The organism is Olleya aquimaris (assembly GCF_003259525.1).
Classification (GTDB): Bacteria; Bacteroidota; Bacteroidia; order Flavobacteriales; family Flavobacteriaceae; genus Olleya; species Olleya aquimaris.
Window position 1 is genome coordinate 461,372 of sequence record NZ_QLLO01000001.1, and the last position, 57,671, is coordinate 519,042.

General features: G+C 33.6%; 37 protein-coding genes and 1 tRNA gene (2 of these 38 running past the window's edge). 23 read left to right on the top strand and 15 right to left on the bottom strand.

Going from position 1 to position 57,671, the window contains the following annotated elements; all coding sequences use genetic code 11:
* From LY08_RS02150 to LY08_RS02175, 7 genes are all read left to right on the top strand, one after another.
* A protein-coding gene (locus LY08_RS02150) for a cyclase family protein (protein WP_211305910.1) crosses the window boundary here: on the top strand, positions 1-13 show its 3' portion. Its footprint begins 734 nt before the window's first position; the window shows 13 of its 747 coding nt (coding positions 735-747); the start codon falls outside the window, past its left edge; its stop codon occupies positions 11-13.
* A 2-nt stretch (positions 14-15) separates the two neighbouring features.
* On the top strand, positions 16-624 hold the full coding sequence (locus LY08_RS02155) for a DUF4230 domain-containing protein (protein WP_111658790.1): 609 nt from the start codon (positions 16-18) through the stop codon (positions 622-624).
* 115 nt (positions 625-739) lie between these two features.
* On the top strand, positions 740-877 hold the full coding sequence (locus LY08_RS13500; RefSeq protein ID WP_158526722.1) for a hypothetical protein: 138 nt from the start codon (positions 740-742) through the stop codon (positions 875-877).
* 18 nt (positions 878-895) lie between these two features.
* The gene (locus LY08_RS02160; protein WP_111658791.1) at positions 896-1,258 is read left to right on the top strand and encodes an MmcQ/YjbR family DNA-binding protein; all 363 of its coding nucleotides are present in this window, start codon (positions 896-898) and stop codon (positions 1,256-1,258) included.
* Between the two features lie 159 nt (positions 1,259-1,417).
* Positions 1,418-2,242 carry a hypothetical protein gene (locus LY08_RS02165; protein ID WP_111658792.1) on the top strand — a complete coding sequence of 275 codons (825 nt, stop codon included), beginning with the start codon at positions 1,418-1,420 and terminating at the stop codon, positions 2,240-2,242.
* Positions 2,243-2,355: 113 nt separating this feature from the next.
* The gene (locus tag LY08_RS02170; RefSeq protein ID WP_111658793.1) at positions 2,356-2,934 is read left to right on the top strand and encodes a PhnA domain-containing protein; all 579 of its coding nucleotides are present in this window, start codon (positions 2,356-2,358) and stop codon (positions 2,932-2,934) included.
* 2 nt (positions 2,935-2,936) lie between these two features.
* Positions 2,937-3,200: a DUF1272 domain-containing protein gene (locus LY08_RS02175; RefSeq protein ID WP_111658794.1), complete on the top strand. Its 264-nt coding sequence runs from the start codon at positions 2,937-2,939 to the stop codon at positions 3,198-3,200.
* Here the strand turns inward: LY08_RS02175 and LY08_RS02180 are convergent.
* The 4 genes from LY08_RS02180 to LY08_RS02195 form a co-directional block, all read right to left on the bottom strand.
* Positions 3,195-4,295 (bottom strand): DUF4407 domain-containing protein, encoded by a 1,101-nt coding sequence (locus tag LY08_RS02180; protein WP_111658795.1) that lies wholly within the window; start codon positions 4,293-4,295, stop codon positions 3,195-3,197. The two genes, LY08_RS02175 and LY08_RS02180, sit on opposite strands and share 6 nt — an antisense overlap.
* A 120-nt stretch (positions 4,296-4,415) precedes the next feature.
* Positions 4,416-6,386 carry a M56 family metallopeptidase gene (locus LY08_RS02185; protein WP_111658796.1) on the bottom strand — a complete coding sequence of 657 codons (1,971 nt, stop codon included), beginning with the start codon at positions 6,384-6,386 and terminating at the stop codon, positions 4,416-4,418.
* A 2-nt stretch (positions 6,387-6,388) separates the two neighbouring features.
* Complete coding sequence (locus tag LY08_RS02190) at positions 6,389-6,754, bottom strand: BlaI/MecI/CopY family transcriptional regulator (protein WP_111658797.1); 366 nt, start codon at positions 6,752-6,754, stop codon at positions 6,389-6,391.
* A gap of 108 nt (positions 6,755-6,862) precedes the next feature.
* Complete coding sequence (locus tag LY08_RS02195) at positions 6,863-8,248, bottom strand: dipeptidase (protein WP_111658798.1); 1,386 nt, start codon at positions 8,246-8,248, stop codon at positions 6,863-6,865.
* A 123-nt stretch (positions 8,249-8,371) separates the two neighbouring features.
* On the opposite strand from LY08_RS02195, the gene LY08_RS02200 reads away from it, so the two are divergent.
* A tRNA-Leu gene (locus LY08_RS02200) sits at positions 8,372-8,453 on the top strand.
* Positions 8,454-8,711: 258 nt separating this feature from the next.
* On the opposite strand, the gene LY08_RS02205 is transcribed toward LY08_RS02200, so the two are convergent.
* The 4 genes from LY08_RS02205 to LY08_RS02220 form a co-directional block, all read right to left on the bottom strand.
* On the bottom strand, positions 8,712-11,645 hold the full coding sequence (locus LY08_RS02205; RefSeq protein WP_111658799.1) for an alpha-amylase family glycosyl hydrolase: 2,934 nt from the start codon (positions 11,643-11,645) through the stop codon (positions 8,712-8,714).
* A gap of 74 nt (positions 11,646-11,719) precedes the next feature.
* Entirely contained in the window at positions 11,720-13,060 is a 1,341-nt protein-coding gene (locus LY08_RS02210) for a SusE domain-containing protein (protein WP_111658800.1), read from the bottom strand.
* A gap of 12 nt (positions 13,061-13,072) precedes the next feature.
* Positions 13,073-14,959: a RagB/SusD family nutrient uptake outer membrane protein gene (locus LY08_RS02215; protein ID WP_111658801.1), complete on the bottom strand. Its 1,887-nt coding sequence runs from the start codon at positions 14,957-14,959 to the stop codon at positions 13,073-13,075.
* 15 nt (positions 14,960-14,974) lie between these two features.
* On the bottom strand, positions 14,975-17,884 hold the full coding sequence (locus LY08_RS02220; RefSeq protein ID WP_111658802.1) for a SusC/RagA family TonB-linked outer membrane protein: 2,910 nt from the start codon (positions 17,882-17,884) through the stop codon (positions 14,975-14,977).
* A gap of 269 nt (positions 17,885-18,153) precedes the next feature.
* On the opposite strand from LY08_RS02220, the gene LY08_RS02225 reads away from it, so the two are divergent.
* From LY08_RS02225 to LY08_RS02285, 13 genes are all read left to right on the top strand, one after another.
* Positions 18,154-19,194, top strand: coding sequence for a LacI family DNA-binding transcriptional regulator (locus LY08_RS02225; protein ID WP_111658803.1), 1,041 nt, complete (start codon positions 18,154-18,156; stop codon positions 19,192-19,194).
* A gap of 132 nt (positions 19,195-19,326) precedes the next feature.
* Positions 19,327-20,844, top strand: a complete 1,518-nt coding sequence (locus LY08_RS02230) for an MFS transporter (protein ID WP_111658804.1) — start codon at positions 19,327-19,329, stop codon at positions 20,842-20,844.
* Positions 20,845-20,847: 3 nt separating this feature from the next.
* Positions 20,848-21,504, top strand: coding sequence for a beta-phosphoglucomutase (pgmB, locus tag LY08_RS02235; RefSeq protein WP_111658805.1), 657 nt, complete (start codon positions 20,848-20,850; stop codon positions 21,502-21,504).
* Between the two features lie 122 nt (positions 21,505-21,626).
* Positions 21,627-23,933: a glycoside hydrolase family 65 protein gene (locus tag LY08_RS02240; protein WP_111658806.1), complete on the top strand. Its 2,307-nt coding sequence runs from the start codon at positions 21,627-21,629 to the stop codon at positions 23,931-23,933.
* 20 nt (positions 23,934-23,953) lie between these two features.
* Positions 23,954-25,876, top strand: a complete 1,923-nt coding sequence (locus LY08_RS02245; RefSeq protein ID WP_111658807.1) for a glycoside hydrolase family 13 protein — start codon at positions 23,954-23,956, stop codon at positions 25,874-25,876.
* Between the two features lie 93 nt (positions 25,877-25,969).
* Positions 25,970-29,449 (top strand): TIM-barrel domain-containing protein, encoded by a 3,480-nt coding sequence (locus LY08_RS02250; protein ID WP_111658808.1) that lies wholly within the window; start codon positions 25,970-25,972, stop codon positions 29,447-29,449.
* A gap of 7 nt (positions 29,450-29,456) precedes the next feature.
* A complete protein-coding gene (locus LY08_RS02255; RefSeq protein WP_111658889.1) occupies positions 29,457-31,127 on the top strand; it encodes an alpha-amylase family glycosyl hydrolase in 1,671 nt (556 codons plus the stop codon).
* Between the two features lie 11 nt (positions 31,128-31,138).
* Positions 31,139-32,560, top strand: coding sequence for an alpha-amylase family glycosyl hydrolase (locus LY08_RS02260; RefSeq protein WP_111658809.1), 1,422 nt, complete (start codon positions 31,139-31,141; stop codon positions 32,558-32,560).
* A 148-nt stretch (positions 32,561-32,708) separates the two neighbouring features.
* Positions 32,709-34,661, top strand: coding sequence for a YgiQ family radical SAM protein (locus tag LY08_RS02265; RefSeq protein WP_111658810.1), 1,953 nt, complete (start codon positions 32,709-32,711; stop codon positions 34,659-34,661).
* A 277-nt stretch (positions 34,662-34,938) separates the two neighbouring features.
* Positions 34,939-38,787, top strand: a complete 3,849-nt coding sequence (locus LY08_RS02270; protein WP_111658811.1) for a M4 family metallopeptidase — start codon at positions 34,939-34,941, stop codon at positions 38,785-38,787.
* A gap of 291 nt (positions 38,788-39,078) precedes the next feature.
* On the top strand, positions 39,079-40,281 hold the full coding sequence (locus tag LY08_RS02275) for a DNA cytosine methyltransferase (protein ID WP_111658812.1): 1,203 nt from the start codon (positions 39,079-39,081) through the stop codon (positions 40,279-40,281).
* Positions 40,281-41,702, top strand: a complete 1,422-nt coding sequence (locus tag LY08_RS02280; protein WP_111658813.1) for a hypothetical protein — start codon at positions 40,281-40,283, stop codon at positions 41,700-41,702. The genes LY08_RS02275 and LY08_RS02280 overlap by 1 nt, the downstream gene beginning before the upstream one ends.
* The gene (locus LY08_RS02285) at positions 41,683-42,918 is read left to right on the top strand and encodes a DNA cytosine methyltransferase (RefSeq protein WP_111658814.1); all 1,236 of its coding nucleotides are present in this window, start codon (positions 41,683-41,685) and stop codon (positions 42,916-42,918) included. The genes LY08_RS02280 and LY08_RS02285 overlap by 20 nt, the downstream gene beginning before the upstream one ends.
* A gap of 5 nt (positions 42,919-42,923) precedes the next feature.
* Here the strand turns inward: LY08_RS02285 and polA are convergent, their stop codons facing one another.
* The 5 genes from polA to LY08_RS02310 form a co-directional block, all read right to left on the bottom strand.
* Positions 42,924-45,782, bottom strand: coding sequence for a DNA polymerase I (gene polA, locus LY08_RS02290; RefSeq protein WP_111658815.1), 2,859 nt, complete (start codon positions 45,780-45,782; stop codon positions 42,924-42,926).
* A 136-nt stretch (positions 45,783-45,918) separates the two neighbouring features.
* The gene (locus LY08_RS02295; protein ID WP_111658816.1) at positions 45,919-48,090 is read right to left on the bottom strand and encodes a T9SS type A sorting domain-containing protein; all 2,172 of its coding nucleotides are present in this window, start codon (positions 48,088-48,090) and stop codon (positions 45,919-45,921) included.
* A gap of 114 nt (positions 48,091-48,204) precedes the next feature.
* Positions 48,205-49,215: a N(4)-(beta-N-acetylglucosaminyl)-L-asparaginase gene (locus tag LY08_RS02300; protein ID WP_111658817.1), complete on the bottom strand. Its 1,011-nt coding sequence runs from the start codon at positions 49,213-49,215 to the stop codon at positions 48,205-48,207.
* A gap of 9 nt (positions 49,216-49,224) precedes the next feature.
* Positions 49,225-50,889 (bottom strand): MFS transporter, encoded by a 1,665-nt coding sequence (locus LY08_RS02305; RefSeq protein ID WP_111658818.1) that lies wholly within the window; start codon positions 50,887-50,889, stop codon positions 49,225-49,227.
* Between the two features lie 39 nt (positions 50,890-50,928).
* Entirely contained in the window at positions 50,929-53,868 is a 2,940-nt protein-coding gene (locus LY08_RS02310; protein ID WP_111658819.1) for a GH92 family glycosyl hydrolase, read from the bottom strand.
* Between the two features lie 133 nt (positions 53,869-54,001).
* On the opposite strand from LY08_RS02310, the gene LY08_RS02315 reads away from it, so the two are divergent.
* Together LY08_RS02315 and LY08_RS02320 are read left to right on the top strand one after the other, a co-directional pair.
* Positions 54,002-55,231 (top strand): metallophosphoesterase, encoded by a 1,230-nt coding sequence (locus tag LY08_RS02315; protein WP_111658820.1) that lies wholly within the window; start codon positions 54,002-54,004, stop codon positions 55,229-55,231.
* 52 nt (positions 55,232-55,283) lie between these two features.
* Entirely contained in the window at positions 55,284-55,580 is a 297-nt protein-coding gene (locus tag LY08_RS02320; RefSeq protein ID WP_111658821.1) for a thioredoxin family protein, read from the top strand.
* Here LY08_RS02320 and LY08_RS02325 read toward each other — a convergent pair.
* Together LY08_RS02325 and LY08_RS02330 are read right to left on the bottom strand one after the other, a co-directional pair.
* Positions 55,577-56,224, bottom strand: coding sequence for a polysaccharide deacetylase family protein (locus LY08_RS02325; protein ID WP_111658822.1), 648 nt, complete (start codon positions 56,222-56,224; stop codon positions 55,577-55,579). The two genes, LY08_RS02320 and LY08_RS02325, sit on opposite strands and share 4 nt — an antisense overlap.
* Positions 56,225-56,234: 10 nt before the next feature.
* Positions 56,235-57,671 carry the 3' portion of a glycosyltransferase family 117 protein gene (locus LY08_RS02330; RefSeq protein ID WP_245907537.1) on the bottom strand. 2,070 nt of this gene lie beyond the right edge of the window, so 1,437 of the gene's 3,507 nt are visible here — the last part of the coding sequence; its start codon lies beyond the right edge, outside the window; the stop codon is at positions 56,235-56,237.

The window sequence follows — 57,671 nt, forward strand, 5'->3', positions numbered from 1 at the left end:
TAAAATACAGTAGTGATGGACACATTTTTTACTTTAATATTTGGAGGGATTTTAGGATTAGGTATTTATACGTTTTATAATTATATACAATCTAAAAAGAAAGTCTCTGCACAATCTATAATACTGTTAGACAAGATTAAAAAGGTCTGTAAATTTATTACCGTAGAAGGTGATTTTGCAGAAATTTACCATTATCAAGATGTTAAAGAGCGATTTTTAAAACTGGTTTCCAGTAAGAAAAAAGCTTTAGTGGTTATAAAAGCTAAAGCTTATGTTGGCTTTGATTTTAATAAAATAGAATTAAGTGCCAATCAGAAAAAAAAGACCGTGACTATTAGTCATTTTCCGCAACCTGAAATTTTATCTATTGAAACAGATATTAACTATTACGATAAAAAAGATGGTTATTTCAATAGGTTTGAAGCTGCAGATTTAACTGTTTTAAGCGAGGAAGCAAAACAACACATTAGAGATAAGGTTCCAGAAAGTGGATTATACACAATAGCTAAAAAAGAAGCACTTGAATCCTTACTATTAGTAGAGAATATTGTTCAAACAATTGGGTGGAAATTAGATTATTCGGCTTTAAAAATCTCAGAATCAGAGGTTAAAGAATTAAAATAGTTGTGCATTTCATCGAAAAAATATGTATTTAATCTGATTTTAGTATTATTAATGTTATATTTGGAATAACCTATTTATGATTTAATAAATTCAACTAAGTACAAAAATGAACGCCATGAACAAATTTCTACAATACGTTAACGAGACTTTAATTAGCTTAGATATTCCGGTATTAATAGATGTAGACCATAAACCAAATTACAAAGGGTTAAAAAAAGGGTCTAACAAAATTAAGGTATCTCAAAAAAAATAATTCTTATCTTGTTCTATCATGGATATAGAACAACTTAGGGAATACTGCTTAAGTAAACCACACGCTACCGAAGATTTTCCGTTTGATGCTGATACTTTAGTCTTTAAAGTATTAGGTAAACTTTTTGCTTTAGTTCCACTTGAAAAGTGGGAAAACGGGCTAGCCTCTATAAACTTAAAATGTGACCCAGACTACGCCATACAACTTCGTGAAGACTTTGAAAGTATTGAAGCAGGTTGGCACATGAGCAAAAAACATTGGAATACCCTTTACATCTATAAAGGCGAATTACAACCTCAATTTATTAAACAATTAATAGATCATTCTTACAATATGGTTGTAAAAGGAATGCCTAAAAATCTAAGAGAAACCTTACATTAAAAGTTAATATTTTTTTGTAACTTACTCATTATTAATTACATAACTCTTCCCTAGGTCTTTTTGACACAAGCACTTTTTAAAATACACCTATTTGGTTGCCTCAAATTAATTTAATTAGAATAATAATAAACGCTATTATATTAATTTAAAATCAAAATTATGAAAACAACCAAAAATTTAATGATGCTACTACTATCATTTGTAATGATTAGTAGTACTGGGTTTGTAACAGACACAGTACAAGACCAACCACAATATGTTGTTGTAACAACAATGCATTGGAATATGGATTATGAAAACTTTGATATGGATACTTGGAAAGCAATAGAAAAGGAGTACATGGATAAAGTGACAAAAAAAAACAACCATATAGTAAGTGCTAGATATTATTTGCATCAATTTACTGCAGATAATACAGAGATTTTATATGTAAGAACATTTAATTCCTGGGAAGACATTGACAAGGCAGGAAAAAAATCTGTAGAGTTAGCTAAAGCAGCTTGGCCTGATGAATCTGCTAGAAATGCGTTTTTTGATAAGCAAAATGCTTATTATGCAAATGAACATTCTGACGAAATTTATGCTACATTAAATGGAGCTAAAGTACTAGCTGCAGCTCCAACCAAAGACATGTTATTATATGTAAGAAAAAGTTATTTTACATTTCCAAAGGATGGCTCTGAAGAAGAGTTTAATAAGCTTAGATTAGAATATACTAATAATGTCATAAATAAAAACCCATTTATTAAAGGATATTACCCTAATTACCATGCATGGGGAGCAAGTAAAACAGAATTTGTTGAAGCTTTTATTTTAGAAAAAATGGATGATATTGATGATATGTTTGAACAAAATGATAAGCTATTTAAAGCACATTGGAAAACAGAAGAAAACCAAAAAGACTTTAATAAAAAAATAGGTAATTATTTTACTGGAATACATGGTGATTATTTATATAGTATGATTCATGGTATTTCAGAATAAATTAGTTAGTATAAAGTAAACAGGGATGGTGTTTCACCATCTCTGTTTTATTTCTAATTACATAATAGTTTACTTTTTGCAATTACTATATTTGTTTTCAATAAAATATATAGATGAACTTATTACAAATGTTACAAGATAGAAGCAACTCAACTTGCGAGTTATGTACTTCTAAAACTGATACTAAACAATATAATATTCCACCTGCGTTAAACGAAACGGTTGATACAAGCTTATTAGTTTGCGCTAATTGTCATGACCAAATCGAAGGTAAAACAGATATGGACGCTAACCATTGGAGATGCCTAAACGATAGTATGTGGAGCGAGCATGTTGCAGTGCAAATTATGGCTTGGCGAATGCTACAAAGACTAAGAGCCGAAGGTTGGCCAAAAGATTTATTAGACATGATGTATTTAGATGATGAAGCATTAGCATTAGCAAGAGCAACAGGTGAACATAAAGAGGAAAGCGAAAAAATAATCCATAGAGATTGTAATGGTGTTATTTTAGAAACAGGAGATAATGTAGTGCTTGTTAAAGATTTAAAAGTGAAAGGAAGCAGTATGGTTGCAAAACAAGGTACTGCAGTAAGAAATATTAGATTAGACCATGAAAACGCTAATTATATTGAGGGTAAAGTAGGTCCAACCCAAATTGTAATTATTACAGAATATGTAAAAAAGATGTAATAATGTTAGCGCTTAGACCCACTTGCGAGCATTGTAATAAATCACTTCCTTATAATTCTGAAGAGGCTGTCATATGTACATTTGAATGTACATATTGCACAACTTGTGCTTCAGAATTATTTAAACATGTCTGTCCTAATTGTGGTGGTAATTTTTCTAAAAGACCAATACGTCCAACACATCTATTAGAAAAATATCCAGCTTCTACAACTATTGTTTATAAACCTAAAGACGTCAAAGCACACCTTAAGAAGTATAATTTATAAGGCTTTTTGTTGTTGTTTGTAAAAAGCATCTGCTTGAAGTTGCATCAGTGCTCTTGCTTTTTCACGTTTAGATTGATATAATTCATCTTCTTCAGATAAATCGGTATACACCCTATCATTAATTTTAAAATCAGTTTTAAGCGCTAATTGGCGTTCTGTAACACGTTGTTCCACAACAGTTTTAATAGCTGTTTCTTGGTCTTCTAATTTAAAATCGTATTCTCCTTTAGATGATAATAGTTTTGCAAAAATCGGAGAGGTTTCAATCGCTAAAAACAATAAAAAAATAAAAAACGAAGGTAACCAAGGTAATTTACCTAAAGCATTTACACGGGCCATTAAACCATCAAACCCATCAATTATGGGTTGTGTCGTCGCAACTTGAGTGTCATAATCTGTTTTCAAATTAAGTAGACTTGCTTCAATAATAGCTATCTTTTCTTTATTCGTTGCTTTAAGTTCCTGTAATTCAGCAAAAGCGGTATCATGTTTGTCACGTTTTTCTTGATACACAGGACCTTTTCCCAGTAATTTTGTGCCTGCAGTACCTTCCGCTTCAGAAATGTAAGTATTGTATAAGGCATTCACTTCTGCTTCTTTGGTTTCAATTTCGGTTTGTAGTGTAGCAATATTTTGTTTTAATTGTGCTTCTTTAGGTGTAAATTGTAAAGCAATCTCATCTTGATTTTGAAGCGTCATTGCATTTTTTTCTTCTAACAATACTTGGTTTATTTCTTTTTCAAAAATCTTTAATTCTAAAGGTTTAGAGATGACTACTGCTATAATTACAGCTAAAATTAATCTTGGTGTAGCTTGAATACATTCGTCTAAAAAGCTATTTCTTTTTTTAATGGTGGAGACAATAAAACGATCTAAATTAAAGATTAAAACACCCCAAATTAGACCAAAGCCAATAGAGGTATATAGATTATCAAAAACAGTGTATAGTGCATAGCTAGAAGCTATAAATGCCATAACTGCTGTAAAAAATACGGTTGCTCCAATACCAGCATATTTGTTTTGTTCGCCAATAGAAGATGATTTGAGTATATCTGTGTCTGAGCCAGAACAGATGATAAAGAATTGTTTTAACATGATGTGATTGATTTTTGATTGATATCTATTAGAACGCTAAATGTGTGTTATTGTTACAGTTTTAGCCAAAAAAAAAGCTTCAATTAAGTTGAAGCTTTTTTTTTTAAATTTAAAATAGGATTAGTCATTAACCACTTTACCATTTTTAACTGTAATTGGTTTTTCTGAAAGGTGTACGGTTGATACACCATTATTAGTATGAGATGAAATGTTTATCTCTGGATTTTTCTTTAGCAAGTCTATAGCTTTGTCAGAGGTTATAGCATCTCCATTATAATAAAAAGCAGCGTCTTTTTTAGCCATATCAATCACATGATCTATAGGTGATTTTGGAGGTGGAGGTGGAGGAATATGATCCCCTTTTTCTAGTAATTCTGCTTGTCTATTTTCAAGAGCCTTTCTTCTTTCATCCATTTTAAGCCTTCTTTCTTTCTCTTTTTCTGCTATTTTTCGCTCTCTTTTAACTAACATCTCTTGGCGTTTAGCTTCCATTTTCGCTCTTTTTACTTCCATTTTAGCTCTAGTCACTTCAAGTCTTTTGTTTTGTTCTAAATCATCTTCCTCTGTAACTTTTGGGGTTGGAGGTGGAGCAGGAGCAGGAGGTGGTGGAGGTGGAATACTTGAGTCTTCTCCCTTTTTTAATTTTTTATGCTTTGGTGCTTTAGGTACTTTTGGAGGTTCTGGAAAATTAGGAAATGGTTCTGCTTTTTCACGTTGTTTTGCACTCATGACATTGTATAAATAATTTAAACGCTCTACATCTTTAGATTTTATAATCATCTTGTCTTTTGACATAGAATTATACTTTTTAGCTAAAGCATTATACTCGGCAATCTGTTGTTTTGTTGCTCCATCTTGATCTTCTAAAAAATCTATATTGTCAATTTTTAATTCAATACCATCAAAAGGCATTTTCTCTGATTGCTCTTTTTGTTCCATTGTCATCCTCTTGTAAATGTCAATGTATTTTACTAAGTTTTTTTCTTCTACAATTGGGAGTGATTTTACATTGTTTCCTAAATTAATAGTTTCACTATTTATTTTTTTAGCCCAAGAATTATAATCTGCCACCTCTTTTGGTGTTGCTGTAGATTGATGTGCTTCTTCACTATTTTTATTGTTTATATCATTCGTGTTTGCTGCTTTTTCATCCTGAAAATGTATTGCAGATGTATTGTTATTATTTTCAATATCCATTTTTGGAACAACATCTTTTTCAACTTCTTTTGTGTTACTAAAGCTATAAATTAACAATGCTAAAAGCGGTAGCAATAGTAAACTGCGTAGCCAAACTATTGGCTTTGGTGTTTGTGTTTTCATAAGTGTAAATCGTTTTTTGATTGATGAATAATTAATAGCATTTGCTAATGCTAATTCTTGTTGGTTTGATGAGAACGACAACAAGATATTTTGATATGTTTTTGTTTCGATACCTTGATCTAATACAGCTTGATCGGCTAAAAACTCATGATTGAGTTTTACTTCTTTTTTTAACCAATATAACAATGGGTTAAACCAAAATACAATTTGAACAAGTTCTAAGAATAGGATATCTAGACTGTGTTTTTGTTTGGCGTGGGTCTGTTCATGCAACAACACTTCTTTTGGGATTTGATTATTTTCAAACTTGTCCTTATTTAAAAAAATAAAGTTGAAAAACGTATGAGGTGTTTGTAAATGCTCTATTAACACATTAACAAAAGGATTATTTTTTAATGTGTTATTGTTTTTAATTTTTGAAAAAATGCCAACTAAATTAATACAAAATCTTACTAAGAAAATTACAACTCCAAAGCCATAAATACTCCATAAAATAGTTGACATATAATTAGTAGAAGTTTCTTCTTCTATTAAAGTATCGGCTACAAAAAATGGAGGAGGGGTTAATGCGTTTGGATCTGATTCTGGAAACGTAAACGTTGGATCTACATATTTAATAAACGTTATAAATGGTATAACAGCAGCTATTGCAATAGCAAATAATAAATACACACGCTTAAATTTATGGATACTTAAAGGCTCTAAAGCGAGTTTGTAAAACGTTAGTAATACAAAAAGACATGCACTGGATTTTAAAAGTATAAGCTCCATAACTACTTGTTTTTAATTTCGTTATCTATAATGGCGCGAAGCTCTTGTAATTCTGTTTTACTCAAATCGGTTTCTTTTGTAAAAAAAGATGCAAATTGAGAACTACTATCATTAAAAAAGTTTTTAATCAATCCATTAACATGCTTAGAAAAATAGTCTTTTTTCTTAACCAAAGGGAAGTATTGTCTAGAGTTTCCAAATGTTTTATAACCTACAAAACCTTTATCAGTCATACGTTTTAACAAGGTGGCAACTGTAGTTGTTGCTGGTTTTGGTTCTGGGTAAGCCTCTAGTAAATCTTTCATAAAAGCTTGGTCAAGCTTCCATAAATAATTCATTAATTCTTCTTCAGTTTTAGATAATTGCATGTCTACAAATTTAGAACGTTCTCTACAAATGTAGAATAAAAATATCAATTCTACAAATGTAGAGTAGTATTTTATAAAAAAACCGCTCTTTTATGAGCGGTTTTAATATTAAGATAATTCTGTAAAGTACTTATAAAAATAAGGAATGGTCTCGATACCTTTTAAATAATTCCAAATACCAAAATGTTCGTTAGGACTGTGTATAGCGTCACTATCTAAACCAAAGCCCATTAAAATAGTTTTACTTTTTAATTCTTGTTCAAACAAAGATACAATTGGGATACTTCCACCACTACGTTGTGGTATTGGTGTTTTTCCAAAGGTTTGCTCATACGCTTTACTGGCTGCTTGATAACCAATACTATCGATAGGTGTTACGTAGCCTTGTCCACCATGATGAGGTGTTACTTTTACAGTAACCCCTTTTGGTGCAATACTTTCAAAATGGTTTTTAAATAAAGTTGTTATGTTCTCCCAATCTTGATTTGGGACTAATCGCATGGATATTTTTGCATAAGCTTTACTAGCAATTACGGTTTTTGCTCCTTCACCAGTATAACCTCCCCAAATACCGTTAACATCTAAAGTGGGTCTAATACTGTTACGCTCGTTTGTAGTATATCCTTTTTCGCCATATACAGCATCAATATCTAATGCTTCCTTATACGATTCTAAAGAAAAAGGTGCTTTTGCCATTTGTGCACGTTCGTCTTGACTTAATTCTTCAACATTATCATAAAAACCTGGGATAGTTATATGATTATTCTCGTCATGAAGCGAGGCGATCATTTTAGCTAAAACATTTATTGGGTTTGCGACAGCTCCACCATATAAACCAGAATGTAAATCACGATTTGGACCAGTAACTTCAACTTCTACATAACTTAAACCTCTTAATCCAGTAGTAATTGATGGTACATCTTTAGCAATCATTCCTGTGTCAGAAATTAAGATAACATCATTTGCTAGCTTCTCTTGATTTTGTTTAACAAATTTACCAAGGTTAACACTTCCTACTTCTTCTTCACCTTCAATCATAAACTTAACATTACAAGGAAGTTCACCATGCTTAGTCATGTATTCTAAAGCTTTAACGTGCATGTACATTTGTCCTTTGTCGTCACAAGCTCCACGTGCAAAAATTGCACCTTCTGGATGTAATTTGGTTTCCTTAATTACAGGCTCAAAAGGCGGAGAAGTCCATAAATCTAATGGATCTGGTGGTTGTACATCATAATGTCCATACACTAAAACGGTTGGTAGGTTTTTATCTATTATTTTATGTGCATAGATTATGGGATATCCATCAGTTTCACATATTTCAACCACATCGCAGCCTGCTTTGGTTAAGCTTTTTGCAACTGCATCTGCTGTTTTAATCGTGTCGTTTTTGTATGCAGAATCCGCACTAATTGATGGAATTTTAAGTAATTCTATAAGTTCGTCAATAAATCGTTGTTTGTTATCTTGAACGTAAGATGTTATGTTTTTCATTTAAAAATTGAGTTTATGTAAAAGTACAAAAACCTAAATTATTTTGTTTATGGTTATTATGAATATTCAAACTATTGTTTATATTTGCATCCCACTTTGATATGCTATCAAATAAGTGAAGTTGCAGGCGTGGTGGAATTGGTAGACACGCTAGACTTAGGATCTAGTGCCGCAAGGTGTGAGAGTTCGAGTCTCTCCGCCTGTACAAGAATTAAAAGCTTCTTTTAACTAAGGAGCTTTTTTTTATGCCAAATTTTGAATTTTAGTTTGAGACGAGAAGTTTATCCTGAGCGCAGTCGAAGGGAGTCTCTCCGCCTGTACAAGAATTAAAAGCTTCTTTTAACTAAGGAGCTTTTTTTTATGCCAAATTTTGAATTTTAGTTTGAGATGAGAAGCTTTATTAGAATAATTCTTTCTTCTATAAAAGAAAAAAGCTTCAGTTTAACTGAAGCTTTTTTAACATTTATAATTTAATTAATTTGGATGTTTTGGTTTGTCCTAAATCATCTTCAAGTTTAATTAAATAAAGACCTTCTGAAAGACTTTCGATATTAAACTGATGACCTGCTTCAAAATCTCCTTTATATTCTGTTATTAACTTACCTGAAACGTCAATTATTTGTACATGTTTCATTTTAGTAGTTAAAGAAAACGAAGTTGACGCTGGATTTGGATGTAATTTAAAACCTTGAACGACATCAAATTCTTCATTACTTAAACTTTGTGGTACAGCGTTACCATAGATTCTAAATTCACCAGGAGGAATACTAATCTGTGCTGAAGTACTAGATACATTAATTGATGTACTATTAGTTTCGTCCATTAAATCGTACCAAGTTCCTGTATAAGGAAAGTCTGGTGTGATGTTTTGTGTTACCACATCAAAATTAGCTAGGATTACTACATTACGTAATTCGTTTGCTGGAATTGTATTATCAAAAATGTAAATTCTAGGAGTTAACGTATCTACATTTGGATTGGTACTATTGTTAATTACATAGTCACCTTCAAAAACAGGTTCGTTAATTTTTAAATCGTTAAGTCTAGACCAGTCATTATAAACTTGACTTCTGTTAACATCTGTCAGCCAACTATTATCCCATTGTGGTTGTGGTTTGGTGTCTAACTTACAATCGCCATCTGCACCACCAGGTTCGTTAACAGTTCCATTATTACAAGTAAAAATGGAATTTTCCATACCTAATTCTCCAAAATGCCAAATCATTTTAGGACCTGGAATAGTTAAAGAAACTGCTCCCATTGGAGACATTCTTTTAATAGCAGTATTTAAATTGGTGACATCATGTGATGTGTTTGTACTGTTACCAAATTGAAGATTTCTGTACATTAAACGTTCTTCATCATGACTTTCTGGGTATCCAACTAATCTTGGAGCAATAAAACTTCTGCTGTTGTGTCCCATTCCGTTAATATTACTTCCTGAAGCATAACCCATTGTTAATTGGTTGTAAGGGTCTGTCATTTTTCCCCAAAGCATGATACCTTTTCCTTCACCAACTCTATAATCTGCCCATTCTTTTTCTTCTTGATTACCTCCTAAATGCTCAAAAATTACATAGTGGTCTGGGTCTAAACTCCAAGAGTAATCTGCATATGCTTTTAATATATTTACACGATCTGATTGGTAGCTATTGGTAGCTGCGTCACCAGTTTCTGCTTTTTGGGTAAATCCTTTGGTTAAATCCCAACGGAATCCATCAATTTTAAACTCTTCAATCCAATGTTTTATAACACGCTCTACGTAGTAATTAGTAATTGGGTTTGTTGTAGTGGCTTCAGGTGTTGGTGCATCATATTGTTCTGTATGATTAAAATCTGAACCAACGCTATAACTGTGTTGTGCAACTTCGTTAAAATAAGGGTTTTCGCTACTTGGTTCTCCCCAACCATCACCATCAGGATCATTCATCCACATGCGTACCATTGGGTTTCTACCGAAAGCATGGTTTAAAGCAACATCCAATATAACAGCTATACCGTTTTGGTGACATAGGTCAACAAATTCTTTAAACTTATCTTCGGTACCATAATATTTATCTAAAGCCATATGAAAAGAGGTGTTGTAACCCCAACTTTCATTACCTTCAAATTCCATAATTGGCATCAATTGTATAGCATTAACATTTAGATTTTTAAAGTAATCTATACGATCTATTAAATGTTGAAAGTTTCTTCCACCATCTGTGTTTTTATCAAAATCTCTAATTAATACTTCGTAAATAACTAAATCTTCTTTTTTAGGTTTTTGGAAGTTAGTTACTTGCCAGTTATACGGTGTTTGACCCGTTTGTAAAACGGTAACTTCTCTTTCCTGTCCTGCTGGATATGTTGGTAAATTAGGATATGAAGACGCAGGTATCCATGGATCATCAAAAGGAGATAATACTAAAGTTGAAAATGGATCTGCAACTTTAACAACACGAGGTGAGTCTGTAACAGGAGATTGTGCTCCAACCCAATATTGATAAGTTTCTATTTGTCCTGGAGTTAAACCTGTAACTTCAACCCAAAATTTTCCAGAAGTTGGATCCTTTTTCATGGCATGACTTGCTGTAGGCGTCCAGTTATTAAAACTTCCTGCTACATAAACATAATCTTTATAAGGTGCCTCTAACACTAATGTTGCAGAAGTATTACTAGTGTAGTTAATACCATTTTCCATGTTTGCAGGCATAGCTGCTGTTTGGGTGTCATTAACTAGAATAGTGAATTTTTTTGTAACCATAGAACCACCTTGAGTGACTTCTAATTCGCAATACTTGTTTTCTGTAATGTTTGGAAAGAAATAGCTATAAAAAGTAGTAGTAGATGTGTTAACTACAGAACCATTAGCTTTTAACACATAAGTAGCATTACCATTTGTGTTTTGAGCTAGAATTTGAGTTCCAGAATTATTATTTACTCCAATAGTTCCATTAGACTCAGGGTTAATCATTGTTACTTGAAAAGCACCAACATTAAATACAAAGTTTTGACATCCACCATTATCAAGTTTTAATTCTTGAGTACCATCTGGATTTCTAAAAACCATTCCCATTTTAGTCACATTAGCTTCTTCAGCTGCTGTTAGGTTAAAGTAGGTGTTTGGTGTAAAGGTGATACTCCATGTACCATCTCCGTTATTAGTCATTTCACCAATACCATCATCTTGTCCCCAATTTCCAACGACTTTTATACCATATTCATTAGTGTCGTCTCCAACACCTAAATGTGCATAAACTTTTGTAGGGTTTACAATGCTATTACATGTTGTTGCAGTTACGTCTACAGTAATTGTAACAGGTTGATCAATTAAAATTGGATCTGGATTAGTTGTTACTTGAGACAACCCAATTAAAGGCAGTAACAAGCATAAGCTGAGTAAAAATCTTTTCATTTTTATTTTTTTAAATAAAAAGTCTGCACATGAAGTATCATAAATGCAGACTTTTAAATTATTTCAATAATTTATTATTGCCACTCGTTTAGTGAAATCATAGGTGAAGCCCCAGAGAAATCAAAAACAATATTATAGGTGCCAGCTGTAACTGGTATGTTAGCACCATTTTGCTCCATGATTCCGTCATTACCATCATCTCCATAATTAAGTCCCCAAGCATCATTCTGGCGTACTTTAATTTCACCGTTAGTTAATGTCACACCATTGATGTAATAAAATCCTTCATTAATACCAAAATCTGGTAAAAACTTAAGGTTTGGTCCATCCCATCCGTTTGGTGCAGCATCTCCTACTAATCCCCAAACATCTGTAGCTTCTAATTCATAAGTCTGTGTGTTAAGGTCTAGCGTAACAATATAATGTCCAGCAGATACTGGGATATTAGCTCCACCACCTTCTAGGGTTCCATCAAGGCCATCATCTCCAAAGTTTACTCCCCAATCGTTATTAAATCTAAATTTCATTTCGCCATCAGTAAGTGTTACTGCTGCTTTAAAATTATCTTGGTAAGAGTTATATGTTAATGGTGTATCTGGACCGTTCCATCCATTTGGTGTTCCATCTCCAACAAGTCCCCATGAAAACGGTTCCATTGTGTAGCTTAATGGTGTTGCAGAATCGTCAGTCATTACTGTAATTTTATAACTACCAGCAGTAACTGCAATGTTAGCCCCATTTGCTTCTAATGTACCATCATTACCATCGTCACCAAAGTTTTCTGTCCAAAGGTTATCTTTTCTAAATTTAATTTCACCAGTTCTTAATGTTGCATAAGCAACATACTGGTTAGTCGTACTAGTTGTATAAAATGGAATGTCTAAAATTGGTCTATCTGAACCAGCATCCCATCCTCCAGGAGTACCACTACCTACAACACCAAGGTTTGTAGATAAATCTAATAAAGATGAATACGCAGTAATGTTAATAGTTTTAGCATCAGAATACATAACTGTATTTGGGCTAAGTGTTGTTTGGATTCTAAAATCAATATCTGTAGCAGTATTAGGAACAATCCCAAGAGATAAAAGTTTAGCGTTTAACTCTTGTCCTAATAATACTTTTGATAAATCTGATCCTGCAGAAATAGACTGAGGTGCACTAAAGTCACCTCCAGTAAAATCTATTTGTATTTTATAATTTGCTGCAGCATCAAATCCGTAATCTGGATCTGTCCAGCTTAATGTAAGTACTTCTGTGTCTGCTAGCTCTTCTGTTAAAACAAGTGTTTGATTAGACACACTTAAAACAGTATTAGCATCTGCATTTAAAGTTACTAATTCTTTGTCATCACAACTTACAAGGACTAATAAAAGTCCTAATAAGTAGATAGAATTATTAATTAATTTTTTCATTGTAATAAGTTATTAATACCCTTCGTTTTGAGAAAGGTTTGGGTTAACTGTAATAATACTAGTTGGTAATGGAAATATATTTCTGAAACTTGCTACAGATGTACCTGCTGGCTCATTTCCTTTAAATGGCCATAAGTAAGCACTAGTTGTAAAATAATCGTAACGAATTAAATCTGTACGTCTTTGTCCTTCCCAATACAATTCTTTAGATCTTTCGTCAATTATAAAATCTAATGTAATGTCTCCACTTGTAATATTGGCAGAAGTCCCACCAGTAGCTCTTTCTAGTAATTCATTAATCTTTGTTGCAGCTAAATTTAAATCACCTCCGCCACCTCTTACTGTAGCTTCTGCATAGTTTAAATAAATTTCTGCTAAACGGATTAAAGGTAAGTCTGTGTCAACAAAATCTCCAGCTGAATCGCTTCCTTGCATCCCGTTGCTGTCAATATTCTTAAATTTAGTTACTGCATATCCATTTTCAAAAGGAGGAATACTTTCAATCTCTAAGTTTTGTCCATCTGAATAAAACATCCCTCTACTGTCTGCAGAAAAAGGAGTAATACTGTAGGTTAATGCATTTAAATCTAAAGTAATATAGTACGTTCCAGCTGTCACAGGAATATTATCTCCTCCAGGTTCTAATGTACCATCATTACCATTATCTCCATAGTTATTTCCCCAATCTTCATTGAATCTAAATTTTAAGAAACCATCTGTTAAGTCAGCGTAAAGTGCATATTGGTTACTTGCAGTTTGAAACATTTCTGTATCAGGTCCTCCCCATCCATTTGGTGTACCATCTCCTACAATTCCCCAATCAGATTGAGTTCCTAAAGCATTGTTTAACTCATTAATATCTGTTGCAAATTTTTCAACTAAATTTTTAGTGGTTCTTAGGCCTCCCCAACCACCATTAACACCAAATTCTGTAGCATTCATAGATCCACCAATTGCAGCATGTACTAAAAATGTTGTACCACCATAAGTTTGAGATCTAAGACCATCAAAATTTAAAGCAAAAATAAATTCGTTTTGAGCGCCATTTGTGTCGTTATCTGCTAGGAATAATTCGTCATAAGCAGTACCGTTTCCATTTGCGTCATTCATGTTAATGCTATAAGTAGAGTTCATTACATTACTAGAATACGTTACACAATCTGTGTAACGAGGTGTACCTGTCCAAACTTCTGCATTTAAGTATAATTTAGATAATAATGCCCAAGCAGCAACTTGGTCTACACGACCATATTCATTAGAACCACTTGGTTTTAAATCGTTTTGAATGGCTAACAATTCTGACTCAACAAAATTAAATAATTCTGTTCTTGAGGCTTGAGTAGGTAATTCTGTTGTTACTTCTGTTACTAAAGGTACTCTACCATACAGATCCATTAAATTGTAATAGGCATATGCACGTAAAAATCTAGCTTCTGCAATATAAAATTGTACTTCTGCTTCAGATAAAGCACTAGCATTTTCTATAAAAGAATTACAAAAAGATACTTCTTGTGCTAATCTATAATACATTGCTTCGGTAAAGTCATTGCTTCCTGACCAGTATTGTCCATGTAAATCAGGTAAACCTGCATCTCCCCATCCTACAACCGCATGATCTGTAGTTAACTCGTTTAAGTTAAATAACATACGTGAAAATTGAGAAAACCCTTCGTCAATATCTGCTATATCTGCCTGACCTGCTGGACCTTGTTGTCCTGTTAGTGCTAAACTTGCATACAATTTTGCAAGTGCACCTTTAGCCTCGGTAGCATTGGCAAACACATCTTCTTCTGTAAAACTATCTGGATCAATCGGTGATTGATTTAAATCGTCATGACATGATACTAATCCTAAAAACAGTACCATGATTGCAATTAAATGTTTGAGTTCTTTTTTCATTTTTCTTTTTTTTAATTAAAAATCAATGTTTACACCCATTACGAAAGATCTAGGTCTTGGATAAAAATTATTATCAATTCCTAAATTAATTTCTGGATCTAATCCATTATAATCTGTTATTGTTAACACGTTTTGTAAAGATCCATAGAATCTAAACGTGGTATTTTTTACTTTGTCTAATGTATAGCCTAAAGTTATATTGTCAATTTTAAAGAACGATGCCTCTTGAATAAAATGATCACTTAAAGCTGTTCTGTCACTAATTACAGTAAACCCACTATTATAGTAGTCTGCATGAATATTAGATAAAATATTATTATTAGTAGCATTGACTAAGACACCTCTATTTGCTTCAACATCGTTATACATGTAGTTTCCTAAGCTTGCTCTTGATTGTAAAGAGAAGTCCCAGTTTTTGTAACTAACGTTAGTATTGAAGCCCATTAAAATATCTCCAAATGGATCTTCTTTAATGTATTTGTCTTCATCATTAATAATATTATCTCCATTTCTATCAACAAATACACCTTCTAAAGGTTTTCCAGAAGCATCATATACTTGTTGGAATACATAGAAGCTATTAGCAGATTCTCCTTCTCTGTGTACCTGAACAGTATTACCAACACCAGTAGAAATACCACCTTGAGGTTGGTCAACAGATAGTTTAGTAATTTTATTATCATTAAACGCTACATTATAATTTACAGACCATTCAAAATCATCTGTTTTTACAGGAATAACATTTAGATTAAATTCTAATCCTTTGTTTTCCATGTTACCAATATTAGCGTTAATTCTGTTACCAAAGTTTGTAAAAGGGTCTACTAAAGAGCTTGCTATAAGGTCATTAGTTTCTTTTACATAAGCATTAATAGATCCAGAAATACGTCTGTCAAGAAATGCATAATCTAAACCTAAGTTAAATGTTCTTCCAATCTCCCAACGTAAATCTTTATTAATTGGTTCTGGTCTGTATGTTTGGAAAAACCCACTTCCAAATTGATAGTTAGCAGTATCTGTACTACCGTTATAACGCGTTAAGAATTGATAATCTCCTAAGCCATTAACGTTTCCAACTTCTCCATAACCAACACGTAGTTTAAGCTCGTTAAAGAAAGAATCTTGCATAAAATCTTCTTTATGAATACTCCATGCAGCAGCAACTGAAGGGAAAATTCCCCAGCGGTCATCTGGATTTAATTTAGAAGACGCATCAGCTCTTAAAGTGGCTGTTAAATAATATTTACCATCATAATCGTAATTTGCTCTTCCAAAATAAGATAGTAATACATTTTTAGATTTGTCTATAAATTCAAATTGATTACCATCCTCTTGCGCTTCACTATCATTACTAAAGTTGTCAAACTCAAAAGATTGGTATGCATAACCACCAGCTACTGTTAAGTTGTGTACATCGTTAAATGACTTTTTGTAAGTTAAGTAAGCATCAAAAACTTTATTGTCTGAATTTTGTACATAGCTAGTTCTAGAACCATTAAATGTAGCATCAGATGTAGGAATAAATTCTGAAGTAATTCTTCTACCATGACTATTAGAGGTGTCAAAACCTACATTAACAGTAGCAGTTAAGTCTTCAAAACCATGAATTTTATAATCAAATTTAGCGTTTCCTACAAAACGTCTTACTTCTGCAGTATCATCAATTAAATTTAAAAGAGCTAATGGATTTGTTGGCGCTAAGTTATTTTGGTTTCCAGTACCACTATCTAACCATGCAAAGTAACCTCCGTATTGCGAGTTAGGGTCATAGATAGCTTGTGTAGGATCAAATCCAACAGCACTACCTATTGCACCTCTATCTGCAAAAGTGTTTTCTGTATACATAGCTCTAGCATTCAACTCTACGTTTAAATGGTCTTCAAGGAAAGTAGGCGTTAAGCTAACAGAACCAGTTGTACGTTTTAAGTTGTCACCATCTAATATACCTCCATGCTCAGAGTAACCTAAAGAGGCTCTCATTGGCACACCAAAAGCATTACCTAATGCGCTAAAGTTATGATCTTGTCCAAAAGCAGTAGTATAAATTTCATTTTGCCAGTTTGTATTTGCATCTCCTAAAAGCGCAATTTGTGCAGGCGTACCAATATCGTTAATTAACTCTCTAAATTGATTAGCTGAAAGCACATCAATTTCATCTACAGGACTGTATACTGTAGTTTGAGAACTAATATTAAATTTAAAGTCTTTATTTTTTCCTTTTTTAGTAGTAATTAAAATAACACCATTTGCTGCTCTAGATCCATAAATTGCAGTTGAAGAGGCGTCTTTTAAAACAACAAAAGTTTCAATATCGTTAGGGTTAATAAAGTTTAATGGGTTTCTAGATCCACCAACTCCACCATTATCTAATGGTATTCCGTCAACTACATAAAGTGGTTGAGTAGTTAAAGATAACGATCCAGCACCACGTATATTAATACTTTGACCGTCACCAGGAGCTCCACTTCCAGAAGTAACATTAACACCAGCTACTTTACCACTAATAAGCGATTGAGCAGATACAATTGGACCTTTGTTAAAGTCTTCACTAGTTAATAAATCTGTTGTTCCTGTTAAATCTTCTTTTTTAACACCTCCATAACCAATAACGACAATCTCATCTAGTAACGCAGCATCTTCTGCTAAAGAAACATCTATTCTAGACTGTCCAGTGTAAGTGACCTCTTGAGTTAAATACCCAATATATGAGAATACTAATACATCTCCATTGTTTACGTCAATTGAATAATTACCATCAAAATCTGTAGCAGTACCTTTGGTTGTGTTTTTTACAACAACATTTACCGTTGGTATTGGTAAGGCGGTTGCTTGTTCTGTAACTGTTCCAGAAACTGTTGTTTGTGCAAGCATAACAGTTGGTATAAACAGTAAAGCTAAAAGCAGCCTTTTAAAAATTGTTTTCATACAATAATATTAAGTTAGTTTAAATTATAAATGTATATTTTTACTTCTCGATGATAAATCTATATAAAATATATGTTAAAATTCTGTTGGGCCTTATATAATAAGTAGCGAAAACGTTTTCGTGTTGAAAACTTTTTGCATATTTATCTTAAACAGCATAAAAATAATGAATAATCATCATTCAATAAAGCATATCGCTTTCAAACTAATAATTTTAACACCTTATAATTATCAAATCTAAAATGTTAGATTTGCTTTTTTATTAGCTTATGAAAAAGAAAATCACACTTAAACAAATTGCAAGAGAGTTAGATGTGTCTATTTCAACTGTGTCTAAAGCCCTAAGAAATAGTATAGAGATTAGCGAGGATACACGTCAAAAAGTTCAAGCGTTTGCTAAGTTATACAACTATAGACCTAACAATATTGCACTGAGTCTTAAAAACCGAAAGACTAAAACTATAGGTATAATTATCCCAGAAATTGTACACCATTTTTTCTCTAAAGTCATTAGTGGTATTGAAGCAGTAGCTAATAAAAGAGGATATAATGTAATTGTTGGGTTGTCTAACGAATCGTTTTCTAAAGAGGTTATTAATATGGAAATGCTAGCCAATGGTAGTATTGACGGTTTTATATTATCTATTGCTAAAGAAACCCTGCAACAACAAGATTACCACCATTTTACCGAAACTATAAACCAAGGAATGCCAATAGTAATGTTTGATCGTGTGGTTAACGAAATTAAATGCGATAAAGTTATTGTTGATGATGCTGAAGGAGCAAAAAAAGCAGTAAGTAAATTAATAGAAAACGGTTGTAAACACATAGCTATTATTACTACAAAGGATTATGTAAGTGTCGGTAAATATAGAACACAAGGCTATTTAGAAGCTTTAGAAAATTATAAAATAAATCCTAAAGCAAGTTTAATATTAAAGGTTGACGACGAGTTGTTATCCGAAGACCATTTAGATTCCCTTGAAAAAGAAATTGAAATCTTATTTCAGAAAAACAAAAAACTTGACGGAATATTTGCAGTAAACGAACTATACGCCATTACTGCAATGAAAGTAGCCAGAAAACTTGGTTTAAACATGCCTGAAGATGTTCAGATTATTGGTTTTACAGATGGTGTATTGTCTAAACATGCAGTTCCAACATTGACAACAGTCAGTCAACATGGTCAAAAAATTGGTGAAAAAGCAGCAGAATTATTAATTAATAATTTAGAGCGTGAAGATGAAGAAGATACCTACGAAACAGTAGTTATTGAAACCGAATTGATAGAACGCGCATCCACAAAATAAAAATTTAACATTGACCATTTAAAAACTTTTATATCTTTACGGCAATCAAAACTTATATTTTTACTTCTCAGGTAATTTAGTTTTGATAAGTTTTTTCGCTTATCAAATAGTATAAACTAACAACATACTATTATGAAAAAACGCACGCTAGGTTTTTGGGAAATTTGGAATATGAGTTTCGGTTTTCTAGGAATCCAAATGGGCTTTGCGCTCCAAAACGCCAATGTTAGTAGGATATTTCAAACCTTAGGTGCTAATGTAGAGGATATTCCAATTCTTTGGGTTGCAGCGCCACTTACAGGTCTTATTGTACAACCAATTGTTGGTTATTTTAGCGACAGAACATGGCATTCAAAATTAGGAAGACGACGACCGTTTTTCTTGGTTGGAGCTATATTGGCTTCTCTTGCATTATTTTTAATGCCTAATTCTCCAGTGCTTTGGATTGCTGCAGGAATGCTTTGGATTATGGATGCTTCTATTAATATTTCAATGGAACCATTTAGAGCTTTTGTTGGAGATAATCTTCCAGACCATCAATTAACCAAAGGTTTTGCAATGCAAAGCTTTTTTATTGGTATTGGTGCCTATGTAGCTTCTAGACTTCCTGAGTTTATGGCCTATATCGGGATTTCTAACACTGCGCCAGAAGGTGTAATACCAGATACTGTAAAGTATTCATTTTACATTGGTGGTATTGCTTTTTTAATAGCTGTTTTATGGACGGTTTTTAAATCCAAAGAGTATTCGCCAGAAGAAATGGCAGCATTCGAAAATAATGAAGAGACTCAAAAACCTATAGAAGAACACTTAGAATCTTGGTACATTCAAAATGGAAAAGCTCATTTAACTTATGGTGCTATTGCAACACTTTTAGGGTTAATAGCTACCTATGCTGTATATCATTTTGAGTTAAAAAAAGACTTATATGTGCTAACCTTAGGTTTAATTACACTTGCTGGTGTAGCATTAATTATTTCAGGAATTATGCAAACTAAGCATCATTTTAAAAATGGGTTTGTTACCATTATGAATGACTTTCAAACCATGCCTAAAGTCATGAAACAATTAGCATGGGTGCAATTCTTTTCGTGGTTTGCACTATTTTCTATGTGGATTTATACCACAGGAGCTGTAACCCAACATATTTATGGAACGACAGATACTACATCTAGTGCCTATAATCTTGGTGCTAACCAGGTAGGTGCCATGTTTGCAAATTATAATTTGGTCGCAGCAGCAGTTGCTTTTTTATTACCACTTTTAGCAAAAAAGACTAGTAGAAAATTTACTCACTTTGTAGCCTTAGTATTAGGAGGTTTTGGTTTAATTTCCATTTATTTCATTTCAGAGCCATCCACTTTTATGATTGAGTGGTTACCTATGATAGGCGTTGGTATTGCATGGGCAAGTATTTTATCTGTGCCTTACGCGATGTTATCTGGTTCCTTACCAGCAAATAAGATGGGTTATTATATGGGTGTGTTTAATTTCTTTATAGTAATTCCACAATTAGTTGCTGCATCCATTTTAGGGTTTTTGGTTTCCAAATTTTTTAATAACCAACCAGTATACGCATTAATTGTTGGAGGTGCATCGATGATTTTAGCAGGAATTTTATCGTTAACCGTTAATGATAAACAAGAATAATAAATGACTAAAAAAGGATTCATATTCGATTTAGATGGTGTCATTGTAGACACTGCAAAATATCACTTTTTAGCTTGGCAAAACCTTGCAAAAAGTATTGATATAGATTTTACACATGAGCAAAACGAACAACTAAAAGGTGTTAGCCGAGTAAAATCGTTAGAAAAAATATTAGAATGGGGTAACAAAACCATTTCTGAGGAATTGTTTGCTTCGTTAATGGGTAAAAAAAATGACGAGTATTTAAGCTTCATAGCCAAAATGACTGATCAAGAAATTTTACCAGATGTACCAAGAGTATTAGATTATTTAATAGAAAAGAAGCAACCAATTTCTTTAGGTTCTGCTAGTAAAAATGCACGACCAATTTTAGATAAAGTCAACTTGCTTTCAAAGTTTGATGCTATTGTAGATGGTAACGATGTAAGCAAAGCAAAACCAGATCCAGAGGTGTTTTTAATTGCTGCACAACATTTAAATATGAAACCAGAAGATTGTATTGTGTTTGAAGATTCTGTAGCAGGAGTACAAGCTGCAAATACTGCAAATATGATTTCTATTGGAATTGGCGAAAAAGACGTATTACATGAAGCAGATTATATATTTTCAGATTTTACTGAAATTGATAACAGCTTCATCGACAAATTAATAAACAAATAAATTGAATGTCACACAAAGCGTAGTCGAAGTGTCATTCATCATAAAAACAAATAATTAAAGAGCAAGAGTCAGTCTAAAAGCGAAGCGATCTAGCATCTATGTTCTAATATCTTAATAATACAATGAATCAAGATTATATACAACCAGACAATTGGTCCATAATTGAAGAAGGCTTTGATGCAGAACGTGTTAAATCTTCAGAAAGTTTATTCAGCATCGGAAATGGTGCAATGGGACAACGTGCTAATTTTGAAGAACAATACACAGGACCAACCTTTCAAGGAAGTTACATAGCAGGTGTTTATTATCCAGATAAAACCAGAGTGGGTTGGTGGAAAAATGGCTATCCAGAGTATTTTGCTAAAGTGTTAAATGCACCAAATTGGATAGGTATAAATGTAGAAATAAATGGCGAGCAACTAGATTTAAATACTTGTGTTTCGGTGTCTAATTTTAGAAGAGAACTAAACATGAAAGAGGGCTGGTTATCGAGATCGTTTACAGCGACGCTTCAAAATAAACTACAAGTTGAGGTTAAAGCAACACGTTTTTTAAGCCTAGATTTAGATGAAGTTGGAGCCATAAATTACCAAGTCACACCAGTAAACGGAGACGCTACCATTCAATTTCAACCGTATTTAGATTCTGGAATCACTAACGAAGACACCAATTGGGACGACCAATTTTGGGACACTTTAAATGTGACTTCAGAGAATGAGCAAGCGTTTATTGAAGCAAAAACAATGAAAACTGGTTTTCATACTTGCACATTTATGCAGTCTTCGGTTTTTGTAAATAATACAAAACAAGAGCAAACTCCAGTAGTAGATAAACAAGCAAACATTATTTCATTTACGTATACAGTTTCTGTAAGTTCAGGTGAAACAGCAAGTATCCATAAATTTGGTGGTTATACTGTAGATAGAAACCATGATAAAAATCAATTGGTTGCTGCAGCTAAAAAAGCATTAGATAAAGCAACAAATTTAGGTTTCAATTCACTTTTAGAGAACCAAAAAAAGGCTTGGTCAAAAATCTGGGAAATGTCAGATATTACCATAGATGGAGATGTCAAAGCACAACAAGGGATTCGTTTTAATATCTTTCAATTAAATCAAACCTATTTAGGGAAAGATTCTACCTTAAACATTGGTCCAAAAGGATTTACAGGCGAGAAGTATGGTGGGAGTACCTATTGGGATACCGAAGCCTACTGTATCCCGTTTTATATGGCAACCAAAGATCAACAAGTTGCAAGAAACTTATTAAAATACCGTTATAACCACTTAGAAAAAGCAATTGAAAATGCCGAAAAATTAGGCTTTTCTAATGGTGCTGCTTTGTATCCAATGGTTACTATGAATGGTGAAGAGTGCCATAACGAATGGGAAATTACCTTCGAAGAAATTCATAGAAATGGTGCTATCGCTTTTGCTATTTTTAACTATTATCGTTACACAGGAGATTACAGCTATATTCCAGAAATGGGATTAGAAGTTTTAATTGCTATTGCCAGATTCTGGCAGCAACGTGCTACGTTTTCAACAGATAAAAACCAGTACGTTATATTAGGTGTAACAGGACCAAATGAATACGAAAATAACGTGAACAATAACTGGTACACAAACTATTTAGCAAAATGGTGTATCGATTATGCGTTAGAAAATATTGAAAAAGTAAAAGAAGGTCATCATGACGACTACCTACGTATTGCTGGAAAAACAAAAATTACTCATGAAGAGTTACACGCTTGGAAAAAAGTAGCAGATAATATGTATTTTCCATATTCTGAAAAACATCAAGTATACCTTCAACAAGATGGCTTTTTAGATAAAGAATTAATTACTGTTGAAGACTTGCCAAAATCAGATAGGCCAATTAATCAAAAATGGAGTTGGGACCGCATTTTACGTTCGCCTTACATTAAGCAAGCAGATACGTTACAAGGGTTCTATTTCTTTGAAGACCAATTTTCTACAGAAGAATTAAAACGTCATTTCGATTTTTACGAGCCATTTACGGTTCATGAAAGCTCGCTATCACCTTGTGTACACAGTATTCAGGCAGCTAAATTAGATCAAATGGAGCAAGCGTACACTTTTTATTTACGTACCTCTAGATTAGATTTAGACGATTATAATAAGGAGGTCGAAGAAGGCTTGCACATTACCAGTATGGCTGGAACATGGATGAGTATTGTTGAAGGTTTTGGTGGTATGCGTATTAAAAATGACACCCTACATTTTGAGCCACGTATTCCAAAACAATGGGACGCGTATTCGTTTAAAGTAAATTTTAGAGACCAGATTTTAAAAGTCAATGTGTCACAATCAGAAACTACTTTTCAGTTGGAAGGTAACACACAATTAAACATTGTAGTAAATAATAATCCGTTAACTGTTTCTCCAAATAATCTGGTGAAAGTTTAAACTTAAAAACACTAATTAAAATGAAAAAATTAATACATCTAGCATTAATAATTTTAATTAGTGTTAGTTTTTCTTGTCAAAACAATACTGAAAATAGTGAAGTTTCAGAGGTTGTAACCGAAGTTAAAAATGATATTGAAAGAGTAGAACCACCCAATTGGTGGATTGGTTTTAAAAACAATCAGTTTCAATTATTAGTGAAGCATCCAAACATTTCTGAAGCAACACCAAGCATCAATTATGCAGGAGTTTCTATTGAAAAAGTCCACAAAGCAGACAGTCCAAATTACCTATTTTTAGATGTAAATATTTCAGAAAGTGCTAAAGCAGGACCATTCAATATTCATTTTAAGTTTAATGAAGAAAAGGAACTCGTTCAAACTTATGAAATAAAAGCGCGTCAAAAAGAAGCAACCGACTTTAAAGGGTTTGATAGTAGTGATGCAGTATTTTTGATTACTCCAGATCGTTTTGCAAATGGAGACACATCTAATGATATCGATGAGAATTTAAACGAAAAAACCATTAACAGACAAGATGATTATGGACGACATGGAGGAGATATCAAAGGGATCATTCAACATTTAGATTACATCCAAGAGATGGGTTTTACCCAAATTTGGTCCTGTCCTTTATTAATTAATGACATGCCACAATCATCATATCATGGGTATGCCATGACCGATTTTTACCGTGTAGATCCACGTTTTGGAACTTTAGAAGACTACCAAGAATTATCAACAAAAGCCAAAGAAAAAGGTATTGGGTTAATCATGGATCAAGTGGCTAATCATTGCGGAAGTGAGCATTGGTGGATGAAAGATTTACCGTTTAAAGATTGGGTAAACCAACAAGCTAGTTTTGTTAACAAGCAACCATTAAACAACTCCAATCACAGACGTACAGCAAACCAAGATTTGTATGCTGCTAATCGCGATAAAAAAGAAATGGCAGAAGGTTGGTTTGTCTCTGCAATGCCAGATTTAAATCAGCGTAATCCGTTTATGGCAAACTATATTATCCAAAATAGCATTTGGTGGATTGAAACGCTAAATCTAAGCGGAATAAGACAAGACACCTATCCATATCCTGATAAAACATTCATGTCTAATTGGGCTGGAGCTATCATGAACGAGTATCCTAATTTTTCTATAGTAGGCGAAGAGTGGAGTTATAACCCATTACTTATTGCCTATTGGCAAGATGGACATAAAAACAAAGACGGTTACCAATCTAACTTAAAATCAACTATGGATTTTGCAATGCAAAGACATATTGTTGAAGCATTAAATGATGCAGAACAATGGGACACAGGATTGGTAAAAATCTACGAAGGTTTAGCAAACGACTTTGCCTACACTTCACCAAAAGACATCATGATTTTTCCAGATAATCATGACATGAGTCGTATTTTTACACAGCTAAAAGGAGACATTCCTAATACAAAAATGGCATTAAGTTATTTGTTAACCTTACCTCGTATTCCACAATTATATTATGGTACAGAAATATTAATGAATGACTTTGCAAAACCAGGTGACCATGGTTTAATTCGTACCGATTTTCCTGGAGGTTGGGAAGGTGATACTGTTAATGCATTTACAGGTGAAGGCTTAACAGACAACCAAAAAGACATGCAAAATTATCTTAAAAAGGTGTTGAATTACAGAAAAACAAGTGCTGCCATTCACGATGGTAAAACCATTCATTTTGCACCTTTTATGGGTACGTATTTCCTATTTAGAGTTGTTGAAGGCGAAACCGTTGTACACATCATTAATAAAAATAACGAACCAATTACTATCGATTTAAAACGCTATGAAGAAGTCGGTTTAAACGGAAAAACATTAAAAAACATAATCACTGATGAAACTTTCGTGTGGCAAGATAGCATCCAATTAAAAGAAAGAGGAAGCCTAATCTTAACCACAAAAGCTAATTAGTTTGTCATTCAGAACGAAGTGAAGAATCTTTTAAATTATAAAATTAACCAATCTGTCATTCAGAACGAAGTGAAGAATCTTTTAAATTGTAAAATGAAAAACATCATATTCATACTATCCTTTCTACTAGTCCAAGTAACGGTTGCACAAGTCACTATTATCGTGGAAGAGCTACCTGAAGACACACCAAAAGACGCTTCCATTTTTATTTCAGGAGATTTTGAAGGTTGGTCTGGTGGACATAAAGACTACCAATTACAACAAGTAAATGGTCAGTATCAAATCACGCTACCTAAAACAGAACAACGTATTTTGTTTAAGTTTACCTTAGGAAATTGGGATACTGCAGAAAGTACAGATACAGGTGAAGCTATAGATAATCGTATTTATAAGTTTGAAAAACCAAACGACACATTAAAGGTTAAAATTGCTGGTTGGAGTCATTTGTTTGAAAATGAAGAGGTCTCTACAGCTTCAAAAAATGTTACCATTCTTTCAGAAGAATTTCATATTCCGCAATTAAACAGAAAACGTCGTGTTTGGATCTATTTACCTCCAGATTATAATGTTTCAAAGCAAGATTATCCTGTGGTGTATATGCACGATGGTCAAAATATTTTTGATGCTAAAACCTCTGGTTATGGCGAATGGAATGTTGATGAAACCCTAGATAAGCTATTTAAAGACAACCTAAAGCTTATTGTTGTTGGTATAGATAATGGCAATTCTAAACGCTTAGACGAGTATTCTCCATGGACCAATGCCAAATATGGTGGTGGCGAGGGTGAAGCCTATGTCAATTTTATTGTCAATACACTAAAACCCTACATCGATACTAATTATAACACTAAAAAAGACAGAACTAATACAGCTATTTTTGGTAGTTCTATGGGTGGGTTAATTTCTCATTATGCAGCATTAAAATATCCAGAAGTTTTTGGTAAAGTAGGCGTGTATTCTCCAGCCTTTTGGTTTGCTCCAGAAGTTAAAGCATTTACTAAACAACATGCTAATCTTCAAAATACCAAAATGTACTTTTTAGCTGGTGGAAAAGAAGGTGAAAATGCAGGATTTAATGAAATTAGTCAGACTGTTTTAGACATGAATACCGTTACGTCTTTACTTAAAGACAATGGATTCCCAGAAGAAAACATACAATCAAAAGTGGTTCCAGAAGGCAAACATAACGAGGAATTATGGCGAAATAATTTTGAGGAAGCTATTACGTGGTTGTTTGAAGATGCTATTCAAAAAAGAGAATTTATAAATGCAGGTTTTCAAGATGGAGAATTTTTATCTGTAAAAGTAAATGATGGTGAATATCGTATTAAATTTTACACAAGTGAAATAATAGAAAGTACTTTTATACCAATAGAAGAAGATTTAAATAGGAAATCACATGCTGTAATTTTATCACCAGAATATTGTGACGCAAGATATAGTGTTGATGAAAACTATGTCTATTTCAATACAAAAGGAATTTCTGTAAAAATTCAAAAACAACCCTTCAATATTTCATATTACTACAAAGGACAACAAATCACTTCAGTAAAAAATGGCTATCAAAAAACAGACGGTTTTGAAACCATTAGTTTTAACTTAACACCTAATGAGGTTTTATATGGTGGAGGAGCCAGAGCGTTAGGTATGAACCGAAGAGGCAATCGTTTAGAGTTATATAACAAAGCCCATTATGGTTACGAAGAAAGAAGTGAATTAATGAATTACACCATGCCAATTGTGGTGTCCTCCAACAAGTATCTCATTCATTTTGATAATGCACCAATTGGTTTTTTAGATTTAGACAGCAAAGCAGATAATACCATCACGTACGAAACCCTTTCAGGTAGAAAAACCTATCAAATTGTGGTTGGTGAGTCTTGGTTGGATTTAACCAAAAATTACACAAAACTAACTGGCAGACAACCTATGCCACCACGTTGGGCTTTAGGTAACTTTTCTAGTCGATTTGGTTACCATTCACAAAAAGAAGTAGAAGCAACAGTTCAAAAATTTAGAGATGAGGAAATTCCGTTAGATGCCATAATTATCGATATTTTTTGGTTCGGAAAAACCATTCAAGGGACTATGGGAAATTTAGAATTTTACAGAGATTCGTTCCCAAATCCTAAACAAATGATTAAAGGGTTAAAAGATAACAATGTAAAAACGGTATTGGTAACAGAACCTTTTGTGTTAACCACTTCTAAGCGTTGGGACGAAGCTGTAAAAGCAGATGTTTTAGCCAAAGATTCAATAGGCAATCCATATACTTTCGATTTTTATTTTGGAAATACAGGATTGATAGATATTTACAATCCAAAAGGAAAACAATGGTTTCAAAATATTTATAAAGACTTAGCAGATATAGGTGTATCTGGAGTTTGGGGAGATTTAGGAGAGCCAGAAGTGCATCCTAAAGGGTTACTTCACGCTACTGGAACAGCAGACGAAGTCCATAATATTTATGGTCACCATTGGGCAGAATTAGTGCAAGACATGTACACTCAACATTTTCCAAATACACGTCCATTTATTTTAATGCGTGCTGGTAGTTCTGGCTCGCAACGTTTTGGGATGATTCCTTGGTCTGGAGACGTTAACAGAACATGGGGAGGATTACAATCTCAACCAGAAATTGCACTTCAAATGGGACTGCAAGGTTTGGCGTATATGCATAGCGATTTAGGCGGATTTGCTGGTAATAATTTAGATGACGAACTTTATGCGCGTTGGTTACAGTATGGTGTGTTTCAGCCTATTTACAGACCACACGCACAAGAAGATGTGCCTGCAGAACCTGTGTACAGAAGCGATAAAGCAAAAGCTTTAGCAAAACAAGCAATAGAATTACGATACCAATTACTACCTTACAATTACAATTTGGTGTTTGAAAATAACCAAACAGGAGCACCTTTAATGCGACCATTATTTTTTGATGAGGAAAACAATGCGAAGTTGCAAACTGTAGCATCAACTTACCTTTGGGGAAAAGACTTTTTAGTGACTCCTATTGTTAATGCCAACCAAACAGAAGCTGAGGTGTACTTTCCTAATAACAATAATTGGTATAATTTTTATACCACTGAAAAGGTAGAAGGTGGACAAACATTGTCTGTAAAAACAGAGGAACACCACATTCCAACTTATGTACGTGGTGGTGCTTTTATTGCTACAGCAAAACCAATGCAAAGTATTGTAGAATATAACGGAAACACCTTCGATTTACATTATTATTTTGATGCATCTGTTGCAGAAAGCGAGCGAACTCTTTATAATGACGATGGGAACACAAAAAATGCTTTTGAAAAAGGAAATTATGAAATCTTAGAATTTGAAGCTGAAACATTAAGCAACAATTTAGAATTAGAATTTGAAGCAGAAATAGGTGCCAATTATTCTGCATCAACAAAAACAATAGATGTGATAATTCACAATTTTCCAAAGTCACCAAAACGCATAAAATTCAATAGAAATAAAATAGAATTTAACTATAATGAAGTTTCAAAAACACTGACTTTTCAGGTGAAATGGAATACTTCAAAAGAGGTTGAAGCACAAATTAAATATTAAATTTAAAATGAAGAAAAGCATACTTTTAATTGCAATAGCTATTCTTGCTTTCAGTTGTAAAACAGATAAAAAAGCAAATCTAGATATCGCAGAAAATCAACAAAAAGAAGTAGTCAAAACACCTTTTGTTTGGGAAGCAGCAAATGTGTATTTCCTATTAACCGATCGTTTTAATAATGGCGACAAAACCAACGATGTTAATTATGGCAGAACCAAAGAAACTGGCGTGTTGCGTGGGTTTGAAGGTGGCGATTTAAAAGGGGTAACTCAAAAAATAGAAGACGGTTATTTTACCAACTTAGGGGTTAATGCTATATGGATGTCACCAATCGTCGAGCAAATTCATGGTGCCACAGATGAAGGTACAGGAAATACGTATGGATTTCATGGCTATTGGACCAAAGATTGGACCAATATTGATGCTAATTTAGGAACTAAACAAGATTTAAAGCAATTAGTGGATGCTGCACACAAAAAAGGCATTCGTGTGTTGTTAGATGCAGTAATTAATCATACAGGTCCAGTGACAGAAAAAGATCCCGTTTGGCCAAGTGATTGGGTTAGAACTCAGCCACATTGCAGTTATGATAATTACGACAATACAGTAACGTGTACGTTGGTTAAAAATCTTCCAGACATTAAAACCGAAAGCAACGATGCAGTAGAGTTACCACCTCAATTAGTTCAAAAATGGAAAGACGAAGGTCGTTATGAGGAAGAAGTCGCAGAATTAGAGGCGTTTTTCAAAAAAACAGGTTATCCACGTGCGCCTCGTTTTTATATCATGAAATGGTTAAGCGATTATATTACAGATTTTGGAATTGATGGTTATAGAGTGGACACAGTAAAGCATACCGAAGAATTTGTGTGGCAAGAGTTTAAAGACGTTTGTGATAACGCTTTCGCGGAATTTAAGCAGAACCATCCCAATAAAGTATTGGACGCTAACAACTTTTACCTGGTTGGAGAAGTGTATGGTTATGGCATTTCATCTGGAACAGCATATGATTTTGGCGATAAAAAAGTCAACTATTTTGACGATGCATTTAATGGTTTAATCAATTTTGAATTTAAATGGAATGCATCTCAACAATCATATGAAGAGCAGTTTAATCGGTATAATACAATATTAAATAATGACTTAAAAGGTTACGGTGTATTAAACTATTTAACCTCTCATGACGATGGGCAACCTTTTGATAAAAACAGAGAAAAAACATACGAAACAGCAACACGATTACTATTATCGCCTGGAGCATCTCAAATCTATTATGGAGATGAAACCGCTCGAGATTTAACCATCGAAGGTACAATTGGAGATGCCACATTAAGAAGTTTTATGAACTGGGACGAGTTACCTTACCAACAAGACTTGCTTATCCATTGGCAAAAACTAGGTCAGTTTAGACGTCATCATCCAGCAGTTGGTGCAGGACAACATGCACTAATTAGCGAGCAACCCTATATTTTTAGCAGAAGTTACACTAATAATGATTTTAAAGATGAAGTGATTATTGGCATAGACTTACCTAAGGGAGAACATACTATTAACGTGTCTTCCGTTTTTAAAGAAGGAGAACAGGTAAAAGATTTTTATTCAGGAGCCACTTACAATGTCAACAACGGAACTATTACCATTGAAGCAGATACAAACCTTATTTTAATAGAAAAATTATAACACAAAAACTCATGAAAAAACTAATCGCACTTTGCTTTTTTATAACCATTTTCGGCTGTAAAGACGACCAAAAACAACCTGATGCTAATACGGTTTCAGAAGATAAAAAAACACTACAACCTATATCAGCTTCAGATTTAGAAACAGCTGTTATTTATGAAGCTAACATACGCCAATATTCACCAGAAGGGACTTTTGCGCAATTCACAAAAGACATTCCTCAGTTAAAGCAATTAGGTGTAAAAGTCATTTGGTTAATGCCTGTGTTTCCTATTTCAGAAACCAAACGTAAAGCAACAGGAGGTGCAGATAGTAAGTTTGCAACCGATTTTCCAGAAGATGAGCAAGCTAAATATTTAGGCAGTTATTATGCAGTATCAGATTTTACTAAAATCAATCCAGAATTTGGAACCATTGAAGACTTTAGAAGCTTAGTAAAAACAGCTCATGATAATGGAATTTATGTGATTTTAGATTGGGTTCCTAATCACACAGGTTGGGATCATGAGTGGTTAAAAACCAACCCAGAATATTATACCAAAAATGATAAAGGTGAAGTCGTGCATCCTGAAGGTACTGATTGGACAGACGTTGCCGATTTAAACTACGACAACCAAGACATGCGTAAAGAAATGATAGAAGACATGAGCTATTGGATTTCTCAGGAAGATGTCGATGGATTTAGATGTGATGTAGCAGGTTCTGTACCAACAGATTTTTGGGAACAAGCTATCCCTAAGCTACGTGCTCAAAAAGATATTTTTATGCTAGCCGAAGCTTGGGAACCTGAGTTATTAAAAGATGAATTATTTGATATGGCTTATGGTTGGGACAGGCATCACGCCATGAATGCAATCGCCAAAGGTGAAAAAGACGCAACAGCGTGGACAGAGATGATGACAACAGATGCGGAGCGCTACGAAGCAGATGATATTTTAATGAATTTTGTAACCAACCACGACGAAAACTCTTGGAATGGAACCATCAAAGAACGTATGGGTAAAAATGGAGAAATCATGACTGTACTAAGTTATTTAACTCCAGGAATGCCATTAATCTATTCAGGTCAAGAGTATGATTTAGACCACAGATTACTGTTTTTTGAAAAAGATAGCTTTCCGCATACCAAAGCTAGAACTTGGAAACTGTTACAGAAGTTAGCACAACTAAAACAAACTAATTCAGCCTTACATGGTGGGAAGCAAGCAGCCACTTTTACACCCATAGATAGTGGTAAAAACGTGATTGCTTTTTCTAGATCCAATGGAACAGATGAGGTTATTTTTGTTGCTAATGTGTCTTCAGAACATGTAAAAACAAGCTTACCTCAACAAGGTAACTATCTAGACTATATGTCAAACAACACTTTACAATTAAAAGGTGAAGCTATAGCTCTAGACGCCAATACTTATAAAGTTTTAGTCAAACAATAAGTCCATAACTTTGTGTAAAAAGGCTAGCATTATTGTTAGCCTTTTTTTTGTTAGTTAAGTTTCTAATTTAAGTTAACCTGTTAAATTATATGCTAAACCCTTTTATAATAACAGATAACAGTCTTTTTTTATCTATTTTTGCACTGTTATGCAAGAACTTAAATTGTCAGATTGGTTACCTACCACTAACAAAGAGGTAAAAATTCGTGGTTGGGAAACACTAGACGTCATCCTATTTAGTGGTGATGCCTATGTGGATCATCCTACGTTTGGACCAGCAGTTATTGGTCGTTTGTTAGAAAGTATGGGTTTGCGTGTAGCTATCGTTCCGCAACCTAATGTCAATGATAATCTTCAGGATTTTGTCAAACTAGGTAAACCAAGATTGTTTTTTGGAGTTACTGGTGGTTGTATGGATCCAATGATTAGCAATTATAATGCTAACAAAAAACGTCGCGATAAAGATGCCTACACACCAAATGGAGACATTGGCTTTAGACCAGATTATGCATCAACAGTCTATTCTAAAATTTTAAAAGAAAAATGGCCAGATACACCTGTTTTAATTGGTGGAATTGAAGGTTCATTACGTCGTGTCACACATTATGATTATTGGAGTGACCAACTGATGCCAACCATACTAGAAACCTCTAAAGCAGACATGCTGGTGTATGGAATGGGAGAGCAACCTCTACGTGAAATTGTGCGTTTGTTAGAGAAAGGTGTTCCTTTTAATAGTATTAATACTGTCAATCAAACTGCGGTTTTATTGCATAAAGACGATAAAATACCTAAAAACAGTAATTGGGAAGATGTAGAAATAGCTTCTCATGAAGTTTGTTTGAAAGACAAGAAAAAATACGCCTCTAACTTTAAGGTCATAGAACAAGAATCCAACAAGTTAGCAGCAAGACGTATTTTTCAAAAAGTAGGTGAGAAGACCTTAATGATAAATCCGCCATATCCAACCATGACGGAAGCAGAGATTGATGCGTCTTTTGATTTGCCTTACACAAGATTACCACACCCAAAATACAATAAGCGTGGACCGATTCCTGCTTACGAGATGATTAAGACATCTATTAACATTCATCGTGGTTGTTTTGGTGGTTGTAGCTTTTGTACCATTTCTGCACATCAAGGAAAATTTATAGCAAGTCGTAGTAAAGAGTCTATATTACGTGAAGTGGATAAGGTTGCTAATATGCCAGATTTTAAAGGCTATTTAAGCGACATTGGAGGACCAAGTGCTAATATGTATCAAATGAAAGGTAAGGTACAATCTATTTGCGACAAGTGTGTGGCACCTAGTTGTATTTCACCAGTTATCTGTAGTAATTTAGATACCTCTCATAAACCGTTAACAGATTTATACCAAGCGGTAGATAGTCATCCTAAAGTAAAAAAATCATTTATTGGTTCTGGAATTAGACACGATATGTTAGTACCAGAATTTAATAAAAATGCAGATCCAAAAGAGTTGGATGCTTATACCGAAGAGGTCATGACAAAGCACGTGTCAGGACGACTAAAAGTTGCGCCAGAACACACCAGTGATCCTGTGCTTAAATTAATGCGTAAACCATCGTTTACGTACTTCCATAAGTTTAAGGAGCGTTTTGATAAGATTAATATCAAGAAGAATTTAAAGCTTCAATTAATACCCTATTTTATATCTAATCATCCAGCTTGTGAAGTTGAGGATATGGCTAATCTAGCTGCCGAGACTAAAGATATGGGTTTCCAGTTGGAGCAAGTCCAAGGGTTTACACCAACACCAATGACAGTTGCGACTGTGATCTACTACAGTGGTTACCATCCTTACACGCTTAAAAAAGTAAACACGCCAAAAACCCGAAAAGAAAAAGACGAGCAACACCGTTTTTTCTTTTGGTATAAAGACGAAAACAAAGCGTGGATAAAAAAGACATTAAATCGTGTAGGACGTCAAGATTTACTTAAAGTACTCTTACCCGAAAAAACCGAAAAATGGCGTAAAAATAAGCCTAATGGTGAAGCTAAAGATACCTTTAATGATGCTGTTCCTTTTAATCAAAGAAAGCAAAAGGTGAAGTATAAGTCCAAGAAGAAAAGGAGGTAGCACATTAAAATTTGCTGTTTATTGTCTTATAGACTGTTTCAATAGACGTTAATTCTAACGTTTATCAATCTCTGTCCAATTATTAAAAATTTAAACAATTAACCATAGCTATGTGTAAGTCTTAATCATAGCTGTGTTTTTTGTGATATTCATTAAATAAAATAGTAATCAATTACATATATGTAAAAATAAAAGTAGGGTAAAATAAAAAGTGGTTGTCTTAATACTAATAATTCGAATTATTACTAATTAAATTCTAACCATTAAAACCTTTAAAATGATAAAAAAATTATCCAAAAGTTTTATCCTAACCGTTGTATTTTGCATACAAGGGTTTTTTGTTTTAAAAGCACAAACAGCGCAAGATATTTCTAACAATCTTTCGCAAGATGCTAGAGTACTATCATTTAATATGGAACCCAGTCGCGGAACGCCTTCACTTATTAAAATGAATACTTCGGGTGAAACACTACAGCTTAGTGAAACACCATCTTTTTTAAACCAAATATTAGGATTAGGTCAAGAGACCACATTTAATATTACAGCAACTACAATTGCTAATGGAATTCAAGTCAATAAATTTCAACAATATACCAAAGGACTAAAAGTAGAGCATGGTGTTTTTAAGGTGCTATCTAAAAACAATGTTGTTTTAGGGATGTCCGCAGAATATTACAACCTACCAGACACTATCAATGCAGTTCCTTCATTAACAGAAGGTGAGGCATTACAATTGGTATTAAATCATGTTGGTGCAACAACTTATGCTTGGGAATATATTCAAAGTTTGGGCGATTCTCCAGAATTAACTGCTGCTTACAACGAAGTCTATCCAACAGGCGAATTAGTGTTTGTAGACAATTACTTAACAGATGCTGTAGATTTATCACTTGCCTATAAATTTAATATTTACGCAGCAGAACCATTATCTAGAGCAGATATCTATATAGATGCTGTAACAGGTCAGATTTTACTTTTAGATGCAATTATTAAGCATGTTAATGGTAAAGATGGTAAGAAAAATGTAGAAAAAGAAATTAAAAAAATTGCTAAAACTAAAAAAGCTAGTATACCTTTTAGTGTAGCTACTGGAGATACTAGATATGCAGGAAACAGAACATTTAATACCTCTCAAGATGCCAATGGTAATTGGGTATTAAAAGGAATGTCTCCTTCTGGAGTTGAAAACGAAACATTATCTTATGAAGGACTTGGTGGCTTGCCTATTAATGCTCCTTTGTCACAATTTGCAGTGCCAATTATAGATGGAGATGGTGATGTGTTTGTTACAGAAATTGCAGATAATAATTGGACAGCACAAGAGCATAGAAAAGACGACTTTTCGTTACCTTATGGTCCAGCAGTACCTGCAAACGGATCTCCTTCTGTTGGTCATAATGAAGCACATAACGATGATGTTGCATTAGATGCACATTGGGGAACCGAAGTTGTTTTAGACTACTGGAAAAACATTCATAACAGATCTAGTTATGATAACTTAGGTACTAAAGTAACTAACTATGTTCATTATGGAGATGCCTATGACAATGCCTTTTGGAATGGGACTGCCATGACGTATGGTGATGGAAGTTACCAAGGTGGTCAATATCCAGACGGATCTTTTGCACCTTTAACTTCTATGGATGTTTGCGCACACGAAATAGGACATGGTGTCTGCGAGTTTACTGCAGATTTAGTATACCAAAGAGAATCTGGAGCGATGAATGAAGGGTTCTCTGATATCTGGGGAGCTTCTGTAGAAGCATACGTTTTAGATACAATAGATAGCTCTCTAAATTATGACCCTTGGGGAATTGGAGAACAAATTGACGAGCGTGATGGTGGTTTAGAACCAGGAGAAGTAGGTTCTAGAGCTTTACGTTGGATGGACGACCCAAAAGCTGCTGGAGATCCAGATAGTTATGGTGGTGCAAATTGGATTGAACCAGAATGTGGTACACCAACTTTAGCAAACGACCAATGTGGTGTGCATACCAATAGTGGTGTATTAAATAAATGGTACTATTTATTAGTAACTGGTAGTGGTCAATCTTTTTCGGTTGGATATCAAAAAGCAGCTGCAGACGATGAGGTTTCGGATGCTGGTAACCAATATAGTGTAGAAGGATTAGGCTTTATTAAAGCTTCTAAAATTGCCTATTTAGCAGAAACTATGTTGTCGCCTAATGCTAAGTTTATCGAGATGCGTGAAGCTTCAATTTTAGCTGCACAAATATTATATACACCAGGTTCTAACGAAGAAATACAAACAACCAATGCATGGCATGCAGTAGATATTGGAGACGCTTTTATGAATCCAAAACCAAATACAATTTCATTTATCGATGGAAATATAAAAATATATTCAGAGCAGAATCAAATTAATGGCTGCGACGATTATAACACGTATTTAGTATATTTTACTGCTTCAGAAGTTACAGCAAATGCAACAATCTCTATAAGTACAGCAGGTAGTACAGCAACTTTAGGTCAAGATTTTGACTTATCTGCTTCAAGCCTTACTTTTTCTGGTTCAGAAATACAATCAATAGAAGTAACTGTGTATGATGATGTAGCTATCGAAAACTCAGAAACTATAGTATTGTCTTATAATTATAATGGCGAATTCCACAAACAAGAATTTGCAATTTCTGATAACGATTTTGGGCCAAGAACAGGAACAGAACCAGTAGACCTTTTAGCTACTGAAACATTTTCTGTAGATGGATTACCAACAGGATGGTCTACTATTGTTTTAGCAAATGGAAATAGCGTTTGGAAAGTAAATGGTGACGCTACAGCAGCAGGTAGAGCATATATTAGCGATGGAATATCAGACCTTCCACTATACGAGATTAACTCGCCAGCACTAGTGGGATCCAACACTATTTTAAGATCGCCTTTAATTAATGCTTCTGCAGCACATTCTGTTACCGTTAGTTTTGATTGGGAAGCAGGAGGTGAAACAGATGCTACAGACGGAACCATTTTTGATTATGGCGAATTCTTATACTCTTTAGATGGTGCAAACTACGTATCTATGAAACAGTTTTACGGAGATGGTCCAGCTGCAATACAAACTGCAAGTGGTACCTATACAGCACAAATTGATGCGTTAGACAATACGTCTTTCTTTTTAGGATGGAGATGGTATAACGATACCAATGCAGGTAGCCAATTTAGTTTTGCAATAGATAATGTAAGCGTAAAAGCGACTCCTGCAGGTATAGAAACTAAAGCAAATACAGATGCTACTAATCAAGTGTTTGTTGCTAATACCGTGTATTTTATGAGCGACAATAACAATGCATTAATTGCTAAAATTGAAAACGCATCACAAGATTTAGGCTGTGTAAACATCGCTATTATTGATGAAGGTGAAAGTTTCGAGTTGTTTTCTAATGTAAATACAGCAAGACCATCTAAAGCGTTTAGTATTACTACAACTAATCAGACAGCAACATATGATTTAACCTTGTATTTTACAACTTCAGAGCTAAATGCATTTGACCCTTCTGTAGTATTAGTACCTATGAAAGTTAATTCGAATAACATGGATGATGCAACAGAAAACCCGAATAATATTCAATACAATGGAGTATTAACCGATATAAACGAAGCAGATCAATATAAAGCTTATACAGGTACTTTTTCTGGATCTGGAACAGTTAGTGTTGTGCAAGAGTTTAATTACACTCCTGTAGAGCCTACAGACACTACAACAGATCCTACAGATGGTGATACTACAGGTGACGATGACCAAGACGATTCTGATAATGATGATGATGATGATGACAATAGTGATTGTAAGTGTAAAAAACATGGTGGAAAACACAAATGTGATGACAAAAACGAAAATCACTACGTAAAAGGAAATAAAGGAAATTATCACGCTTTTATAGTCTCTCCAAACCCAGCAGAATCAGATGTAAATATTAATTCTGATGCTAATATGGTAAGCTTGGTAGTCTATGACCTTTTTGGAATGATTGTAGCTACTCTAGATAATGTTGTACCAACTAACAACATTGGTGTACAAGTAGGCAATTTAGGTAGTGGTATGTATATAATAAGAGTTCTTACAGCTGAAGGGGAGCTGTTTGATTTGAAGTTTATTAAAATGTAGGGATATCGTTTTAATAACTCAAAGGAGAGGATAAAATTTATTTTATCCTCTTTTTTTGTTTTAGGGTAATAATGAACTTAAAGGTGAAGCTAAAGATATCTTTAACGATGCTGTACCTTTTAATCAGAGGAAGCAGAAGTATAAGTATAAGAAGAAGGTGAGGTAGTTTTTTGTTATTATTATGTTTCTATTTTTGACACAATGAAAATTATCAAGATTTATTAACAAACAATGTACTTCATTTTCTTTTAAAACTATAAAACTGTAAGTTTACATTTTAGACTTTATTTTATGAGTAAATTGAAATTTATAGACTTATTTTCTGGATGTGGTGGTTTTAGTGAAGGATTTTATCAAGAAGGTTTTGAATCAATTGTACATGTTGATTTTGACGCTCCTGCTTGTGAAACGGTTAAAGAGAGAATGCGTTATTATAATTATTCAGAAAAGTTAATAAAACGAGCAGTAATATGTGGAGATTTAACTTCCGAAGAAGTTCATAACCAAATCAATAATGTTATTGGCAACACAGAAATAGATGTTCTAGTTGGAGGCCCTCCATGTCAATCTTTTTCTTCAGTAGGTAGAGCACAAGACAAAAATTCGATGAGAAATGATCCAAGAAATTATTTGTTCCGTTCTTACTTGGAAATACTAGAAAAACATATGCCAAAAATATTTGTTTTTGAAAATGTTTCAGGTTTACTTACTGCTAAACCAAACGGGAATTATATTTTTCCTGAAATTGTTAAAAGTATGTCTGAGTTTTACTCAGTATGTGATGATAGAAAAACAATACTTTTAAACTCAGTTCATTATGGTGTGCCACAAATTAGAAAAAGAGTTATATTAATTGGTGTTAGGAAAGATTTAAATATTAAGTCAGAAGATATTTACAAAGCAATTACAAAAACTCATTACAGTCCAGAAATGGAAAGTAAAAATGAAAAATTAGGGCTTAAAAAATATTTAACTGTTAAAGATGCTATTTCAGACTTGCCTAAATTATATCCAGGCGAAGGAGAAGAGGAAATATTTCATAAAATTGAAAAAAAGAATAGTTATCTTAAAATAATGAGACCAAATGGCTCAACTAGACTTTTTAATCATGTTGCAAGAAAACATAATGATTTAGATAGAGAGAGATATAAATTATTAAGTAAAAATGATTGGCAATTAAAAGAATTAGCAGAAGTTAGACCTGATTTAATACATCATGATCCAAAACATTTTGGTAATAGATATACTGTTCAAACTGCTACTAAACCTGGTAGAACAGTTGTAGCACATTTGTATAAAGATGGAAACTTATTTATTCATCCAGATTTTAAACAAGAAAGAACATTTACAGTGCGAGAAGCAGCTAGAATACAATCTTTTCCAGATGATTTTAAATTTGTTGGCTCTAGAACAAATCAATTTAAACAAGTTGGAAATGCAGTTCCTCCTTTAATGGCTAAACAAATTGCAAAAGCAATTAAACAATTTATATAATGATATTTTTTAACATTCCATCAGTTGGACAATTAAAACCAAGCACCTTGTTTTCAGAGGACGACCATTTTGGGTTTATACAAACTATAATTGGTGAAGAGTATAACCGTGCAGTTATTACTAAAGAATGTTTAGATTACTATAACAAAACAAATGAGCGCTATTGGGATCAGATTATTACAATTATTAATTTTCTAGGAATTAAAAAGTTGGATTCAAAGAATAGATTTAGTGAAATAGCTTTGCTTGATTTTGTTGCAGAAAAATTTGATAATGATGATGATAAACCTGCTAAAGTTATTTTTGATTATCTATTAAGCCAGTGGCAATTTCCACATCCAATTGTAACCAAAAATAGAACAATAAACAATTTGGGTTTAAACGCTGAAAATATTAGAAAAGATTTTCCTTTTATAAAACCGTATCAAATTATACTAGCTGTTTTAAAAGAATTATATAATATAGACTCTAGTCAAGCTTATTTTTCAAACGAAGAATTCTATTGGTTTGGTTATAGTTTCTACAATACAAAAGCTAAAAATTACAACTTAAAATCAATAAAAAAGTTAACTAAAGAATTATTATATATACGAGAAAATGGTTGGGATTTATTTAGAGGCATAAAAGATAATAGTGGCACAAAAACACATTTGTCTTATCCTAAAGGTTTTTTGAAAAACTCATCTATTTTAACTGATGATAATAGTTTTTATAATGAGCAACCAGATTTTTTTATTGGATTAAAACCAATTGGTGATTTAATAAATGTTTTAGACTCATTAATAGATATATCTGGAGAAATATTTGAGTTTGATAGAAATATAAGTGAGCGAAATAGTAAATTATGTTATGATTATTCAGAGTATTTATATGATATAGATAGAGTGAATAATTGGTTAGAGAACGTAAAATTATATAAAAGATTAAAGAATATTTATTCTAAAGTTCAACCTATTCCTGAAGATTTTGACGAGGAGTTATTTAGAAAATTAAAAATCGAAAGGCAATTAAAAAGATTAACATCTTTAGAAAGAGAAACAGTTACAAGGCAAAGAACCGAACAACATATTCTTCGAACTTATCTTTTAAAAAATAAAAAATCTGGAACATGTGCAATATGTGACAAAGATTATCCAATCCAATTTTTAGCAACTGCACACATAAAAAAAAGAAAAGATTGTTCTGATTATGAGAAAAGAGATTTAAATGTAGTTATGCCTGCATGTCATTTGGGATGTGACAAGATTTATGAAGAAGGATATATTTATATAGATGAAGGATTAATACAAAGTAATTTAGAAAATAAGGAAATTACAGAACCATTAAAAAAATATATTACAAATTTAGAAGAAAAGAAATGTAATTATTTTAAGGAAGAAACAGCTCAATACTTTAAACATCATGCCAAACAAAATATATAATTTCATAGACTTATTCTGTGGAGCAGGAGGATTTGCTAAAGGATTTGAAATGTCCGGTAAATTTAAATGTATCGGAGGAATAGATAATAAAAAAGCAGCAGTAGAAACTCATAAGTTAAATTTCAAAGATTCCATCTCTGTACAAAGTGATATCAGAAAACTTGAACCTAAACAATTTCATAAGCTAATTGGGAAACAAGAAGTAGATGTGATTATTGGAGGACCTCCTTGTCCTACATTTAGTACAATTGGACATGCTAAAATACAATCTGTAAATAAAGATAAAGGAGATTGTATTACAGAAGACCCAAGAAATCTCTTATTTATGGATTATTTAAAATATGTTAAATATTTTAATCCAAAAATGTTCGTCATGGAAAATGTTCCTCAATTTTTAACTAAATATAAAGGAGAAACATTTAAAGAAGTTAAAAAAATTATTGAACGTGATTTGCCTGAATACACTATTGTTGAAGAAGTAAAAGTTCTTAATAGTGTTAATTATGGTGTTCCTCAAAATAGAAGAAGAATGATTCTAGTTGGACATCTTAAAGGATATAATTTTAAATATCCAAAAATAACACATTGGTATAAAGGTTCAAATTTTAATATCAATCCTAATAGTGATGATATTGATGTTAATACATTAAAACCTCACGTAAACGTTAAAAGTGCAATTTCTGATTTACCAAGCATCACCGATAATTGGAGAATAAATGAGTGTGAATATTCACAGCATAAAAATTTGGATTCTTATCAAAAGTTAATGCGTGAAAACACTAATAGTACTGTATCAAATAATATTTGTAGAATGTCTAATGAGAGAGCAAAAAAAGTATTTGCTCACATGAAACAAGGTGATATTTACATGGATTTGCCAAAAGAGGTTAGACAAATTTTACCATTTAGAGAGGATATTTTTAAGGATCGTTTAAAAAGACTAGTATTAAAAAATCCATCTTGGACCATATTAGCTCACATTGGTATGGATGGTTATATGTATATTCACCCAACTGAATTAAGAACTTTATCTGTTAGAGAAGCTGCACGTATACAATCTTTCCCAGATGATTTTATTTTTGTTGGAAATCAACAAGAAACATATATGCAAGTTGGGAATGCTGTTCCACCAATTATGGCTAAAGCAATTGCTTCAAGTGTTTATGATTGTTTAGAAAAAAATAATGTGAATGTTTTATCGAAAACATTAGTGTAAATGTTCTAATGCGCCTCCAACCAATTCAATCCAGTATCAACCTCAACATCTAAAGGCACGTCTAGGGTAAAGGCGTTTTCCATTTCGGTTTTAATTAAGGTTTTCATGGCTTCTAATTCTGGTTTGTAGACGTCAAATACCAGTTCGTCATGGACTTGTAGTAGCATTTTGGTTTTGTAATTACCTGCTTCTAGTTTGTTATAAATATTAATCATGGCAATCTTTATAATATCTGCTGCACTACCTTGTATAGGTGCATTTACCGCATTACGCTCTGCAGCACCACGTACAACTGCGTTTCTTGAATTAATATCTTTTAGGTAACGTCGTCTGTCTAAAACGGTTTTAACATACCCATTATCGCGTGCAAAATCTACTTGCGCACTCATGTATTGTTTAAGCTTTGGGTAGGTCTCGTAATAGGTATCTATCAACTCTTTGGCTTCACCACGTGATAAATCGGTTTGGTTACTTAGTCCAAAAGCAGATACACCATAAATAATCCCAAAGTTTACGGTTTTGGCATTACTACGTTGCTCTCTAGTCACTTCGTTAATAGGTACACCAAACACTTTAGAGGCTGTGCTAGCATGAATGTCTTCACCATTTTTAAAGGCTTCTATCATAGTTTCCTCTTGGCTTAAAGCAGCAATAATACGCAGTTCTATTTGGCTATAATCGGCTGCTAGTAAAATATAGTCGTCGTTACGTGGTATAAACGCTTTACGGACTTGACGTCCACGCTCTGTACGTATAGGTATATTTTGTAAGTTAGGATTGTTGCTACTTAGTCGTCCTGTAGCAGCAACCGTTTGCATATAGTCTGTGTGCACACGTCCAGTAGAGGGTTCTACCTGTAAAGGTAGCGCATCTACATAGGTGCTTTTTAATTTAGAGAGTCCACGATACTCTAAAATATTACGGATAATCTCATGGTCTTTAGCTAAAAAAGAGAGGATATCTTCGCTAGTTTTATATTGACCAGTTTTGGTTTTTTTAGGTTTGTCAACCAGCTTTAGTTTTTCAAATAAAATAATACCCAATTGTTTTGGAGAAGCAATATTGAATTCTTCGCCTGCCACCTCATAAATTTTAGTTTCCAAGGTTTTAATATCTTTATCCAATTGGTCTGACAAGCTGTTTAAAAACGCTTCGTCTAGGTTTATACCTTCCAATTCCATTGCTGCTAGGACACGAAGTAAAGGCACTTCGATATCGTCAAACAGTTTTTGGGTGTTAGCTTCGCCTAATTCTTTTTCAAAATGTTCTTTTAGTTGTAGTGTGATGTCTGCATCTTCTACTGCGTATTCGGTTTGTTTGTCTAAAGGGACCTCTCGCATAGACAGTTGGTTTTTCCCTTTTTTACCAATCAGTTCTGTAATAGATACTGGTGTGTAGTTTAAATAGGTTTCTGCCAACACATCCATATTGTGACGCATGTCTGGATTGATTAAATAATGTGCTAACATGGTGTCAAATAGTTTTCCTTTGACTTGTACATTGTATTTGGCTAGCACCTTAATATCGTACTTTAAATTCTGACCGATTTTCTCGATGGTTTCGCTTTCAAAAAAACATCGTAATTCTTCGATAATAGCTTGTGCTTCCTGTCTGTCTTCTGGAAAAGGGATATAAAACCCTTTACCTACTTCCCAAGAAAATGCAATACCTACCAACTCGGCAATTAACGGATTTAAACCTGTAGTTTCGGTATCAAAACACACGCTAGATTGCTGCATCAAGTTTTTAATAAATAGCTTGGTAGCCATTCCCGGAGCGACACTTTGGTAAAAATGCGAGGTGGTTTCAATAGTTTGTCTTGTGTATTCTGAAGTCGCTTCAGAAGTGGAAGGTTCTGCGCCACCAAATAGAGAGAATTGTCCTGCACCTGCAGATTGCTCTTCTTTAGGAGTGATAGACTTCTCGACTGCGCTCGAAGTGACAGTCCCATTAGTATTTGATTTGGAAGTTGCTTCTGCACCAGACGTAAAGGTTTTAACAAAATTATCTGTGAGTCGTCTAAACTCTAATTCTTGAAAAATTTCCTTCACTTTTTCAATATCTGGATGGTCTAGTTCAAAATCTTTTGCATTAAACGTCACAGGAACATCCAACATGATGGTTGCTAATTTTTTAGATAATAACCCAAGCTCTTTATTGGCTTCAATTTTTTCTTTCATTTTTCCTTTTAGCTCGTGGGTGTTGGCTAAAAGGTTCTCCATGCTTCCGTATTGTGCTAAAAACTTCTTCGCAGTTTTTTCTCCAACACCTGGTAATCCTGGAATATTATCGCTGGAATCTCCCATCATACCCAAAAAGTCAATGACTTGCATTGGGTCTGTCACTTCAAATTTTTTCTGTACTTCTGGTATTCCCCAAGTTTCATAACCACCACCAAAAACAGGTCTGTACATAAAAATGTTATCGGTAACCAGTTGTGCAAAATCTTTATCTGGTGTCACCATATACGTTTTGTAGCCTTCTTTTTCCGCTTGACGGGATAAGGTACCAATCACATCGTCTGCTTCATAACCATCCTTTACCATAATAGGAATATGCATGGCTTTAAGGATGTCCATAATGTAAGGAATGGCGGTTTTAATCCCTTCTGGAGTTTCGTCTCTGTTGGCTTTATACGCTTCAAATAGCTCGACACGATCAGAGCTTCCACCTTTATCAAAACAGACTGCTAAATGGTCTGGACGTTCGCGTTTGATGACGTCTAACAACGAATTCATAAAACCCATGATGGCTGAGGTGTCTTCGCCTTTAGAGTTTATTCGTGGGTTTTTTATAAAGGCATAATACCCACGAAATATAAGTGCATAAGCATCAACTAAAAAAAGGCGTTTTTGATCTGACATAATTGTAATTTTGATAGAATACCAAAACTACAAAACTTAAAGGAGGTATGCTTATTTTTTTGTTAACAAGACCAATCAAAAAAAGCAATTAGAGAGGTCTAATTGCTTTTTTTATTTCAGTTTAAGTAGTATGCTTTTAATTCTTAATAATTTTTTTTGTGAGTATACCTTGTTTTGTATGAATGTTTAGCACATACATTCCTGCTTCCAATGATGTTAAATCTATTTGATTTTGAGTGTTGACTTTTAACACAGGTTGTCCTAATAGAGAATATACTTCTAAGTACTGAATAGCAACTGAGCCAGAAATTGTGATTACACTTGACGTTGGATTAGGATAGACTGTTATGCTTTGTTCTAAGTTAAAATTAGTGGTGCTTAGGGTTGCGCTACTTTCTATAGTAAAGCTTTTATAACTGGTATTGGTTGCTGTAGAAGCCCCTCTAAACACTCTTAGTAAATACGTGTTTCCGTTGGTTAATCCACCAATATTACCAGATGCACTAAAACAGCCTAGTTCTGTTCCTGAGCAAGCATCGTACAATGCAAAGTTGTTCCAGTTAATTGTGCCATCAATGATTATATATCCATCTTCTGGCATAGTAAATTGGTACCAAATATCTGCGTAGTCTGCAACAGTGCCACCAGAACATCCTTCTTCGTTATTTATTGATGCACCTGCGATACCAAAATTAATCGTAGTTGGTGTGCCTGATAAAACGTTAATAGTTTCAGCAGTTGCACAATCGTCGTTATTTATAATTTCAAATGCTTGAATGGTAAAACTACGGTAGCCATTATTGTCAGTATTAGCTAAGGTTCTAAACACGCGAAGTTTATAATTTGTTGTTGCTGTTAGACCATCAAACTGCTCGCTAGAGCTTCCACATTGTATTAAATTGCCATTACAGGCATCATATAAAGCAAAATTATTCCAGTTTATGGCTCCATTTACATACACATTACCGTTTACAGGCATCGTAAATTCGTACCAAATGTCTGCATAATCATTCATGGTGCTAGTACAACCTTCTTCGTTATTTATACTAGCACCTCCAATTTCAAAATTTATGGTTTGCTGGTCTGTGGTAAGTGTTATATTTTCAGCAGAAGCACAATCGTCATTAGTCACTGTTTCATAAGCAATGATAGAAAACGATTTGTAACTAGTATTGTCAGCATTGGCTACAGTTCTAAAGACTCGTAATTTGTAATTTGTTGTAGCTGTAAGTCCTTCAATAAATTCATTAGAACTACCACATTGAATTAATGTACCACCACAAGCGTCGTATAAAGCAAAATTATTCCAACTTAAAGATCCATCTATGTATAAATTTCCGCTTACTGGCATTGTAAAGTCGTACCAAATATCTAGGTAGTCAGCAGTTGTACTTGTACAACCTTCTTCATTGTTAATTTCTGCTCCTCCAATCTCAAAATTGACAGTTGATGCAGTGGTGGAAACGGTTATGTTTTCTGAAGTCGCGCAGGTGTCGTTTGCAACCGATTGATACGCAACAATCGAAAACGATTTGTAACTAGAGTTGTCTGCATTTGCGATGGTTCTAAATACTCGGAGTTTGTATGTTGTCCCAGAGGAAAGTCCTTCTATAAATTCGTTGGTGTTTCCGCATTGAATTTCAGTACCACTACAGGCATCGTATAAAGCAAAATTATTCCAGCTAATGTCTCCTCCAATATATAAATTACCATCAAATGGCATGGTAAAATCATACCAAACATCTAAGTAGTTATTGGTCGTGCCTGTACAGCCTTCTTCATTATTAATTTGGGCTCCACCAATTTCGAAATTGACTGTTGTTGGTGTTGCTGAAACTGTTATGTTCTCTGAAGAAGCGCAGTCGTCGTTAGTTACAGAATCAAAAGCTATTATGTTGAAGTTTTGATAGGAGGTATTGCTTGCAGTTCCAGAACCTCTGAAAACCCGTAATTTATAAGTCGTTCCAGATGCTAAATTATCTAAAAGTCCATTGCTAGAGAAACAGTTTAATTCTGTGCCTCCACAACTGTCGTAAATGGCAAATTGGTTCCATGACAAAGAACCATCAATATATAGATTTCCATTGGTTGGCATTGTAAATTCAAACCAAACATCTGCATAATCTGCAGTGGTTCCTGAACAGCCTTCTTGGTTATTTAAAGTAGCTGTATTAATGTCAAAAGGAACATTTAAATTAGTAGTACTAACAGTAATAATTTGTGCATTTGAGCAATCATCGTTTGCTGGTTGTGCAAATCCGAAAGATAGTGTTAAAAGTAAGAGGGATACAAGGTACAGTTGTTTCATAACTAATGGATTTAGCTTTAAAGTTACAGACTAAATGTTAGTTATTTAAGAGTTAATGTAAGAATTACCTTGTTTAATGTATAGTTGGTTGTTTTTTTTATAAAACTTGAATGATTAAGCTTTAACAACACATTCAGACAAGATATTATGATTGACTCCATCTTGGTATTTCATGTATCTAAATCCTTCATGAATACAATAAGCACCAGTTTCTCCTGCTTTATTAATAGCTATATAGGCGACCTGAAAATCTTTGTAGTTAGGATTTTTGGAGGTTACGCGTCGTACAGCTTCTTCGCAAGCTTGTTGTGGATGCATTCCGTTTCGCATTAATTCGACAATTAAAAAACTACCCACAGTTTTCATGATTTCTTCACCTAATCCAGTTGCTGCTGCACCACCTATAGCATTGTCAATAAATAATCCCGAACCAATAATAGGTGAATCACCAACACGACCTTTCATTTTATACGATAACCCAGAAGAGGTGCAAGCTCCTGCTATATCACCATCTTTATCCAAGCACAACATACCAATAGTATCGTGATTTTCGATATTGATAATGGGTTTGTATTCTGGAGATTTTTTCCAAGTTTCCCATGCTTTTTTAGAGTCTTCTGTAAGTAATTGCTCTTTTTTAAATCCTTGGGTATAGGCAAATTCTTCTGCACCTTGACCTGCAAGCATCACATGAGGCGTTTCAGTCATGACCTGTTTAGCTAAAGCAGCCACATGAGTAATGTTTTCTGCACATACCACTGCGCCACAATCTCCTGTACTATCCATGACACAAGCATCAAGTGTGACGTTACCAGCTCTGTCTGGTGTTCCGCCTTTACCAACGGTTGTGTTTTTTAGGTTTTCTTCTTCTACAGAAACTCCTGCAATTGCTGCATCTAAAGCATTTTTACCGTTTTCTAGTGCTTGTCCTGCTTTGGCATTAGCATCAACAAAAGCCCAAGTACAAATGGCAATGGGTGATTTTAAAGGGGTTTTCATAGTATTGCTTTTTGTTTCTGGTGTTGAAGAGCTTTTTGGGTTATTGTCACAATTTAAGGCAGAACTTCCTACAGCTAGACCTAGTCCTGAAATCGATGCGTTTTTTATGAATGTCCTTCTTTTCATTAAAACTAATTAATAGGTTACGCCTTGTTTGTCAAGCACTGTTTTAGTTCTGAACGCATAAAATAGTAAATATCCAAAGCATAACACTGCTATTAAATAAGAGGGTTGAATTCCGAAAATATCAGCTAATTTACCCTGTAAAGGCGGAATAATAGCACCACCTAAAATCATCATAATTAAAAAGGCAGACCCTTGTGAAGTGTATTTACCTAATCCTGCAATACTTAAAGTAAAAATACAAGGCCACATGATAGAGCAGAATAAACCACCAGACAAGAAAGCAAAAAGTGCCACATTACCTGTAGTTAATAACCCTATTGCCATAGCGATAACGCCTAATAAACTGAAAATTTTTAATGTCTTAACTGGGTTGTCTTTTGCTAAAAAGAAACCTCCAATTTGAACTGCCACACAAATAGCAAAAAACAGAATTTGATTAGCAGAATATTTTCCAAAATTAACTAGTAAAATCACTCCAAAAGCCACGTAAGGCACAATAATTAACAGCCATTTTTTTAGTCCTTTACTTGGGTTAAATACGGTTATGGCGCCTACCCAACGACCAATCATTAATCCTCCCCAATATAGCGAGATAAAAGGTGCGATTTGGGCATCGTTAAGCGTAGGTAAACCTAACGCATTTAGATTCGTCCCATCTACAGCTTGTTTAAGTAATTCGCCTAAATTACTACCAACAGTAACTTCTACACCAACATAGGTGAATATGGCTAGCATCCCTAAAACCAATTGTGGATATTTCATGGCTCCCCAACCTTCTGGTTTTTTGGACGAACTTGAATACGCAAACAATAGGCAGCCAACAACAGCAACTAATGCTATGATTAAAAATGTTAATCGTTTGTTTTCTAATGCTTCTGTTACAACTTCACCACCTGTGTAAGTGCTAAAAATATACCCAAAACAACCAGCAATAATAATAGTTAATACAATGAGACTATTTTTGGCTTTATTGGCTGGTTCAAAAGCAGTTTCCGATTTTAATGCTGGTAATTTTTTTGAAAAATGAAACAGTGCAGCAGCTAATAAAAACAAGACACCAACACCTAAATAGAGCATTTGGACTGTTGTTAATTTAATGTCGTTATTTTTAATCATAAGCGCTAATTCCTCACTAGATAAAGGTGCAGATCCAAAGATGATAAAAGCAACTACAATAGGTCCTATGGTGGTCCCAAAAGAGTTGATTCCACCAGCTAAATTTAAACGATGCGATCCTGTTTTAGGATCACCTAAAGCAATTGCAAATGGGTTAGCGGTTGTTTGTTGTAACGAAAACCCTAATCCAACAATAAATAAAGCGACTAAAACCAAATAAAACACACTGGTTTGTCCTTGTTCTGCTCCAGCTGTTGCTGGATACATCACAAACGCACCAACTGCAGACAGTAATAATCCATAGACAATCCCGTTTTTATAACCCCAAGCATTTAAGATGTCTTTTTTTAATCCACTAGAGATAATAAACAATAAAAGCGCACCAATATAATAGGCGCCATAAAATGCAAAATCTACTAATTGCGATTGAAATTGATCTATATTAAAATACGTTTTACAAAACGGAATAAAGACTCCGTTTGAGGCAGCTATAAATCCCCAAAAGAAAAAGACTGTGACTAAGGTAGTTAAAGCAGATCTGTTGTTTTGATTGTTCATTTAGTTAGTTTTTTGTTGTCCTAAATATAGTTATAATTGTTATTTGATTGTGATTTCGTCCACAAAAAGCCAGCTTCTTCCATCATGTATATAACCTAAATGCCATTTTGGAAGTTGACCTAATTTGTTAGCTTTTAGTTTTATATAGCGAGTCTTCCAACTTGGTGGTAGTTTAAAAAGATAATTTTGTATCAATACTTCTTCTGATTGTTTTGTGTTATTGACGTTGTATTTTCCTAGCGAATTAAAGTCTATGTTATTATCGGAAACAAGAATTTCTACAGTTGATGGTAAAAATATCCAGCTTCTTTGATCTTGAAGAAAATTGACACTTATAGAATCTGTACTTTTTTTACTTCCTAAATCTACTAGTGCGACCAAATCTGTATCAAAATACCCTTGCCAAGTTCCGGTTCTAAAATCTTTTGTTCCGTAAATGCCATCAATTAACGCGTTATTTCCGCCTCCATTGTATTGATTTGCATAGTCGGTTTCTAGTTGTATTGAAATATTTGGATCTATTTTATAGAATTGTGTTTCGATAATTGCACTTTTAATTCCGTTTTTTTCTGAATATGTTGAAAGTGAAATAGCTTTATCTATCGTAATAGGATTATCATATAATTTAAAGCCACCTTTATAACCCAATCTGTAATATATTGAAGCATCCTTATCTGCATTTTTCAGAACGACTTCAGTGTCGCCTTTAAAAGCCACTTCACCATTTGCAATAAATGGAGCAGGAGTGATTAGATGTTCTTTAATTTCGCTTTTTGGTGTTTCATTATTTTTAGTTGCCCAATCTGTTGGTTGGTTAGTCATTTTAAAATGAAGTGTTCCACCATTGATAATGTCTGAATGATTGATAAAAGACTGATTAAACGGATTGCCATTTAATTCTGCGGAAGCGATATAAATATTTTTAGAGCTTAAATTTTCTGTAGAGACAGTAAACTGTTTTCCGTTTTCTAAATTAAAGGTTGCTTTTTCAAAAAGTGGTGCCCCAATAATATATTGATTACTTCCTGGTGTGACTGGGTAAAATCCAATGGAGCTAAAAATATACCAAGCACTCATTTGACCACAATCTTCGTTGCCTGAAATTCCGTCTGGTGTGTTTGAGTATAATTCGGTTACAATTTGGTGGACTTTCTCCTGAGTTTTATGAGGTTTGTTTACAAAATTATAGAGATAAGCCATGTGATGACTAGGCTCATTACCATGAGCATATTGACCAATTAAACCACTAATGTCTGCTTGATGACGTCCTGAGGTTTCCGCTTTAGCGACAAACAATGTATCTAAATTAGCTTCTAATTTATCTTTTCCGCCTAATAGATTAATAAATCCACTAATGTCTTGCGGAACGTAATTACTGTATTGCCAAGCATTAGCTTCGGTGTAATTAAAATTAACTTCGTAAGGATCAAAAGGTGAAAACCAGGTGTTTCTAAAACGACCTCTCATAAACTGTGTGTCTGGGTCAAAAACGTTTTTGTAATACTGTGCTCTTTCAGAAAACGTTTTATAATCTTCAGTTTTATTTAGGCTTTTAGCCATTTGTGAAATGGTCCAATCATCATAAGCATATTCTAGTGTTTTTGATACCGATTCGCTTTCTTCTTCAACAGGAATAAAACCCAAAGCTTTATAACTTTTTAAACCTAATTTATCTCTTGTAGCACTATGTTTCATAGCTTCAAAAGCTTTTTCGACGTCATAACCTTTTATACCTTTTAAATAGGCATCTGCAATAACTGGCACTGCATGATACCCAATCATACAACCTGTATAATTAGCACTTAAATCCCAAATGGGCATAATACCACCTTCGTTATATTTGGCAATAAAGGTGTTGATAAAATCGTTGGTTTTGTCTTGTTCAATAATAGTGTAGAGTGGATGTGTTGCGCGATAGGTATCCCAAAGCGAAAACACAGTGTAATAATCAAAATCTTTAGTTTGATGAATTTCCATATCCATACCACGATATCTACCATCGACATCTTGATATAGATTTGGTGCTAATGCAACGTGATACATGGAGGTGTAAAAGTTGGTTTTATAATCTTCGTTATCACTTTCTACGACTATTTTTTCGAGTTGTTTTTCCCAGAGGTCTTGTGCTGATTTTTTGACTGCGTCAAAAGATTGTTCTCCTATTTCTTCTTTTAAGTTTTTTCTTGCACCTTCAATATCTACTGCGCTAATCCCGATTTTAATATAAACAGGTTCGTTATTAGGGTTTTGAAATTGCAAGGCTATTTTTTTTGCGCCTTTCAGACCTTTTTTAGGTGGCGATTGCAAAACATCTTTAAAAGTATGTGATGTTTTTATAACAAAAAACAAGCGTTGGTCTTTTGCCCAAGCATCAGAAAATCGGTAACCAACTATTTCAGTATCAGAAATCTTTTCAAATTTAGCATCTAACACCTTATCACGATGAACTAAATCTACAATTGCAAATTGATTATCTGAGGATGGATATACGTATTTGTGTATTCCACTTCGTTTTGAGACTGTCAATTCTACTTCAATATTTGTACTGTCTAATGTTACTTTGTAGTAGCCAGGTTCTGCAATTTCATTGTCATGAGAAAAATGGGCACGATAGCCTGCTTTACCATCAGCGCCATTATTAATAACTTGTGTATTGGTTGGCATGATTAATACATCACCATAATCGGATACACCAGTTCCGCTTAAATGCGTGTGCGAAAACCCATAAATGTAATTATCACTGTAATGATAGCCAGAACAACCATCCCAACCCTCTAAGCGAGTATCTGGACTAAGTTGCATCATACCAAAAGGTAAGGTTGCTCCAGGATAGGTGTGTCCATGTCCACCAGTACCTATAAATGGGTTAACGTAAGATGTTAAAGGCTTGTCTTTTGAAGCAGGACTATTGTCGGTTTGTTTTTTGCATGAAAATAGACTTAGTAAAACAACAACAAAAACAAGTGGATTTAATTTCATTTTAGAGTAACATTTAAATCACAATGTAGTAAAAAAGAATAGTAAATTAACAACTTCAAGCATTTTAACGTTTAACATTATAATAAGATAATTCATTGTAATAATGGTTAATTTTGTGTGTTAAAAACTTGTTATGACGCGATTAATTATTTTGGCAATTTTATACTTGGTGTTTGCTGTTTATGGCTTTCAAGCTATTAAGACAGCTTTTAAATCTGTTTGGATACACTATGTTTTTATTGCTATAGCAGTTTTGGTTGCTGCAAATTTAATTTATCAGTTCTCTACACCATCAGAGGGACGTGTAGTCTCTGGAAGCAGAAGTTATGCAATTGGTTTTTTGTTATCGTTTATGGCATTAAACTTAGTGATTGTTCCCATACTTATTGGTGAAGATATCATACGATTTTTTATGAGTTTATACGATAAGTATTTTATTACTAAAGAATCTTTTTACTTGCCTTCAAGACGAAAATTTATCAGTCAAGTTGCATTAGGTTTGGCAGCAATTCCGTTTACTTCATTGTTATACGGAATGTATAAAGGACGTTACAATTACAAAGTTTTAAATTACACTTTACATTTTGAAGATTTGCCAGATGCTTTTGATGGGTATCGTATCACACATATTAGCGATATACACTCTGGGAGTTTTGACAATAAAGAAATGATTAATTATGCGGTAGATTTAGTAAATAAACAACAAAGCGATGTTATATTATTTACAGGTGATTTAGTAAATAATAAAGCTTCAGAAATGTATGCTTGGAAAGACACCTTTTCTAAGTTAACAGCTCAGGATGGTGTGTTTTCAGTATTAGGAAATCATGATTATGGAGATTATGTGGATTGGGTTTCTAAAAAGGATAAGGATAGCAATTTTGAGGAATTGTTAACTATTCAAAAAGAGATAGGGTTTGATGTATTATTAAATGAAAACAGATACATTGAAAAAAATGGCGAACGACTTGCAATAGTTGGTGTAGAAAATTGGGGAAAAGGTGGATTTAAAAAAGCTGGTGATTTAAAAAAAGCTAGTCAAGATATAGATGCTAACGATTTTAAAATTTTATTATCTCATGACCCTTCCCATTGGGCAGAAAAAGTTATTGATGACAACTATCATTACCATTTAACGTTAAGTGGTCACACACATGGTATGCAATTTGGGATAGAAATACCAGGATGGGTTAAATGGAGTCCAGCTAAATGGCGTTACAAACACTGGGCTGGTATCTATCAAGAAAAAGGACAGTACATTAACGTTAACAGAGGATTTGGGTATTTAGCGTATCCAGGTCGTGTTGGAATTTGGCCTGAAATAACGGTTATAGAGCTTAAAAAAGGCTCGCAAATTGCTTAATTTCAACTAAATGTTATATTTTAGTAACTAGTTTGAACTAAACTGATATCAAATGTCAAAATTTGGAGAATTAATAGATGTAGACATTCCAGTACTTCTAGACTTTTTTACAGAGTGGAATGAACCATCTAAAGCCATGCATGCTGTGTTACGTGATGTAGCTGCTGCGCTTGGTGATAAAGCTAAGGTGATTAAGATAGATGTTGAAAAAAACCAAGAACTATCTGAGGCTTTAAGAGTTAAAGGATTGCCAACCTTAATTATCTATAAAAATGGCGAAATGAAATGGCGCCAAAGCGGAGAGCAAGACGCTAATACCTTAATACAAATTATAGAGCAATTTGTTTAAAGCGCTTTAAATTGATACCCTTGTTGGCTAAAGTGCTCTAACACTTTAGGCAATACAAACTGCATGTTTTTTGAAGCTTTTATACTGTCATGAAACACAACAATACTTCCAGGTGTAGTATGTTTTAAGACGTTTTTCAAGCATTTTTCAGGAGAAAGTTTTTGTTCCCAATCGTAAGAAATCACTGTCCACATTACAATCTCATATCCTTTTTTTATCAGAATTTTTGCTTGATTACGTTTGATTTTCCCAAAAGGTGGGCGGAATAGATATTTGTTTATAGATCTGGGATTTTTGATTTTAGAATCAATAAGAGATTGTGTTTTATCTGTATTTTCTATATATGTTTTAGTGTCTGTTTTCCAACCTTTTAAATGGTTAAAAGTGTGATTGCCTATTGTATGTTGGTCATTTACAATTGCATTAAAGATGTCTGGATGTTTTTCAATATTGTGACCTATACAAAAAAACGTAGCTTTTGCTTGGTATTGTTTTAAAATGTCTAAGGTCCATTGAGTTATTTCAGGCGTTGGGCCATCATCAAAGGTTAGATAAATGGTCTTAGATGACGACGCCTTTTTCCAAGTGTATTTTGAAAAAAGGCGCTGTATAATTCTAGGTGTTTTTACTGGAAAAACAAGCATCTATAGTTTATTAATTTAAAACAGTATCCAACTGTTTTATTAGGTCTTTATCTGTTGGCATTGGTTCTGGTTCTGGCTCTGGGTCGCTTCCCATATAATGCTTAAACAATTCTAGATAGTTAGTAAACGTCATAGATTCGTCTTTTGCAAATTCTTCATCATAATCGACTAAGACATCTACTAATGCTTTGTAACGTTCTATATCTGTTAAAATTTCAGTAAAATTTTTGTCCTGATTGTCTCGAGTTAACGTACTGTAGTATTTTAAGTTTTCTTGATATTTAGTTGCTACGTCTTTAAACAATTGTCTTGCTTTATCTTTTTTACCAACTTCATAGTATGCACTTATGTATGGCTCAAGTAAAGTATAATGCCCAAACTTGTCAACTGGCATGTTTTTCATAGCAATGTCTGCTATTTCTTCAGCTTTTTCTAATTGATTTTCGTTAATTAAGTTTTCAATTAATCGTGCTAAGTTTCCTCTGTAGGTAATCGAGTTTCGTCTAGTTTCAGGGTCGTGGTAAATGTCTTCACTTCCACTATTTCCCCAATCCCAATTTACGACTTTATTATACATAAACTCGGTATCGATTCTTCCCATATCAAAAGGATTAGCTCTTGCTACTGGAGTTTTAATTGGCACTAATTTGTAGACCATACCATCTAATTGTAAATAATCTTTCATCCAGATGTAATCATCATTTCCAAAAGCACCACCTGTAAAGTATATAGGTCGTTTCCAATTGTTGTTGGCAACAATATCTAACATTAATAACCTATTTTTATAAATAGCATTATCTGAAATGTTGATGTATAAAGTGTCTTCTATTAAATCAGCATCTTTAGGTTTTACAATACCATGTTTTAAAACAGCGTCTTTATCTACTGGTATTTTAATGTTTTCTACAGGAAAGTAATTAGAGTTTAAAAACTGTTGAGGGTAATCCTCAAAGTTTTCTCCTTCTTGTTGTAACGCATATTTTAATTTTGTTTTAGGGTCATCACTGGTTACAAAATTCATGAACGTTTTAATGTCTAGTGTATCGCTAAATCTTAAACGTTTCATTATATAATCTCGTGTTCCGTGTTTGTATTTATCATGAGATAAAGAAGACGGAATAGGGTCGCTTTTGTAAGCTTTACGCTTCATTTGGTCAATGTACCAATCGGTTTGAAATAAACTAGTATTCACCACGCGCACATCTGTACGATAGTTTTCAATTTCTTGAGCATACCATAAGGCAAAGGTATCGTTATCTCCAATAGAGAATAAAATACCGTTTTCTCCACAGGAATCAAGATATTTTTTAGCCATAGCTAATGCTGTGTATTTTCCAGATCGATCATGGTCATCCCAGTTTTGAGCAGCCATAATAACAGGTACTAGTAATAGGCAGACAGCTGTAACTGCAGGAGCTAAAACTTTTGTGGAAGTGTACTTTTTTAG

Coding starts and splice junctions, on each gene's coding strand:
- LY08_RS02165 (WP_111658792.1), top strand. CDS start 1,418: ATGAAAACAACCAAAAATTTAATGATGCTACTACTATCATTTGTAATG.
- LY08_RS02255 (WP_111658889.1), top strand. CDS start 29,457: ATGAAGAAAAGCATACTTTTAATTGCAATAGCTATTCTTGCTTTCAGT.
- pgmB (WP_111658805.1), top strand. CDS start 20,848: ATGACTAAAAAAGGATTCATATTCGATTTAGATGGTGTCATTGTAGAC.
- LY08_RS02240 (WP_111658806.1), top strand. CDS start 21,627: ATGAATCAAGATTATATACAACCAGACAATTGGTCCATAATTGAAGAA.
- LY08_RS02185 (WP_111658796.1), bottom strand. CDS start 6,386: ATGGAGCTTATACTTTTAAAATCCAGTGCATGTCTTTTTGTATTACTA.
- LY08_RS02305 (WP_111658818.1), bottom strand. CDS start 50,889: ATGAACAATCAAAACAACAGATCTGCTTTAACTACCTTAGTCACAGTC.
- polA (WP_111658815.1), bottom strand. CDS start 45,782: ATGTCAGATCAAAAACGCCTTTTTTTAGTTGATGCTTATGCACTTATA.
- LY08_RS02180 (WP_111658795.1), bottom strand. CDS start 4,295: ATGTTAAAACAATTCTTTATCATCTGTTCTGGCTCAGACACAGATATA.
- LY08_RS02250 (WP_111658808.1), top strand. CDS start 25,970: ATGAAAAACATCATATTCATACTATCCTTTCTACTAGTCCAAGTAACG.
- LY08_RS02160 (WP_111658791.1), top strand. CDS start 896: ATGGATATAGAACAACTTAGGGAATACTGCTTAAGTAAACCACACGCT.
- LY08_RS02310 (WP_111658819.1), bottom strand. CDS start 53,868: ATGAAATTAAATCCACTTGTTTTTGTTGTTGTTTTACTAAGTCTATTT.
- LY08_RS02170 (WP_111658793.1), top strand. CDS start 2,356: ATGAACTTATTACAAATGTTACAAGATAGAAGCAACTCAACTTGCGAG.
- LY08_RS02280 (WP_111658813.1), top strand. CDS start 40,281: ATGATATTTTTTAACATTCCATCAGTTGGACAATTAAAACCAAGCACC.
- LY08_RS02190 (WP_111658797.1), bottom strand. CDS start 6,754: ATGCAATTATCTAAAACTGAAGAAGAATTAATGAATTATTTATGGAAG.
- LY08_RS02325 (WP_111658822.1), bottom strand. CDS start 56,224: ATGCTTGTTTTTCCAGTAAAAACACCTAGAATTATACAGCGCCTTTTT.
- LY08_RS02155 (WP_111658790.1), top strand. CDS start 16: ATGGACACATTTTTTACTTTAATATTTGGAGGGATTTTAGGATTAGGT.
- LY08_RS02220 (WP_111658802.1), bottom strand. CDS start 17,884: ATGAAAACAATTTTTAAAAGGCTGCTTTTAGCTTTACTGTTTATACCA.
- LY08_RS02215 (WP_111658801.1), bottom strand. CDS start 14,959: ATGAAAAAAGAACTCAAACATTTAATTGCAATCATGGTACTGTTTTTA.
- LY08_RS02205 (WP_111658799.1), bottom strand. CDS start 11,645: ATGAAAAGATTTTTACTCAGCTTATGCTTGTTACTGCCTTTAATTGGG.
- LY08_RS02295 (WP_111658816.1), bottom strand. CDS start 48,090: ATGAAACAACTGTACCTTGTATCCCTCTTACTTTTAACACTATCTTTC.
- LY08_RS02260 (WP_111658809.1), top strand. CDS start 31,139: ATGAAAAAACTAATCGCACTTTGCTTTTTTATAACCATTTTCGGCTGT.
- LY08_RS02195 (WP_111658798.1), bottom strand. CDS start 8,248: ATGAAAAACATAACATCTTACGTTCAAGATAACAAACAACGATTTATT.
- LY08_RS02275 (WP_111658812.1), top strand. CDS start 39,079: ATGAGTAAATTGAAATTTATAGACTTATTTTCTGGATGTGGTGGTTTT.
- LY08_RS02175 (WP_111658794.1), top strand. CDS start 2,937: ATGTTAGCGCTTAGACCCACTTGCGAGCATTGTAATAAATCACTTCCT.
- LY08_RS02285 (WP_111658814.1), top strand. CDS start 41,683: ATGCCAAACAAAATATATAATTTCATAGACTTATTCTGTGGAGCAGGA.
- LY08_RS02270 (WP_111658811.1), top strand. CDS start 34,939: ATGATAAAAAAATTATCCAAAAGTTTTATCCTAACCGTTGTATTTTGC.
- LY08_RS02320 (WP_111658821.1), top strand. CDS start 55,284: ATGTCAAAATTTGGAGAATTAATAGATGTAGACATTCCAGTACTTCTA.
- LY08_RS02210 (WP_111658800.1), bottom strand. CDS start 13,060: ATGAAAAAATTAATTAATAATTCTATCTACTTATTAGGACTTTTATTA.
- LY08_RS02225 (WP_111658803.1), top strand. CDS start 18,154: ATGAAAAAGAAAATCACACTTAAACAAATTGCAAGAGAGTTAGATGTG.
- LY08_RS02315 (WP_111658820.1), top strand. CDS start 54,002: ATGACGCGATTAATTATTTTGGCAATTTTATACTTGGTGTTTGCTGTT.
- LY08_RS02300 (WP_111658817.1), bottom strand. CDS start 49,215: ATGAAAAGAAGGACATTCATAAAAAACGCATCGATTTCAGGACTAGGT.
- LY08_RS02230 (WP_111658804.1), top strand. CDS start 19,327: ATGAAAAAACGCACGCTAGGTTTTTGGGAAATTTGGAATATGAGTTTC.
- LY08_RS02245 (WP_111658807.1), top strand. CDS start 23,954: ATGAAAAAATTAATACATCTAGCATTAATAATTTTAATTAGTGTTAGT.
- LY08_RS02265 (WP_111658810.1), top strand. CDS start 32,709: ATGCAAGAACTTAAATTGTCAGATTGGTTACCTACCACTAACAAAGAG.
- LY08_RS13500 (WP_158526722.1), top strand. CDS start 740: ATGAACAAATTTCTACAATACGTTAACGAGACTTTAATTAGCTTAGAT.